57 protein-coding genes and 1 pseudogene (2 of these 58 cut by a window edge) are annotated in these 55,577 nt (G+C 64.3%); 32 read left to right on the forward strand and 26 right to left on the reverse strand.

The genetic code is table 11. From position 1 onward, the window contains the following. From DI041_RS03435 to DI041_RS03465, 7 genes are all read right to left on the reverse strand, one after another. Window positions 1-235, reverse strand: partial view of an EF-hand domain-containing protein gene (locus DI041_RS03435; protein ID WP_136638218.1) — the 5' portion only. The gene continues 143 nt to the left of window position 1, outside the view; only the first 235 of its 378 coding nucleotides appear in the window; its start codon is at window positions 233-235; its stop codon lies beyond the left edge, outside the window. 30 nt (window positions 236-265) lie between these two features. Further along, window positions 266-652: a hypothetical protein gene (locus DI041_RS03440; protein ID WP_046986712.1), complete on the reverse strand. Its 387-nt coding sequence runs from the start codon at window positions 650-652 to the stop codon at window positions 266-268. A 91-nt stretch (window positions 653-743) separates the two neighbouring features. Next, window positions 744-2,714 carry a MacB family efflux pump subunit gene (locus DI041_RS03445; RefSeq protein ID WP_136638217.1) on the reverse strand — a complete coding sequence of 657 codons (1,971 nt, stop codon included), beginning with the start codon at window positions 2,712-2,714 and terminating at the stop codon, window positions 744-746. Beyond that, window positions 2,711-3,901, reverse strand: a complete 1,191-nt coding sequence (locus tag DI041_RS03450; RefSeq protein ID WP_136638216.1) for an efflux RND transporter periplasmic adaptor subunit — start codon at window positions 3,899-3,901, stop codon at window positions 2,711-2,713. The genes DI041_RS03445 and DI041_RS03450 overlap by 4 nt, the downstream gene beginning before the upstream one ends. A gap of 135 nt (window positions 3,902-4,036) precedes the next feature. Continuing rightward, window positions 4,037-4,459 (reverse strand): hypothetical protein, encoded by a 423-nt coding sequence (locus tag DI041_RS03455; protein ID WP_248298423.1) that lies wholly within the window; start codon window positions 4,457-4,459, stop codon window positions 4,037-4,039. A gap of 317 nt (window positions 4,460-4,776) precedes the next feature. Then, window positions 4,777-6,126: a sensor histidine kinase gene (locus DI041_RS03460; RefSeq protein WP_136638214.1), complete on the reverse strand. Its 1,350-nt coding sequence runs from the start codon at window positions 6,124-6,126 to the stop codon at window positions 4,777-4,779. Continuing rightward, window positions 6,126-6,800, reverse strand: a complete 675-nt coding sequence (locus tag DI041_RS03465; RefSeq protein WP_136638213.1) for a response regulator transcription factor — start codon at window positions 6,798-6,800, stop codon at window positions 6,126-6,128. Before DI041_RS03465 ends, DI041_RS03460 begins: the two co-directional genes overlap by 1 nt. A 214-nt stretch (window positions 6,801-7,014) precedes the next feature. Here DI041_RS03465 and DI041_RS03470 point away from each other — a divergent pair, with 214 nt between their 5' ends. Next, on the forward strand, window positions 7,015-7,296 hold the full coding sequence (locus DI041_RS03470) for a hypothetical protein (RefSeq protein WP_136638212.1): 282 nt from the start codon (window positions 7,015-7,017) through the stop codon (window positions 7,294-7,296). A 77-nt stretch (window positions 7,297-7,373) separates the two neighbouring features. Here the strand turns inward: DI041_RS03470 and DI041_RS03475 are convergent, their stop codons facing one another. From DI041_RS03475 to DI041_RS03495, 5 genes are all read right to left on the reverse strand, one after another. After that, a complete protein-coding gene (locus DI041_RS03475; protein ID WP_046986706.1) occupies window positions 7,374-7,844 on the reverse strand; it encodes an outer membrane lipoprotein in 471 nt (156 codons plus the stop codon). Beyond that, window positions 7,841-8,407, reverse strand: coding sequence for a putative periplasmic lipoprotein (locus tag DI041_RS03480; protein WP_046986705.1), 567 nt, complete (start codon window positions 8,405-8,407; stop codon window positions 7,841-7,843). Before DI041_RS03480 ends, DI041_RS03475 begins: the two co-directional genes overlap by 4 nt. 214 nt (window positions 8,408-8,621) lie before the next feature. Continuing rightward, on the reverse strand, window positions 8,622-10,757 hold the full coding sequence (locus DI041_RS03485) for a TonB-dependent siderophore receptor (RefSeq protein WP_136638211.1): 2,136 nt from the start codon (window positions 10,755-10,757) through the stop codon (window positions 8,622-8,624). Window positions 10,758-10,874: 117 nt separating this feature from the next. Next, window positions 10,875-12,800, reverse strand: coding sequence for a hypothetical protein (locus DI041_RS03490; RefSeq protein WP_136638210.1), 1,926 nt, complete (start codon window positions 12,798-12,800; stop codon window positions 10,875-10,877). 54 nt (window positions 12,801-12,854) lie between these two features. Further along, window positions 12,855-13,493: a TetR/AcrR family transcriptional regulator gene (locus tag DI041_RS03495; protein ID WP_136638293.1), complete on the reverse strand. Its 639-nt coding sequence runs from the start codon at window positions 13,491-13,493 to the stop codon at window positions 12,855-12,857. A gap of 82 nt (window positions 13,494-13,575) precedes the next feature. Between DI041_RS03495 and DI041_RS03500 the strand changes: the two genes are divergently transcribed. Further along, window positions 13,576-15,111: an FAD-dependent monooxygenase gene (locus tag DI041_RS03500; RefSeq protein ID WP_136638209.1), complete on the forward strand. Its 1,536-nt coding sequence runs from the start codon at window positions 13,576-13,578 to the stop codon at window positions 15,109-15,111. Between the two features lie 45 nt (window positions 15,112-15,156). Here the strand turns inward: DI041_RS03500 and DI041_RS03505 are convergent, their stop codons facing one another. The 4 genes from DI041_RS03505 to DI041_RS03520 form a co-directional block, all read right to left on the reverse strand. Next, window positions 15,157-15,402, reverse strand: coding sequence for a hypothetical protein (locus tag DI041_RS03505; RefSeq protein ID WP_012511449.1), 246 nt, complete (start codon window positions 15,400-15,402; stop codon window positions 15,157-15,159). Between the two features lie 126 nt (window positions 15,403-15,528). Next, window positions 15,529-15,798, reverse strand: coding sequence for a hypothetical protein (locus DI041_RS03510; protein WP_032971045.1), 270 nt, complete (start codon window positions 15,796-15,798; stop codon window positions 15,529-15,531). 104 nt (window positions 15,799-15,902) lie between these two features. Next, window positions 15,903-16,379 carry a hypothetical protein gene (locus tag DI041_RS03515; protein ID WP_046986699.1) on the reverse strand — a complete coding sequence of 159 codons (477 nt, stop codon included), beginning with the start codon at window positions 16,377-16,379 and terminating at the stop codon, window positions 15,903-15,905. A gap of 93 nt (window positions 16,380-16,472) precedes the next feature. Further along, entirely contained in the window at window positions 16,473-17,711 is a 1,239-nt protein-coding gene (locus tag DI041_RS03520; protein ID WP_046986698.1) for an NADH:flavin oxidoreductase/NADH oxidase family protein, read from the reverse strand. Window positions 17,712-17,800: 89 nt separating this feature from the next. On the opposite strand from DI041_RS03520, the gene DI041_RS03525 reads away from it, so the two are divergent. Beyond that, window positions 17,801-18,277, forward strand: a complete 477-nt coding sequence (locus DI041_RS03525) for a MerR family transcriptional regulator (RefSeq protein ID WP_136638208.1) — start codon at window positions 17,801-17,803, stop codon at window positions 18,275-18,277. 16 nt (window positions 18,278-18,293) lie between these two features. Here the strand turns inward: DI041_RS03525 and DI041_RS03530 are convergent, their stop codons facing one another. Then, the gene (locus tag DI041_RS03530) at window positions 18,294-19,505 is read right to left on the reverse strand and encodes an MFS transporter (protein WP_136638207.1); all 1,212 of its coding nucleotides are present in this window, start codon (window positions 19,503-19,505) and stop codon (window positions 18,294-18,296) included. Between the two features lie 235 nt (window positions 19,506-19,740). Between DI041_RS03530 and DI041_RS03535 the strand changes: the two genes are divergently transcribed. The 19 genes and pseudogenes from DI041_RS03535 to DI041_RS03630 all read left to right on the forward strand — a co-directional run bounded on the left by DI041_RS03535 (window position 19,741) and on the right by DI041_RS03630 (window position 39,253). Beyond that, window positions 19,741-19,998, forward strand: a complete 258-nt coding sequence (locus tag DI041_RS03535) for a hypothetical protein (protein ID WP_006374755.1) — start codon at window positions 19,741-19,743, stop codon at window positions 19,996-19,998. Between the two features lie 36 nt (window positions 19,999-20,034). Next, the gene (locus tag DI041_RS03540; protein ID WP_046986263.1) at window positions 20,035-21,714 is read left to right on the forward strand and encodes a type IV secretory system conjugative DNA transfer family protein; all 1,680 of its coding nucleotides are present in this window, start codon (window positions 20,035-20,037) and stop codon (window positions 21,712-21,714) included. 426 nt (window positions 21,715-22,140) lie between these two features. Continuing rightward, the gene (locus DI041_RS03545; RefSeq protein ID WP_046986265.1) at window positions 22,141-22,587 is read left to right on the forward strand and encodes a hypothetical protein; all 447 of its coding nucleotides are present in this window, start codon (window positions 22,141-22,143) and stop codon (window positions 22,585-22,587) included. Between the two features lie 89 nt (window positions 22,588-22,676). Then, a complete protein-coding gene (locus tag DI041_RS03550; RefSeq protein WP_006374752.1) occupies window positions 22,677-23,732 on the forward strand; it encodes a VirB8 family type IV secretion system protein in 1,056 nt (351 codons plus the stop codon). Continuing rightward, window positions 23,729-24,508: a TrbG/VirB9 family P-type conjugative transfer protein gene (locus tag DI041_RS03555; protein WP_065724506.1), complete on the forward strand. Its 780-nt coding sequence runs from the start codon at window positions 23,729-23,731 to the stop codon at window positions 24,506-24,508. The genes DI041_RS03550 and DI041_RS03555 overlap by 4 nt, the downstream gene beginning before the upstream one ends. Then, on the forward strand, window positions 24,505-25,770 hold the full coding sequence (locus tag DI041_RS03560; protein ID WP_136638206.1) for a TrbI/VirB10 family protein: 1,266 nt from the start codon (window positions 24,505-24,507) through the stop codon (window positions 25,768-25,770). The genes DI041_RS03555 and DI041_RS03560 overlap by 4 nt, the downstream gene beginning before the upstream one ends. A gap of 14 nt (window positions 25,771-25,784) precedes the next feature. After that, window positions 25,785-26,828: a P-type DNA transfer ATPase VirB11 gene (gene virB11 / locus DI041_RS03565; protein WP_136638205.1), complete on the forward strand. Its 1,044-nt coding sequence runs from the start codon at window positions 25,785-25,787 to the stop codon at window positions 26,826-26,828. Window positions 26,829-26,831: 3 nt separating this feature from the next. Continuing rightward, complete coding sequence (locus DI041_RS21615; protein ID WP_136638204.1) at window positions 26,832-27,815, forward strand: lytic transglycosylase domain-containing protein; 984 nt, start codon at window positions 26,832-26,834, stop codon at window positions 27,813-27,815. A 73-nt stretch (window positions 27,816-27,888) separates the two neighbouring features. Beyond that, the gene (locus DI041_RS03575; protein WP_049436633.1) at window positions 27,889-28,299 is read left to right on the forward strand and encodes a TrbC/VirB2 family protein; all 411 of its coding nucleotides are present in this window, start codon (window positions 27,889-27,891) and stop codon (window positions 28,297-28,299) included. Next, a complete protein-coding gene (locus DI041_RS03580) occupies window positions 28,292-28,600 on the forward strand; it encodes a VirB3 family type IV secretion system protein (protein WP_006374695.1) in 309 nt (102 codons plus the stop codon). Before DI041_RS03575 ends, DI041_RS03580 begins: the two co-directional genes overlap by 8 nt. Window positions 28,601-28,681: 81 nt before the next feature. Next, the gene (locus tag DI041_RS03585) at window positions 28,682-31,120 is read left to right on the forward strand and encodes a VirB4 family type IV secretion/conjugal transfer ATPase (protein ID WP_032129524.1); all 2,439 of its coding nucleotides are present in this window, start codon (window positions 28,682-28,684) and stop codon (window positions 31,118-31,120) included. A 59-nt stretch (window positions 31,121-31,179) separates the two neighbouring features. Next, window positions 31,180-31,977 (forward strand): hypothetical protein, encoded by a 798-nt coding sequence (locus tag DI041_RS03590; protein ID WP_136638203.1) that lies wholly within the window; start codon window positions 31,180-31,182, stop codon window positions 31,975-31,977. Between the two features lie 79 nt (window positions 31,978-32,056). Continuing rightward, window positions 32,057-33,208: a TrbL/VirB6 family protein gene (locus DI041_RS03595; RefSeq protein WP_046986274.1), complete on the forward strand. Its 1,152-nt coding sequence runs from the start codon at window positions 32,057-32,059 to the stop codon at window positions 33,206-33,208. A 193-nt stretch (window positions 33,209-33,401) separates the two neighbouring features. Next, complete coding sequence (locus DI041_RS21560) at window positions 33,402-33,785, forward strand: DUF4189 domain-containing protein (RefSeq protein ID WP_169050320.1); 384 nt, start codon at window positions 33,402-33,404, stop codon at window positions 33,783-33,785. A gap of 250 nt (window positions 33,786-34,035) precedes the next feature. Then, window positions 34,036-34,452: pseudogene (locus DI041_RS03605) on the forward strand (type IV secretion system protein); the annotation flags it as partial. A 338-nt stretch (window positions 34,453-34,790) separates the two neighbouring features. Then, window positions 34,791-35,804: a hypothetical protein gene (locus DI041_RS03610; protein ID WP_136638201.1), complete on the forward strand. Its 1,014-nt coding sequence runs from the start codon at window positions 34,791-34,793 to the stop codon at window positions 35,802-35,804. 478 nt (window positions 35,805-36,282) lie between these two features. After that, a complete protein-coding gene (locus tag DI041_RS03615; protein WP_032129521.1) occupies window positions 36,283-36,819 on the forward strand; it encodes a hypothetical protein in 537 nt (178 codons plus the stop codon). Between the two features lie 57 nt (window positions 36,820-36,876). Next, a complete protein-coding gene (locus DI041_RS03620; RefSeq protein ID WP_046986276.1) occupies window positions 36,877-37,881 on the forward strand; it encodes an XVIPCD domain-containing protein in 1,005 nt (334 codons plus the stop codon). Between the two features lie 97 nt (window positions 37,882-37,978). Then, a complete protein-coding gene (locus DI041_RS03630; protein WP_248298422.1) occupies window positions 37,979-39,253 on the forward strand; it encodes a hypothetical protein in 1,275 nt (424 codons plus the stop codon). A gap of 54 nt (window positions 39,254-39,307) precedes the next feature. Here DI041_RS03630 and DI041_RS03635 read toward each other — a convergent pair whose 3' ends face one another. Genes DI041_RS03635 through DI041_RS03645 form a run of 3 tightly spaced genes read right to left on the reverse strand, consistent with a single transcriptional unit; the run spans window position 39,308 to window position 41,983 of the window. Further along, window positions 39,308-40,633: an XVIPCD domain-containing protein gene (locus DI041_RS03635; RefSeq protein WP_046986278.1), complete on the reverse strand. Its 1,326-nt coding sequence runs from the start codon at window positions 40,631-40,633 to the stop codon at window positions 39,308-39,310. Beyond that, window positions 40,630-41,283 (reverse strand): hypothetical protein, encoded by a 654-nt coding sequence (locus tag DI041_RS03640; RefSeq protein WP_046986279.1) that lies wholly within the window; start codon window positions 41,281-41,283, stop codon window positions 40,630-40,632. The genes DI041_RS03635 and DI041_RS03640 overlap by 4 nt, the downstream gene beginning before the upstream one ends. A 43-nt stretch (window positions 41,284-41,326) precedes the next feature. Continuing rightward, the gene (locus DI041_RS03645; RefSeq protein ID WP_248298421.1) at window positions 41,327-41,983 is read right to left on the reverse strand and encodes a hypothetical protein; all 657 of its coding nucleotides are present in this window, start codon (window positions 41,981-41,983) and stop codon (window positions 41,327-41,329) included. 268 nt (window positions 41,984-42,251) lie between these two features. Between DI041_RS03645 and DI041_RS03650 the strand changes: the two genes are divergently transcribed. Next, window positions 42,252-42,749 (forward strand): GNAT family N-acetyltransferase, encoded by a 498-nt coding sequence (locus DI041_RS03650; protein WP_136638199.1) that lies wholly within the window; start codon window positions 42,252-42,254, stop codon window positions 42,747-42,749. Window positions 42,750-42,771: 22 nt separating this feature from the next. Here DI041_RS03650 and DI041_RS03655 read toward each other — a convergent pair whose 3' ends face one another. The 3 genes from DI041_RS03655 to DI041_RS03665 all read right to left on the reverse strand — a co-directional run bounded on the left by DI041_RS03655 (window position 42,772) and on the right by DI041_RS03665 (window position 44,310). After that, entirely contained in the window at window positions 42,772-42,978 is a 207-nt protein-coding gene (locus DI041_RS03655) for a hypothetical protein (RefSeq protein ID WP_136638198.1), read from the reverse strand. 58 nt (window positions 42,979-43,036) lie between these two features. Then, window positions 43,037-43,474 carry an acetyltransferase gene (locus tag DI041_RS03660; RefSeq protein ID WP_136638197.1) on the reverse strand — a complete coding sequence of 146 codons (438 nt, stop codon included), beginning with the start codon at window positions 43,472-43,474 and terminating at the stop codon, window positions 43,037-43,039. Window positions 43,475-43,542: 68 nt separating this feature from the next. Further along, window positions 43,543-44,310 carry an NAD(P)H-dependent oxidoreductase gene (locus DI041_RS03665; protein WP_136638196.1) on the reverse strand — a complete coding sequence of 256 codons (768 nt, stop codon included), beginning with the start codon at window positions 44,308-44,310 and terminating at the stop codon, window positions 43,543-43,545. A 78-nt stretch (window positions 44,311-44,388) separates the two neighbouring features. Between DI041_RS03665 and DI041_RS03670 the strand changes: the two genes are divergently transcribed. From DI041_RS03670 to DI041_RS03690, 5 genes are all read left to right on the forward strand, one after another. Continuing rightward, on the forward strand, window positions 44,389-44,748 hold the full coding sequence (locus DI041_RS03670) for a winged helix-turn-helix transcriptional regulator (protein ID WP_057501872.1): 360 nt from the start codon (window positions 44,389-44,391) through the stop codon (window positions 44,746-44,748). A gap of 75 nt (window positions 44,749-44,823) precedes the next feature. After that, the gene (gene tadA / locus DI041_RS03675; RefSeq protein ID WP_136638195.1) at window positions 44,824-45,348 is read left to right on the forward strand and encodes a tRNA adenosine(34) deaminase TadA; all 525 of its coding nucleotides are present in this window, start codon (window positions 44,824-44,826) and stop codon (window positions 45,346-45,348) included. A gap of 74 nt (window positions 45,349-45,422) precedes the next feature. Then, window positions 45,423-45,995: an oligoribonuclease gene (orn, locus tag DI041_RS03680; RefSeq protein WP_046986286.1), complete on the forward strand. Its 573-nt coding sequence runs from the start codon at window positions 45,423-45,425 to the stop codon at window positions 45,993-45,995. Between the two features lie 114 nt (window positions 45,996-46,109). Further along, window positions 46,110-46,982, forward strand: a complete 873-nt coding sequence (locus DI041_RS03685; RefSeq protein ID WP_046986287.1) for an EcsC family protein — start codon at window positions 46,110-46,112, stop codon at window positions 46,980-46,982. Between the two features lie 186 nt (window positions 46,983-47,168). Beyond that, window positions 47,169-48,284: an alkene reductase gene (locus DI041_RS03690; RefSeq protein WP_136638194.1), complete on the forward strand. Its 1,116-nt coding sequence runs from the start codon at window positions 47,169-47,171 to the stop codon at window positions 48,282-48,284. 128 nt (window positions 48,285-48,412) lie between these two features. On the opposite strand, the gene DI041_RS03695 is transcribed toward DI041_RS03690, so the two are convergent. Both DI041_RS03695 and ppsA read right to left on the reverse strand, forming a co-directional pair. Further along, window positions 48,413-49,306: a mechanosensitive ion channel family protein gene (locus DI041_RS03695; RefSeq protein WP_136638193.1), complete on the reverse strand. Its 894-nt coding sequence runs from the start codon at window positions 49,304-49,306 to the stop codon at window positions 48,413-48,415. A gap of 136 nt (window positions 49,307-49,442) precedes the next feature. Next, window positions 49,443-51,821 (reverse strand): phosphoenolpyruvate synthase, encoded by a 2,379-nt coding sequence (gene ppsA, locus DI041_RS03700; protein WP_046986290.1) that lies wholly within the window; start codon window positions 51,819-51,821, stop codon window positions 49,443-49,445. Window positions 51,822-51,965: 144 nt separating this feature from the next. On the opposite strand from ppsA, the gene ppsR reads away from it, so the two are divergent. The 3 genes from ppsR (at window position 51,966) to DI041_RS03715 (ending at window position 53,974) form a co-directional block, all read left to right on the forward strand. Continuing rightward, complete coding sequence (gene ppsR, locus DI041_RS03705; RefSeq protein WP_012511422.1) at window positions 51,966-52,787, forward strand: posphoenolpyruvate synthetase regulatory kinase/phosphorylase PpsR; 822 nt, start codon at window positions 51,966-51,968, stop codon at window positions 52,785-52,787. 148 nt (window positions 52,788-52,935) lie between these two features. Continuing rightward, window positions 52,936-53,445: a DUF1249 domain-containing protein gene (locus DI041_RS03710; protein ID WP_006374079.1), complete on the forward strand. Its 510-nt coding sequence runs from the start codon at window positions 52,936-52,938 to the stop codon at window positions 53,443-53,445. A gap of 40 nt (window positions 53,446-53,485) precedes the next feature. Continuing rightward, window positions 53,486-53,974 carry an NUDIX hydrolase gene (locus tag DI041_RS03715; protein WP_046986291.1) on the forward strand — a complete coding sequence of 163 codons (489 nt, stop codon included), beginning with the start codon at window positions 53,486-53,488 and terminating at the stop codon, window positions 53,972-53,974. 30 nt (window positions 53,975-54,004) lie between these two features. Here the strand turns inward: DI041_RS03715 and DI041_RS03720 are convergent, their stop codons facing one another. After that, window positions 54,005-54,655 (reverse strand): class I SAM-dependent methyltransferase, encoded by a 651-nt coding sequence (locus DI041_RS03720; RefSeq protein ID WP_046986292.1) that lies wholly within the window; start codon window positions 54,653-54,655, stop codon window positions 54,005-54,007. A gap of 344 nt (window positions 54,656-54,999) precedes the next feature. On the opposite strand from DI041_RS03720, the gene DI041_RS03725 reads away from it, so the two are divergent. Continuing rightward, on the forward strand, window positions 55,000-55,577 hold the 5' portion of the coding sequence (locus tag DI041_RS03725; protein WP_012511419.1) for a CDP-alcohol phosphatidyltransferase family protein. Its footprint extends 37 nt past the window's final position; 578 of the gene's 615 nt are visible here — the first part of the coding sequence; it begins with the start codon at window positions 55,000-55,002; its stop codon lies off the right edge, out of view.

The raw sequence follows: 55,577 nt of genomic DNA on the forward strand, positions 1-55,577 counted from the left end.
TCCTTCCGTCTTTGTCGGCATCCATTTCCTTGAACGCGGCGTCGATGGAGTCGGCCTGCTTGTTGAAGCGTGCCTGCTGGTACTTCGCGTACTCGGCCTTGTCGATGTGGCCATCGCCGTTGCTGTCCATGACGGCGAAGCTGGAGTCGATATAGGCCTGCTTCGGGTCGCCGCTGGCGGCGTGGCCGATCAGCGGTGTGGCACACAGGGCGATGATGAGAAGCGTCTTGTTCATGCGGTCGGTTCCTTCGCAATGCAGGGCAGGTCAGCGGCAGGGATAGCTGTAGCCATCCGAACCTCGGTAGGTGTCGCTGCGGCGGTCGTAGTTGCCGTAGCGGCTCATGCAGTAGTCGGCGCGCTCGCGAACCTCACGCTCGCGCTTGGCCGCGGCGGCGATCACGCCGGCCACCACCGCCGCGCCGACCACGCCCACCACCACGCGCTTGGCTTTGGCATCGTCGCGCCGGTCACGCTCACGTTCGCGTTCGCGGCGCTCCCATTCGTCGCGCTGGCGGTCCTGGTAGCCCCGGTCCCAGCCTGAGCGGTAGCCATCCCGGTTCTGTGCGTGAGCCTGGCCCGCATAGGGCAGCAGGACCAGCACTTGCAGTGCGGCACCCAGCAGCAACGCTGCACGTCCTGTCTTCTGAAACATCGTTCCGCTCCTGTGCGGCTGTGTCGGTGGTGCCAGTACAGCGCGCGGACATTGCGCGAACCTGTAGCCGTCTCCGCTGGACGCATTTCGTTCAGCGCACCAGCGCCTCCACCGGGTCCAGCTGTGCCGCACGGCGTGCCGGCAGGAAGCCGAAACCAATGCCGATCAGGCTGCTGCAGGCAAACGCGGCCAGAATCGAGGTTGTCGAGAACACGAGCGAGAAGCCGATGTCGGCCAACGCCAGAACTCCCCCCAGCGCGAGTGCCACGCCGATACCCAGCACGCCACCGAGCAGGCAGACCAGCACCGATTCGATCAGGAACTGCTGCAGGATGTCGCTGCGGCGCGCGCCCACCGCCATGCGCACGCCGATCTCGCGGGTGCGCTCGGTCACTGAGACCAGCATGATGTTCATTACCCCGATACCGCCCACCACCAGTGCGATGGCGGCAATGGAGCTGATCATCAGCGTGAGGATACGGGTGGTCTGCTCGATCGAAGTGCGGATCTGTGCGTTGTTGCTCATGTAGAAGTCCTGCCGCCCGTGGCGGCGCTCCAGCAGCCGGCGGATGGAGGCTTCCGCGGCCTGCATGCCCACGGTATCGGACACGCGCACGGTGATGCTGGACACATGGCTCTGCCCCAACATGCGCGCCATGGCGGTGGTGTAGGGCACCCAGACCTGCAGCAACGAGGCATCGCCCACGGCGCCGGCCTCTTTCTTCACCACGCCCATCACCCGCACCGGAACATTGCCGAGCAGCAAGGTCTGGCCGATCGGGTCTTCCTGTGCGGTGAAGAACCGTTCGCGCGTATTGGCGTCGATCACCGCCACCTGCTGGTAGCCGGCGACGGCGGGCTGGCCAAAGAAGCGCCCTTGTCCCAGCTTCAGGCCGTGCACGCGGAAGTACTGCTCACTCACACCCTGCATCTGCACGTTGGCCGAGCGATTGCCACGCTGTGCGGTGCCGCTGCTGGCGACGCTGGGCGTGGCGCTGTCCACGAACGGTTGCCCGGCCAGCGCCGTGCTGTCGCCGGGCGTCAAGGTCTCGACCTGTGCGGCGTGCACATCGCCGAAGCCGGAGCCCGGATAGACCTCGATGGTGGTGGTGCCCAGCGAAGCGATGTTGGACAGGATCGCCTGACGTGCGCCCGTGCCCAGGGCGACCACCGACACCACCGAGGCAATGCCGATGATGATGCCGAGCATGGTCAGGAAGGTGCGCATGCGGTGTGCGTTCATCGCGCGCAGGGCCATGCGGAAGGCTTCGCTGAAGCGGTCGCGCAGGGCCTGCCAGCCGGTGCCTTCGCTGCCTGCCTGCAGACTGGCCGCGATGCTGCTGGCGGTGCCTGTCGCGGCAGCGGTGGGGCGATCGTCGACGATACGCCCATCGCGGATCTCGATGATGCGCTGCGCATGCCCGGCCACGGCCATGTCATGGGTGACCAGCACCACCGTATGGCCTTCGGCGTGCAGTTCGCCCAAGATCTTCATCACCTCCTTGCCGGACTGGGTGTCCAATGCGCCGGTGGGCTCATCGGCGAAGATCACTGCGCCGCCGTTCATCAGCGCGCGCGCGATCGACACGCGCTGCTGCTGCCCGCCGGAAAGCTCGCCGGGCAGATGCAGCATGCGTTCGCCCAGGCCCAGTCGCTGAAGCAGGGCCTGGGCGCGGGCATGGCGGTCGGCGCTGGGTTGGCCGGCGTAGATGGCCGGTACCTCCACGTTACCCAGCGCGGTCAGGTCGGTCAGCAGGTGGTAGCGCTGGAATATGAAACCAAAGTGCTCGCGGCGCAGCTCGGCCAGTTCGTCCGGTGCCATCTGCGCGGTCTCGCGACCGGCGATCTGATACGCGCCGGACGAGGGTTGGTCCAGGCAGCCCAGAATGTTCATCAGGGTGGATTTGCCCGAACCGGACTGGCCGACGATGGCCACCAGCTCACCGGCGCGGATATCCAGATCGATGCCATCGAGCACGACCAGGGTCTGTTCGCCGGCCGCGAATTCGCGGCGGATGCCGCGCACGCGCAGCAGCGGTGCGTCCTTCTCTGCATCCATCATGGCTGTGCAACGGCTGCGCCGGCAGCATCGCGGGACTGGACCAGTACCACCTGCTCGCCCTGCTGCAGGCCGCTGCGCACTTCCACGTTGATCTGGTCGTCCAGCCCGGTGGTGACGCGCCGCGGCGCAGGCTGGCCATCCGCGCCGCGTACCTGCACGCTGTAGCTGCCATCGGCGGCACGCGCACCCAGTGCGGCCGAGGGAATGGTCAGCACGCCCTTGGCACGCCCCAGAACGATGCGCACCTGTGCCGTCATGTAGCTGCGCAGTCGACCATCAGCGTTGTCCACGTCGAACTGACCGTTGTAGTACATGGCCGTGCGGCTGGCGCCCACCGAAGCGCTGGCGGGCGCGAAGCCGGAGGTGTCTTCGTTGGTGATCGAGTCGGGTGCCGGTGCGATGTCGCGCAGCGTGCTGCTGTAGCGTCGGTCGCTGTCGCCCAGGATGGTGAAGAACGCCTCCTGTCCCAGTGCGGTGTGGACCACGTCGGCCTCGGAGATTTCGGCGTAGACGGTCATCACGTCCTGGTTGCCGAGCATCACGATGGTCGGTGCGCTCTGTACCGCATTGACTGTCTGGCCCTGTCGCGCGACCACGGCCAGCACGGTGCCATCGGTGGGCGCAGTGATGCGGGTGTAGCCCAGGTTGGTCTGTGCCACATCCACATCGGTCTGGCGCTGCACCACCTCGCCATCGAGTGCGGCGATCTGTTCACGGGTAGCATCGACCTTGGCCTTGGCCGCATCGTAGTCTGCGCGCGCGACCAGTTGCCTTGACACCAGAGCCTGCTGGCGTTGAAGGGTCAGCTGGTACTGGCGCAGGTCGGTGGCCAGCGCGTCGCGGTTGGCACGCGCGGTGCGCTGTGCCGCCTGCGCACTCAACAACGCGTTGCGCTGGGTGCGTGAATCGATATCGGCAATCGGATCGCCAGCTTTCACCTTGTCGCCCAGCTTCACATGCAAGGTCTCGATGCGGCCGGAGACCTGCGCGCCCACGCTCACCAGTCGCGAGGGCTTCAGTGTTCCGGTGGCTTCCACGACCTGTTCGATGTTGCCGCGGGTGACCGGTGCCACCTGCAGTTGCGGTGGTGGTGCGGGCCAGAGCCACGCGAAGAGCACCAACAGGATACAGAGGACTGCAGCAGCAATGATCAGCGCGCGGCGGCGGCTGTGCGGTGCGGCGCTCATCGGTACAGCATCCAGAAAAGACAGTGCATCGTGTGTCCTCGCGACAGATGGGATTGCACGCCGGCAGGGCAGGCGTGGATGGCCGTCGAGTCTCGATGCGCTGGATTGCGTGAACCTTGCGGTGGTGCGCCCGTTTCAGGAGGCAACGCCGAGCGTGAGCAGTGCCATCGCGATGAACTGGAGCACGCTGCCGAGCGCCAGCAGCGCATGGTGCAGGCGTTGTACCGCTGTGTGCAGGCTCGAAAGCTGGCATAGCGCGCCGACGACCAGCACGGCACATGCAGTAGCGGGCAGCCTCGCGGCAGCTGCGCTGATCGCGATGATCAGCAATGTTGCAGCAAACATCACGGCAGCCGCATATGCATGCAGGGTCTGCAGGAACTGAGGAACGGGGCGCGATGCAGCTCCCCGCCACACTGCCAGCATGTGCAGTGCGGCATGCACGACGACGAACACCACCACGGCGGTGGTCGTTGGGTGCGCGTGCCGATAGGCTGAGGCCACCAGCGCAAGGCCTGGGAGCAGCAGGAACAGGGCGGCGAACAGGCGGATCAGCACGCCTGCCCGCTCGCGTTCGGGAATCATCCGCAGCCAGTGCGGCCAGTGTTCAAGCCCACGCGCGCGGCCTGCATGCGCGCGGCAGTTCCACGCTGCGGCGGTCAGGCTGGGCGCATTCCGAGGAGGCGTGGTAGGTGTGGAAGAGGGCGGTGGAGAAGCTCCCTGTGTCACATGCAGGCTTCCTGTCAGATCCGGACGCAGCACCTTCAGCGGTGCAACTCACCTGGATGCTGGGCAGAGAACATTGCCGCAACCTTGCGCATCAACCGCGGCGGATGCGCGTGGACAGCCGGTAGTCATACACGTGGGGGAAGCGCTCAGTGCGCCCGCGTCGATGCGCTGGTGACGCCTGGATGCAGGGGGAACTCGACGCGGATCAGGGCGCCGCCACTGGGTGCATCCAGAATCGTGACGTGGCCGCCGTGGCGGTCGATCACCTGCCGCACCAGGTTCAAGCCCAATCCGGCGCCAGTCTGCCGGGGGCGCAGGCGCTGGAAGGGTTCGAACACGCGTTCGCGCTGGTCGACCGGAATGCCGGGGCCATCGTCTTCCACCTCAAGGCAGCTGCCCTGCACGCGCACGATGATGTGGCGTCCACCGTGCTCGGCGGCATTCAGCACCAGGTTGGAGAGCACCCGTTCGATGGCACCGGACTCGCCCAGCACCGGGAAGTTCGGTTCCATGGCCACGGCGACTGTCTTGTCGGACTGGATCAACAGGGGGGCCAGATCAGCGACGACCCGCTTGGCCACGCGGGCCAGGTTGAGGGAGTCCTTCGGCCCATCCGCTTCCATGCGGTGCAGGTCCAGCAGCTGCTCGGCCAGTGTTGCCAGCCGAGCGACCTCCACGGTCAGGCTACGCGAGGTGGAGTCGTCGGCCGCATCGATCTTCACCCGCAGGATGGCGATGGGCGTACGTAGCTCATGGGCGGCAGCGGCGATGAAGCGACGTTGCCGTTCGTGCCCTTCGTCCAGACGGTCAAGCGCTTCGTTCACCGCTGCAACCAGGGGGGCGATCTCGACCGGTACTGCGGTCTCCGTCAGGCGGATACCGCGGCGGCTGGCAGAGATGTTGCGGGCTTCCTGCGCGATGCGTTCCACACCGGCCAGCGCGCGGCGCACGATGATCGGGGTCAGGATGATAGTGGCCAGGCCCAGCAGCAGGAAGATCGGCAGGGTGATGATGTGTGCGGCCAGCGCCATCTGCCAGGTCAGCGAATCGGTTTCGCCATGGGCCATGATGGTCAGCTTGCCGGCCGGGCCGCTGTGCTGGCGTATCACCACGGCCAGACCGTCGTTGCGGCCGCGTCCGCGCAGGTCGCCATAGGGAATTCCGTCCAGGGCGCCAACCAGCGACGCGTACGCTGGCGGGACATGGCCGAATGTCACATGGTGGCCCTGCTCATCCTCGGCGATGAACCACGCGCCGGGGACGATCTTCAGCAGCTCGGCCAGCTCCGGCGTGTGTTCCACATACAGTTCGCCCTTGCTGTCGCGGTGAACGGCCTCTGCCGCCACCGGGGCGAAGGTCTGGATGGTGTAGTAGCCGCCACTGTCAACACGCACCAGCACCATCAGCAGGGCGAAGAACGCCACCAGTAGCGCAAGCAGCTGGTAGATCAGTGTCTTGACGATCAGCGGGCGCTTGAGTGAGGGACGACGCGCCATTACTTCGTTTCCCGCATCAGATAGCCGACGCCGCGGATGGCATGGATTTCCACCCCCGCATCAGCGTCGGCCAGCTTGCGCCGCAAGCGTGAGACATGCGAGTCCAGCGTGTTTGAATGGATGCCGTCGTCGAAGCCGTACACTGCCATTTCAATGGACTCGCGCAGCACCGTGCGGCCCAGTCGACGGGTGAGGGCCGCCAGCACGCGGATCTCGCGCCGCGGAAGCTCCAGTCGCTGTCCGCCAACGCTGGCCTCGCCCGAGGCGGGATCGAACAGGAGCCGGCCGATGCTCACCGGCTCGACCTGCATGCCACTTGGCCGGCGCGCGGCCGCACGGATCCGCGCGAACAGCTCCTCCAGCGCGAACGGCTTGGCCAGGTAATCGTCGGCTCCCTCATCCAGGCCGGTGATGCGGTCCGGCAACTGTCCCAGCGCGCTCAGTACGATGATCGGCACTCCGGGGTTGCGCCCACGAAGCACCGGAATCAGGCCCAGCCCGTCACCATCGGGCAGAGTGCGGTCCAGCAGCACCAGGTCGTGTGGCCCGGAAAGTGCGGCTTCGCGAGCCAGTGCCAGGGTATTGGCCAGGTCCACCACATAGCGCTCGCGCTGCAAGGCAGACTTCAAGGTGGCAGCCAGTTCGGCTTCGTCTTCGATCAGCAGGATGTGCATCGGCGGGAATCGGGCGGGAAGGAGGGCGCAGGAGGGGGCTTCGGCACGCGCCGGCACCGTATTACAGGAACATTGCGTGAACATGGCGTGCCTTCAGGGCCTGCCGATGATGTCGAAACGCCGTTGCGGCGCGGGCCGCCGGGCGCAAGGTTCGCGCAATCCGGGCACTCCAGCCTTGGCGCCCATTTGCTGATTCCCAACCCCTGGAGTACCCATGAAGTTGTTCATCCCGCTGTTGTTCGTTGCCGTTCTGGGCGGCTGCACCACCGCCAAGATGACCGTTACCCCCGACGGCCGGCGTGGCGTTTCCATCGACTGCAGCGGCTCCAGTTCCTGGAGTGGCTGCTACGAAAAGGCCGGGCAGATGTGCCCGGGTGGCTATGTTGTCTTCAGCAAGGATGGCGATGAAGGGAACGCCATCGCCGTGGGCAACAGGAACGGCTTCACCTCCACCCAGATGGCCACCCGCGCGATGCTGGTGTCCTGCTCGCACTGATGCCGGCAGGGGAGGTGGGTTGCCACCTCCCTGGTGTCCAATGCAACGATGCCCCTCGGAAGGGGCATCGTTGGGGTTTACGGCGTTGTCTTCGCCTGACGCGGATCGGCAATGATGCGCGAGGGCGATCCATACAGAACCAGGACCCGCATGCCGGCACTGAACACAGGATCGGGGCCTTGCACGACGGTCATCAGATTGCCGTTCTCGGTCTGCACCACGTATTCCAGGCCCTTGGCCTGCGAAAGCGCGCGTTCGGAAGCCGCACCGGCAATCGCGCCCACCACCAGGCCGCCGATGGCACCGATGGCCGCAGCCTGATCGCTGCCACCGATGGTGGAGCCAGCCACACCGCCGGCGGCAGCTCCAGCAACGGCTCCACCTCCCTGCGAACCGTCAATACTGACGGCGCGAACGCTGATGACGGTACCGCTGACAGTCCGATTGACCTGTCCAACCGAGCCGATGGAATAGCTGTCGGTACGTACGTTGGGCGCGCAGGCCGTCAGCATCGCGGTAACCGATGCGGCCAGCAGCAGACGCTTCACGGTGCTTCCTGCTTGTTCGGGAACATCGGCTTGGACACGTCCACGGTTTCCAGGGCCTGCAGGAACTGGGCGATGTTGTTCTGTGCCGAGCGGCTGATCGATTCACGCGCCCGGACCACACCAGCGAAGGCATAGTTGAACGGCACTTCCCCCGATGCGCTGACATCCTGCGTATAGACGATGCCACCGGTTGCGCGGTCGATCAGCTCGTAGCGGGCGACCGTCTTGGTGGTCATCGAGGCGCCGAAGCTCGGAATGTCGATCGCCAGGATCTTCACCGACAGGCTCAGCTTCACCGGCGCGTCGTCGCGGAAGACGGCCATCTTGTTCAGCGCTTCGGTCAGCGCGTTCTGCCACATCTGCGGGACTTCGTGCTGGGCCTGGGCGGGAATCTTGCCCTTGGCCTCATCCGGACGTGCCAGCGTGACCGTCAGTGACTTCAGCTCGCCGTCGATCTTCTTGCTGCTGACCCCGACGTTCGGGACCGAGAAATTGAGCGGCGGATTGGTGGTGCAACCCACCAGCGACGCAGCGATGATCGCTGCGAACAGGAACTTCTTCATCCATTTTCCCCTGTGATTGCGTTGGAACATCCATGGTGAATCGTGTGCTGGCCCGCAACGCTCCTGCTGCACCGCAATTACCGCCGATGGTCGGCTGCGAGCGTGGCTGACTGCGCGCAAGAATACCCGAATCACAGCGGATCGCGGCCTTGCTGCTCCGCACCAAAAGAGGCGTGCCAAAGGCGAGGCAACAGGGCTGCGGAGGTTCCCCTTCTCAGAAACTGTAAGCGGCCTGCAGATACACCCGTCGCGGCTCACCTGGGAAATGCCCGTTGCGCTCGATGAAGCCGCTGGCTGCATATACCTTGTCGAACAGGTTCTTGACGTTGGCCTGGAACTGCCATTGCTTCCAGCTGGTCTTCCAGCTCATGTCGAACACGGTGTAAGCCTTCACCGTCTGCCCGTCCAGACTGACGCGCTCACCCACATGGTCAGCACCAAAGCCGATGGCCGAATTGAGCGCCGGCAGGTCGTAGCGCGTCCACAGACCTAATTTGTTGCGCGGCGCATTGGCGAAGCGGTTGCCGGAGGCATTGGTGATGCCGCTTGGACCTGCGTCCTTCACCCGCGCGTCGTTGTAGGCGTAGGTCAGGTTCAATACCCAGTGATCGGTGACGTCGGCCAGCAGGTCCAGCTCCATGCCGGTGCTGCGCACCAGGCCCAGTGCGGCCAGCTGGTTCACGCCGCCAATCACTTCGCCCGTGGCCTGCACGATGTTGCTGCGGTCAATCCGGTAGGCCGCCAAGTTCAAGGTCACGCGGTCGGCCAGCAGGGATTTCATGCCCACCTCCCACTGCTTGCTGCGCTCGGCATCGAACGGGCCACCGGCGGCGGGATTCTGGTTGGCCGCGCTCTGCGGTACGAAGCCGCTGGCCACGTTGGCGTAGACATTCAGGCCTTCGCGGACGGTGAACGTGCTGCCCAGCCGCCAGCTGAGGTCGTTGCCATCCACGCTGCTGCCGGCAATGCGGTCGTCGTCCTTGAAGCCATCCCAGCGCAGCCCGGCCAGCAGGTGCCAGCGAGCGGTCAGCGCCAGTTCGTCCTGCAGGTAAGCGCCGTAGCGCTTGCTGCGGGTGGACGTGCTACGCCACGGCAGGGCAGCCAGGTTGTAGTCGTGCCAGGTGCTGGCCCCGTACACGGGATTGAACAGGTCGATGCCTCGCACCGGCCCGGCGCCACGTGCAAGGTCGGCGCTGTTGGCGGTCTGTGCAGTGAAATCCGCATCCAGCTGATACACGTCCGCGCCGAACAGCACCTTGTGCTCGACGGCGCCGGTATTCACCCGCCAGACCGCGTTGCCATTGGCAGTGAATGCCTCGTTGTCGCGGATCTGGTTGCGCAGCTGGCGGGTCATCCACTCGGCCACGCCATCGCGGTCACGGTCGATCAGCCCCATTGGCTCGTGATACATCTGGTGCTCGTTGTTGCTGAACCAGCGTGCGGCGAAATCGACGTCCAGGTTGTCGCGCGGTGCGAAGCGGTACTGCGCCAGCGCCACCTTGGCGCGCATGTCGAGAAAGTCACTGGTCTCGTTGTGGTTCCAGCGGCGGTCGGTCAGGAAGGTGCCCGCATCATTCACCGGCACGCCGCGCAAGCGGTTGCCGCCCAGGTTCTGGGTGATGTCGGTGAACTGCAGCACCAGCTCGCCGGTCTGGCCAACATCGAAGGCCAATGAGGCATCACCGATCACGCTCTCGCTGTCGGCATTCCAGCGCACACCCTGCTCGGTGTCGGCGTACAGGCCGGCGCGGTAGCGCACGCTGCCAGCGGCATTCAATGGAGCCGTGCCTTCGATCGAGCCGGCGCGGAAATCCCGGTTGCCCATCTGCACTTCGATACGGCGCTCAGCGACCGCCCTGGGCTTGCGCGTGACATAGTTGATGACGCCGCCGGCGTCGCCACCACCGTAGAGTGCGCCGGCCGGTCCCTTCAGCACTTCCACGCGTTCGATGTTGAACAGCTGTGGTACCGAGAATCCCGCGTACGGGTCGCCGCGCAGGCCGTCATACAGCACGTTCTCCTGGCGGAAGCCGCGCAGGGTCACGCCGGCATAGCTGAAATAGCTGACGCCGCTGATGCTGCGATAGAGGTCGGTCACCTGACGCGCGGCCTGATCGTCGATCAGCTCGCGCGGGATCACCTGGATCGACTGTGGGACCAACTCGAGCGGTGTATCGGTGCGGGTGCCGACCGCAGCGTCGTCCACCCGGTACAGCGTCTGTGCGCGGCCGCGCACTTCGACGGAATCCAGCTTCTTCGGCGGGCCATCCGCCGCATGGGCGGGGAGGGGTGTCAGGGCAATGGCCAGAGCGGCGCAAAGGGGGTACCTACAGAGCGATGGGAGGGCCATGGGGGCGACAGTATGGATTTCAAATGAGAAAGACTATCATTTGCATTGTCATAGTGCCGCTTCGCCGATCATGCGCTGCCCGCCCGGTCAGGGTGGGCAGCGCCGGGAGCGTGCATCTCACGTCGGTGTCAGCAACTCGCTGATGGCGTCGTGCTGCTTTCCAAGTTGCTGTTGCAGCACGAAATCGTGCAGCAGGGCCGCAGCGGCCTTGCGTTGCCCATCGATGTCCTGGAGCGAGGCATAGCGCACGGTCGGGTCGTTCGGACTCGGTCGCCCAGGCGCCTCCATCTCAGTGGCGGAGGTGAGCGTGATGAAGGCCAGCGCGCGCTTGTTCTCCTTCAGTTCCGCGTTGGTGGTCAGCACGACCAGAGTGACCTCATAACTGAGGCTGGCACCGCGCCGGGTGTTGTAGGCGTGGCTGCGCACGCTGACCTTGGTTCCCTTGGGCAATACCGCCTGCAGCTTCCGGGCGAAATCCCATTTATCGAATGCCATCTGTGTCTTCTGGTCGACGCGCACCATGAACGCAACATCGACACCGGTAAACGGAACCTGTGGCACGTCCAGATAGGGGCTCTGTTTCAGGCTCTGCACCAGGACCAGATCGTCACTGAACATGGCAGAGGGGTCGACGGGGGCGGTGAAGGACTGTTTGAGCAGCTCGAAGATGGTCAGTGCGCGTTGGCGTCCCTGGGCAATCCGCTGAAGTACCGCCGGTGCTGGATTGTTCTGCACATAGCTGGCGTTGGCGTCCTGCATGCGTCGCTGCACTACCGCTGTCAGTCCATTGATCTGCTGGTCGGCAGACGCATTGGCGTTGGCGGAGGCCTCTTCACCGGCCATGCTGTCGACTACCTTCTTGAACTGTGCCAGACGGTCCTGGCCCGCGTAGAGGGTGTAGATCTCGTTTACGCGCGCCACCCGCTTGTGTCGCTTGCGCGCGCTGGGGCGGTTGGGGTCGACGGCGATCTCACACAGCATCACCAGGTTCTCGCGCAGGTGGTAGTCCATGTCCGGTAGTGGCAGACGGACCGGATCCTGGGCCCCACCATCGGTGCCGATCACCAGTTTTCCGCGGTCGATTTCCGACCAGACAGTGACCGCCTCGATCGAGTTCCGGCGCGGCAGGCTGACGTCGATCAGTTCCATCAGGATCGGTCGGGGCGTAGCGGGCGCCGTCTGAGGTGGATTCGGCGGCGCGGTGATCAGCTCGGCATGCCAGGTGTAACCCATCCGGTAAAGGATGAAGGGCCGGATGGCGTCGTTGAGGATGATGCCCGGCGGAGCTGCACGTCCCGGCGATGTGAGGTCACGGCGGGTGTCAAGGGTGAGCCCGGTGGTGTCGCGGCTGTAGACACGGCGCAGTGCCTGGGTGGGATCGCAGGTGGCACGCCAGGTGATGTTCGCGGGCTGGCCTGGAGGGAGGGGCAATGGCTGAGGCGTCGGTTCCAGCGGCGATGCGGCGGGCTGCGGCGGCCTGGGAAGGGGTTGCAGCGGATACGCCGCATTCTGTGCTGCGAGCTGATCGATCAGGAGTGCGACGTTCTGGCCGGCAATGGTTAGTTCTTCCACCACCAGATCTTCGATCAAGGCATGCAGTTCGTTTTGCACCGCGCCTGGCAGCCAGGGATCGATCACAATCTGCGTATCCCAGTCCGAGTCACCCGAGGTGAAAAGGTGTTCGTTGTGGTTCTGCAACATGTCCATTCGTGCGGCGAAGGCATTGCCGCCCTTGATGTAGAAATGCACCAACGACATGTCCTGGCGGAGCAGGTACTTGGTGCGCACGCCGTCAGACAGGGCATGCAGTTTCCCGTCGATGTCGGCCAGCGCTCTGATGACGGCGTTGCGGATGTCCGGGTACGTCTGCGCGCTGTTGATCTTCTTGGTCAGGTCGCCGCTGATCTGGCGGCGCCAGTCGGCTTGCTCAGGTGTCTCTTTCATGGCTTGGCCTCTGCGGGAAGACAGGGTGCTGCGCGAGGTGGGGCCTGACGCAACAGTGGCTTCACCGTAGATGCCGGCAAGCGGGAATGATCGGGGCAATCGATGCTGGTCGTGACCGCCGATGCGGTGGATTCAATGATCGTTGCGGGCTGGTTACTGGTCGCGTGCTGTGTAGGCGGTCCCGCTGAGCGCAGCGCGCACGCCGATGCTGCCGCGCTGCCAGGTTGCAGCGAATGCCGGCGTGGAATCGTTGCCTTTGTTGAAGGCACGCAGTGCATCGGCATAGGCCACCACCAGCGCTGCGATCAGCATCGATGCACCCAGTTGTGCCGGTGCGTCGGCGGGGTCGGCCCCGGTGGCATCTGCCATCAAGCATGCAAGGTCTGCGATGAGCAGGGCCTGCAGCTCCCGTGCGCGGCCTGCAAGTACGGGGCTTTCGGCTACGGTCAGCCAGAAGGCCGCCGCGCCTGTGTTGATCCGCAGCAGGGGGTGGCCGCTCTCCAGAAGTTCCTGCACCAGCGACTGGAAGGCCACAAGCGGGGGCATGCTGCGGCGCGCCAGCATGCCCTCCCGCAGTAGATCCCGGGCCTCCTCGTCGCGGTCAAACACCAGGTCTTCCTTGCTCGCGAAGTAGTTGAAGACCGTTTTGCGTGAGACACCTGCGGCCTCGGCGATCTCGGACATCGATACGGCTTCGAAGCCGCGCCGGATGATCAGCTCGGTGGCGACGTCCGAAATCGCTTGCCGGGTCTCGGCCTTGCGTTGTTCGCGACGGCCTGGGGGCGGGGTCATGGGCGGCTCACTTGTGAAAAAGTACACCGAGTGTAACATTTGCTTCGCCAGAGTGCCGGCCCGGTGCTCACAAGGAATTCCGATGCTGTACGACGTCGTCATTGCCGGGGCTGGCCCGGTCGGCCTGTTCCTGTCCTGCGAGCTGGCCCTGGCCGGCTGTTCGGTGTTGGTGCTGGAGCAGGCCGAGTCCCCGGAATCACCCCTCAAGCGCCTGCCCTTTGGGCTGCGCGGCTTGAACACGCCCACCCTGGAGGCGCTGGACAGGCGCGACTTGCTGCAGGCGGTGGCCGCGCGCCAGGTGCTGAAACCCGACAAGGGCGCACCACCGCCCGGCACCGCCCACTGGCTGGCGCAGCCCCGGCCGCTGGGCGGCCACTTCGCTGGCATTCCGTTTGCGCTGGACAGCGTGGCCAGCGAGCGCTGGCTGTATCGCCTGCCGTCGCCGGTCGGCTTCCAGATGGCGATTGAACTGCAGGCGCTGGAAGCGGTGCTGGCCGAACGCGCGACCGCGCTTGGCGTGCGCATCGACCGCGGGAGCGCGGTGCAGGCGGTGCGCATGGAAGGTGAGCAGGTTGCCGTGGAGACCCTTCGCGGTACAGCCCATGGCCGCTGGCTGATCGGTTGCGACGGCGCGCGCAGTACCGTGCGCAAGCAATCAGGTTTCACCTTCGCCGGTACCGAGCCGGAATTCACCGGGCACTCGCTGCTGATCGAGCTGGAAGATCCGTCGGTGCTCACGCCGGGGCGCCATTACACCGCCGCTGGGATGTACAACTTCAATCCGCCAGGCGTGTTGGCGTTGGCCGATTTCGACGGCGGTGCCGGTCATCGCACGCCACTGGACCGGGAGCGCGCGCAGGCCATGCTACGGCGCATATCCGGACGTGAAGCGACCATCACGGCGGTGCATCTGGCTACCACCTGGACCGATGCCGCGCGCCAGGCCGCGGCCTATCGCAAGGGACGCGTGCTGCTGGCCGGCGATGCAGCGCACATGCATTCGCCGCTTGGCGGGCAAGGCCTGAACCTTGGTATCGGCGACGCGATGAACCTCGGTTGGAAGCTGGCCGCCGTGGTGCGTGGCGATGCCGATGCCGATGAGGAGCTGCTGGACAGCTACCAGGCCGAGCGGTATCCGATCGGCGCGAAGGTGCTGGACTGGTCGCGTGCGCAGGTCGCGTTGATGCGGCCGGGCGCTGGCTCGCGCGCGCTGGCGGCGGTGATGGCCGATCTGGCCGACACCCGTGATGGAGCGACATACCTGGCGGAGCGGGTCTGGGGCGTTGCGCAGCAGCTGGATCTGGGCGTGGGCCATCCGCTGGTCGGCCGCAGCGCGCCGGACTTCCAACTGGCCGATGGACGCCGCATGGGTGAACTGCTGCGTGCAGGGCAGGGCGTGCTGCTGGTGTTCGACGCGGGCACGTCGTTGTGCGCAAGCATCGAGGGTTGCCAACGGCGCCCGGCCCTCATCCGGCAGGCGGTGGATGACACGCTCGGACTGGGCGCGGTGCTGGTGCGCCCGGATGGCATCGTTGCCTGGGCCTGTGATGCGGGGGGGGATGGGGCCGGGATGTCCGATGCGCTGCGGCGTTGGTTCGGGTCGATGGCAGCAGGCTGACCGGCAAGACGGTGGCGCAGCCGGCAAGGGCTGCGCCAGTTGTGGTCAGAGGTCCTTCTTCTTTCCGCTCAGATCCAGCGGCCGGTCACTGCCCTTGCGCTCACTTGACCACACTTCCATGCTCTTGTTGCAGCGGCTCTCGCGGGCCGCCACTTCGCGCGGTAGATCCTTCAGATGCGGCGACTCCTGGCAGGCCTGATGCATGTTGCTGTCGTCATAGGTAGCACAGGCGCTGAGCGATGCCAGGGCGATGGCGGTAAGGGAGGCGCGATACAGGGGCTGCAGGGTCATGGCGTGGTCTCGGGGGTAATGCCGGGTGGTCATGGCATTCCAATCCGTGACCCCCGGCACGCACAATCCGACTGATCGCACTTGTTATCTTGTAACGTTTAAGTGATAGTCGTGCGCTTGCCCGGATCAGGCGAGGCAGATCATCAGCACCGTGCACAGCACCAGCATCAGCACGAACACACGCCGGCTCAATGCGAGGCAGGCCAGGTAGGCCGCCAGCGCCCAGGCGCCCAGCAGTGCGCAAGCCAGCAACCAGAGGCCGATCACCATCAGTGATCCACTCGCCAGCGCAGACAACGCAATCGCTTTGAACAAGGCCACGCCCAGCACGCTGCCGAGCACGCCGGCCTGCAGGGCAACGGCATCGTGGCGGGCAGGGGCAGGGTGGCGGAACATACTGGCCGGAGTGGTCACATGGAAGGGCGGCGCAGCTACTGTGCCCGACCCCATATCCACGCCGCGTGTACTTCGCGTGCGCCATGTGCCTGCAGCAGGGGCGCTCAGTCGAACTCACCCTCGGCCGATTCCAGTCGCTGCCGGTACGCCGCCCGGTGCTGGTACAGGCGCTGGCACTCTTCCGACCTATGGATGCGGCTGCCGGGTTCGTTGGCCACCGAGTCGCACATCCGCGCGATGTGGTTGTTCTCCGCCAGTTCGGTGACGAAGAACACTGCAGTGACGCCGGTGCCGAGCAGCACGACATACAGCAGGCGGCTGAGCCAGCGCGACAGCTTGCGCTCGAAGTGCTGCTGGATGGTCAGGTCGAAACGGATGATGCTGAGCACGATCCAGACGATCGCGACCAGGAAGCAGAGCGTGGGCAGCAGGCCACGCCAGATTCCCGCTTCATATACCGATTCGCTGTAGTGCACGGCGGCCCCGGCACCGGCGATGGCGATGGCCAGTGCCCAGTTGCGGCCCAACGAGAGCAGGTCATCGAGCAGTTTCTCGCGGTCCTTGGTCGGTGCTGCTGCCACGTCGGTTCCTTCTGCCCGTTGCGATCGGCGGCGGGGTGCCGCCGATCCTGCAGATGGTGGGGTATTGCCCCGGTGATGAGAAGCCTTTCCGGCTCAGTGCGCGGCCGCGCGTGCCCCCATCCAGCGTCGGTAGCGGCGGGTCCTGCATGTGGCCGCGGCCTGTGCCAGCAGCAGTGCCCACACTGGCGAGACGCCGGGGGCGGTCGGCTGACGTCGGCTCAACCGCCCCAGCTGGTACTTCACCGTGGCCATGTGTGCACTGGCAGCCAGCGGCTTGCTGCGCCAGTCGATGTTGCGCAGGGTCGGTACCTGATCGCGGCCTTGCTGCCAATGGTGTGGCAGGTCCGGCTCGATTGCCAGCGCGGTGGCGATGCCGACCATCGCAACACCGCTGTCCAGCACCTGCTCGGCCACTGCACGGCGACGGATGCCGCCGGTGACCATCAGCGGCATCGTTGCCACCGTGGCGATCTCGCGTGCGAATTCGAGGAAGTAGGCTTCGCGGGCCAGGCTGCGGCCGTCGCGTGCGGCGCCGGTCATCGCCGGCGCTTCATAACTGCCGCCGGACAGTTCCACCATATCCACGCCCAGTGGTGCCAGCATCTCCACTACTGCGCGCGCCTCCTCGTGCGAGAAGCCACCGCGCTGGAAATCGGCTGAGTTGAGCTTCACTGCCACCACGAAGGCGGGCGACACCGCCGCGCGTACGCCCTGCACGATCTCCAGCAGCAGGCGCGCACGGTTTTCCAGGCTGCCGCCCCAGTGGTCCTCGCGCCGGTTGGACAGCGGCGACAGGAACTGGCTGAGCAGGTAGCCGTGCGCGGCATGGATTTCCACCCCGCTGAAACCGGCACGTTCGGCCAGTTCGGCGCTGCGGATGAAGCGGGCAATCACTTCCTCGATGTCGGTCCCGGTCATCGCCCGCGGCGGTGCGAACTGCTTGGACAGGGCCCCCAGATCCATGGCTACCGATGAGGGTGCCAACGCCGGTTGGCCGAGCGCGGCCGGCATCTGCCGCCCGGGGTGGTTGATCTGCATCCACATCTGCGCACCGCGCGAACGAGCGGTGTCGGCCCAGGCGATGAAGCGATCAAGGTGGCGATCGTCTTCCAGCACCACACCGCCGGGGCCGGTCATGGCACGGCGGTCGACCATCACGTTGCCGGTAATGATCAGGCCGGCGCCGCCGTCGGCCCAGCGCTGGTACAGCTGCAGCAGCGCGGCCGAGGGCGCGTGGTCGGCGTCGGCCATGTTTTCTTCCATCGCCGCCTTGGCGATGCGGTTGCGGATGACGGCACCGGAAGGCAGTACCAAGGGCGAGAACAGCGACATCGGACAGCTCCAGGACAGGGGAATGGCGCTACGCTAACCTTCAAGTTTGATTGAAGGTCAACGGGTTCCAATGTCGAGGATTCAGGCAGATGAAGATCGGTGAGCTGGCGCGACGCACCGGCCTGGCGGCATCGCGCATCCGCTTCTATGAGGATGCAGGGTTGCTGGTTGTGCAGCGCCAGGCCAACGGCTATCGCGACTATCCGGAGCAGGCGGTGCTGCTGCTGGAGCTGATCACCGGTGCGCAGCGCGCCGGTTTCAGCCTGGAAGAGATCCGCGCGCTGTTGCCGCCGGACATGAGCCAGTGGCAGCACGACGCGCTGATTACGATGCTGCAGCAGAAAGTGGCCGACATCGAGGCGCTGCAACTGCGGCTGGAACAGAGCCGTGTGCATCTGCTGGCGCTGATCGAAGATATCCAGGCGCGGCCGGAGGGCATCGATTGCGCGGCCAATTCCCGGCGGGTGCTGGACCGCGTGAAGCGCGGTGAGCTGGCGCGGCCGACGCTGGCGGCCGGTGATGTGGCGATGCTGCGCCCGGATCGCCGCCGCATAGGCCGCGACTGACGATCCGGCGCGATGTTCAGTGGCTGCCGGCTACGGCGGCCTTGCGCTTCTTGTCCAGCATCACCGCCACGCACCACAGCAGCAGGCCGCCGATGGCGGTGGCCGCGCCCACATAGCCGGTGCTGGCCGGACTGAAGCCGGCGCTGATCGCCATGCCGCCCAGCCACGGGCCGAGCGCATTGGCGGTATTGAAGGCGGCATGATTGGAGGCGGCAGCCAGGGTCTGCGCTTCGCCGGCCACGTCCATCAGGCGCGTCTGCAGCACCGCAGCCAGCGCACCCATGGTGCCAACGGTGATGATCATCGGGCCGATGGTCCACACCGACTGTGCGGCCAACGGATACAGCAGCAGCATCACGATCGACCACAGCAGCACCACCGCAGCGGCCTTGAAGTGGAATTTGTCGACCAGCCAGCCACCGGCGATGTTGCCGATGATCGCGCCGATGCCGAACACGCCCACTGCCAGTGGCATCCACGATTCGGCCACGCCGGTGACCTGCACCAGGGTCGGCGCCAGGTAGGTGAACACGCAGAACATGCCGGCGAAACCGACCGCGCCGATCGCCAGCGCCAGCCACACCTGGGTGGTGTTGAAGGCACGCAGTTCGCGCATCGGCGAGGTGCGCACCTCGTCCGGGTCCGGCAGCAGGAAGCGCGCGATCATCGCCACGGTGGCGATGGCCAGCAGGCTGACCAGAGCGAAGGCGGTGCGCCAGCTCAGCTGCTGGCCCAGCCAGGTGGTCAGCGGGTTGCCGATCAGGATCGCGATCGACAGGCCCAGCAGCACCCGCGACATCGCCTGGCCGCGCTGGCCGGCCGGACTGATCGCAGCGGCCACCAGCATCGCCACGCCGAAGTAGGCGCCATGCGGCAGGCCGGCAACGAAACGTGCGATCAGCATCGTGCCGTAGTTCGGGGCCAGGGCGCTGGCCAGGTTGCCAACGGCGTAGAAGCCCATCAGCGCCAGCAGCAGCTTGCGGCGCGGGAAACTGGCGCCGACGAAGGCCAGGATCGGCGCACCGACCACCACGCCGATGGCGTAGGCGCTGATCAGGTGGCCGACCTGGGTTTCGCTGATCGACAGGCCACGGCTGATTTCCAGCATCAGGCCCATGCTGGCGAATTCACTGGTGCCTATGGCGAAGCCGCCCAGTGACAGGGCAAGGATGATCAGGGTGCGCTGACGGGGCGTCAGCCGCGCAGCCAGGGAAGAGTTGGGGCTCATGCGGGGGCGCGATGGGGGCGGGGAGCTCGCCATTGTACTGCTGCACCGCAACAGCAGCAGCCACGCTGGCGGTAAAACAGCGTTTGATCCGTGGAGCTGCGGCAAGCCGGGCATGGGCTCGGTACGACGGCAGGTTCGGGGCGCTGTTGTCGGCGTCCTGCATGTGATGACGACATGGCGGTCGGCATGATGCGAAACACAGGGGCTGTGGAGTGCAGGAACAAGGAGGATGTCGATGCAGGAATTCAGGCATGTACTGGAGACGCGAGGTCGCTATCAGCTGGTAGCGGTGTCCTACGCGCCGGTGTACGCTCCGGGCGATGTGGTCGGCCATGCGGTCGTAGCCGACGATGGGGATCGTCTGACCGACCTGATGTCGCTGGCCGAAGCGCGCCAACGCCTGCAGGCACTGGTGCGTGAAGAGGGCGAGGAGCCCGGGCTGGAGAACGAAAACCACCTGCGGAAGAAGGCGTCGCGCTGGCGCCGCCGCTAGGCCGTCGCGCCCTTGTGCGCATCATGGAGGATTCGGGTGTTGCCCAGTAAGAAGTATCTGCTCATCGCCATCATCACGCTGGCGACCCTGCTGCTTGGTTTCGTGTTTTCCGGTTACCTGACCCTGCTGTTGCTGGGGCTGGACACCAAGCTGTTCACCTGGAACACCTACTACCAGTACTTCAACGCGCTCGGCCAGCCACAGGTCGCGCCCTTCGTGGGCAAGATCAAGTGGGCCGGTTATCTCGGTTTCGGCCTGCCGCTGCTGGTGCTGCTGGTGACCGGCCTGGTGCTGCTGCTGAAGAAGGACAAGCGCTCGCTGCACGGTGACGCACGCTTTGCCACCAGCGCCGACCTGTCCAAGCACGGCATGTTCAAGAAGACCGGCCAGAGCATCGTGGTCGGCAGCCATGGCGGCAAGCTGGTGCGGCTGGACGGCCAGCAGTTCGTGATCCTGGCCGCGCCGACCCGCTCGGGCAAGGGCGTGGGCGTGGTCATTCCGAACCTGCTGGAGTACGGCGAATCGCTGGTGGTGCTGGACATCAAGCAGGAGAACTTCGACCTGACCAGCGGCTGGCGTGCCAGCCAGGGCCAGGAGATCTACCTGTTCAATCCCTTCGCCGAAGACCGCCGCACGCATCGCTGGAATCCGCTCAGCTACGTCTCCGACGACCCGGCGTTCCGCGTTTCGGACCTGATGAGCATCGCCGCGATGCTGTATCCGGATGGTGCCGAGGACCAGAAATTCTGGGTCAGCCAGGCGCGCAATGCGTTCATGGCCTTCACCCTGTACCTGTTCGAGAACTGGGATGACGAGCGCAGCAGTGGCTTCCCGGGCGGCTCGGGCACGCCCACCCTGGGTGCTGTCTACCGGTTGTCATCGGGTGACGGCAGCGATCTTAAGAAATACCTCAAAGCCCTGTCGGAGCGGTCGTTCCTCAGCTCCAACGCGCGCTCGGCGTTTGCCAACATGCTGTCCCAGGCCGATGAGACCTTCGCCTCGATCCTGGGTACCTTCAAGGAACCGCTCAACGCCTGGATCAACCCCGTGCTGGACAGGGCCACCAGCAGCAACGACTTCCTGCTGACCGATGTCCGCAAGAAGAAGATGACCATCTACATCGGCATCCAGCCGAACAAGCTGGCCGAGAGTCGCCTGATCATCAACCTGTTCTTCAGCCAGCTGATCAACCTCAACACCAAGGAACTGCCCAAGTCCAATCCGGACCTGAAGTACCAGTGCCTGCTGCTGATGGACGAATTCACCTCGATCGGCAAGGTCGAGATCATCGCGTCGGCGGTGTCCTACATGGCCGGCTACAACATCCGCCTGCTGCCGATCATCCAGAGCATGTCCCAGCTCGATGCCACCTACGGGCGGGAGGTGTCGCGCACGATCATCACCAACCACGCGCTGCAGATCCTCTACGCGCCGCGCGAGCAGCAGGACGCCAATGACTACTCGGACATGCTCGGTTACACCACCATCCGCAAGAAGAACGTCACCCATGCCCGCGAGAAGACCCACAGCTTCACCGAGGAGCGGCGCGCACTGATGCTGCCGCAGGAGCTGAAGGCGATGGGGCCGGACAAGGAAGTATTCCTGTACGAGGGCATACCGCATCCTGTGAAGTGCGACAAGATCCGCTACTACAAGGATCGCTACTTCACCTCGAGGCTGCTGCCGAAGGTCGACGTTCCGATGCTTAACGTCTAATTCACGTCGCTAAATTTGTGACGTAGATTCATATTCATTGACGTGAATTCGTGAGCTAAGTCAAAAAAACATCATCTGTTCATAGAAATTCAGACTTGTCTGACATGGAATTGACGCGCGGTTGTGCGACCCTGTGTTCGTCATCCAGAAATGTGTGCTGGGTGTCAAATGTTGTAGAGCAGGGTGGCCAGGAGTTTGTGCCATGGAAACAAGGATGGTTTCGACGTTGGAGATGTGTGCGGGTGTGTCGTCGGCAATGACTGGCGGCCCCGTCACCTGGTTGGCGGCTTTCGGGCTGCAGGGGAACCGGGGCAGGTGTGCTGCGAGCCAGCGCGTCTTCCCGTTTCCGGTGCGCGTGATGCGGCGCCGGACGACCAGGGAGCCAATGTTCGGGACTGCTTTTTCGTACGTCAAAGTGAAGCCCGTATGAATCAGGCGTTTATCGCGAAAATATCCATCGCCGCAGTGGCGGCGCTGATGGTGGCAGGGTGTGCCACCAAGTCCGCTCCCGATTTCGGAGGGCGCTGGAAGCCGGTCAACCGTTTCGCTGCGGCGACGACCGAGATCCCGCTGTACTCCAGCTACGTCTACCAGGCTTCGCCGATGGATGGCACGCTCAAAGCCATGCTTGAGCGCTGGGCCAAGGATTCCGGGCGCACGCTGGACTACCGCCTCAGCTCGGACTTCACGCTGTACGGCGCAGTCTCGAACATCGACACCACCAATGCACAGCAGGCCGTGATCGATCTCACCGCGGCCTATGCGACGCAGGGAATCTCCGTCTCTATCGTTGGCAACCAGATCGTTGTGCAGAGCGCTGGCGCGACGCCGACCGCGTCGGCGCAGGGCGCTGATTCCAACAGCGGCACCTGAGTCCACCTCGAAACCATCGAACGTGCCGCTCCCCGCGCCTGTCGCAGGGGCTTCACGCCCATTGATGTTTCAGCAGTACGGAAGAATCCATGTTCCGCAAGAAGGATCCCGGCAACAGTCCCAAGGTCGAGCAGTCGGTCGCCAAGGCGGTCAGCTACGAGATCACCGTGGCCGATATGGCGCGTCGCAGCGAGCGCCGAGCCTGGTGGGTCGCCACGGGCTCGCTGTTGATGTCGCTGGCATTGGCCGGTGGCTACTACTACATGCTGCCGCTGAAGGAGAAGGTGCCGTTCCTGGTGATGGCCGATGCCTACACCGGTACTGCCACGGTCGCGCGCCTGAGTGGCACCTTCCAGGGTGAAACCATCACCAGCAATGAAGCGATCAACCGCAGCAACGTGGCCCAGTACGTGCTGGCGCGCGAGTCGTACGACTCGGCGGTAATGGGCCTGCGTGATTGGGAGCTGGTGTTCGTGATGTCCACCGATCCGGTGGCGCAGTCCATGCGCGTGCGTTATGCCGGCAACAACCCGCAGAACCCGTTCGTCATGTACGGCCGCGAGCGCGCCATCCGGGTCAAGATCCTCAGCATCACGCCGCTGGGTGCTGAGCCGAATGGCAGCTTCCGCGGTGCTTCGGTGCGTATCCAGCGCAGTCTGCTGGACAAGCGCACCGGCGTTGCCACCTATCTGGACAACCAGTTGGTGACGATGCGCTTCGGGTACAACCAGAACCTGGCGCTGTCCGAACAGGATCGCATCCTCAATCCGCTGGCCTTCCAGGTCACCGAGTATCGCGTCGACAACGACTATTCGCGTGGCGTACCGGTGCCGGATGACGGTGCCATGCAGGCACAGGCGCAGCAGGCTGCACAGGCCGCGCAGCAGGCCCAGGGTGTCTACGATCCCAACAACCCGGCCGCGGCCACGATGATCGATCCGGCCACCGGCCAGCCGGTCGCCGTTCCGGCCAATGGCCAGGTGCCGGGTCAGCCCGTGCAGGGCCAGCCGGTACAGGGGCAACCGATGCCGGCGCAGCCGGTGCCGGGTCAAGCAACACCGGGGCAGGCCATGCCCGGACAGCCGGCCATGAGGCCGGCGCAGAACAATTCCACCGGAACTGCTGATGGAGCAAGCAACCGATGAGTAGTCGAAATATCAGGGGAAGCGCGCTGGCGCTGCTGTCGATGTTGTCGTTGCTGTTCCCAGTAGCGGCGATGGCGCAGGCGGTTGACCATTACGAGTACGAGAAGGACCGCATCTATCCGGTTCGCACCGGCCTGGGCCTGACCACCCAGATCGAACTGAGCCCGAACGAGAAGATCCTCGACTACAGCACCGGCTTCAGCAGCGGCTGGGAACTGACCCGTCGCGAGAACGTGTTCTATCTCAAGCCGAAGAACGTCGACGTCGACACCAACATGATGGTGCGCACCGAGACCCATTCCTACATCTTCGAGCTGAAGGTGGTGGCCACTGACTGGCGCCAGCTGGAACAGGCCCGTCGTGCTGGCGTGCAGTACAAGATCGCCTTCACCTACCCGAACGACACCGTGTTCGGCGTCGCGCAGGAAGCGGTGGAAGAGGAGGCGCAGCCGCTGTTGAGCTCTGAACTGGCCAAGGATCGCCAGTACAACTTCAACTACTCCTATTCGACCAGCAAGGCGAAGAAGATGGGCTGGCTGATCCCGGTCAACGCCTACGACGACAGCCGTTTCACTTACCTGAAACTACCGAATTCGCCCGAGTACAAGACCGGCATCTTCCCGGCCGTGTTCGGTCGTGAAACGGAATACGGTGAAGACTTCGTGGTCAACACCACGGTTGAAGGCAATACGCTGATCGTGCACGGGACCTACCCGTACCTGGTCATCCGCCACGGCGACTTCGTCGTCGGCCTGCGAAGGAACGTGAAGAAATGAGCCAGCAGAACACTCCCGGAAACGACCCGAACAACGGACGCGACGAGAGCCAGAGCCCGTACGGTGCACAGGCTGCTCCGGAGGCGCAGACGAATCCGTACTTCGGCACGACCCAGGCTGAGCCTGCACCGGATCTGGACGCGGCCGCGCCGCAGCTGCGCTCGGCTGAAGAGCAGCGATTGAACCGCAAGGCGCTGCTGTTCCTGGGCGGTATCGTGGTGCTGCTTGTTGCCATGGGCTTCCTGCTTTTCCGCAAGGGCCAAGACAAGGACGATGCGCCGAAGGTGCCGGATGTTGCGCGCGCGAGCACGCCAACACTGCCGGACGCTGTCCAGACCGATCCGGGTCCGGCGCAGGCAATGCAGCCCGTTGATCCGATTCCGATGTTGCCGCCGCCGGAGGGCCCGACCCGTGCCGAACCTGCGTTCAACATGAGCGAGCGTGAAGCAGCGCGCGGTCCGACGCTTGCTGAGCGCCGGATGGGTGCATCCGGGAACGGCTTCGTCGGCGCCGGAGATGGTGCTGGAGGCGAGGGGCAGGGTGGCCAAGAAGATGAGTTGACCCGTACGCTCCGCCTGCAGGCACAGATGATGGGCGGACAGCAGAACGCAGCACCGGCGCGCGTTCGTCGCGGCCCTGATGTCGACGATGTGTCGAATGCCAGTTACATCCGCAGTCCCGATGCGCTGCTGGTGCGCGGTACCTACCTGCGCTGCGTGCTGGAAACCCGCATCATCACGGACATTGCCGGCTACACCTCGTGCCTGCTGACCGAGCCGGTGTATTCGATCAACGGCCGCAATCTGCTCCTGCCGAAGGGCTCCAAGATCTACGGTGCTTACGGTGGCGGTCCCACCGGCAAGCGGGTAGAGGTGATCTGGGATCGCATCACGACCCCGAATGGTATCGACGTCGCCATGTCCAGCCCGGGCGTGGATCAGTTGGGCGGTGCCGGTCATCCAGGTCAATACAGCGCCCACTGGGGCAGCCGCATTGCCTCGGCACTGATGATCAGCCTGTTGGCCGACGCGTTCAAATACGCTGCCGCCGAGCATGGCCCGGAGACCACCACGGTGGCCAACAACGGCATGACCATCCAGTCGCCCTATGAGAGCGCCACCGCGCGCACCATGGAACGCCTGGCCAACGAGTCGCTCAGCCAGCGTCGTCCGCCGACCGTGACCATCAATCAGGGCACGATCGTGAACGTCTACGTCGCCAAGGACGTAGACTTTACCAACGTGCTGCACCCCCGCCGGTAAACCATCGAACGATCATGGACGCTGAAGTGTCACCCCTCGCCCTCGTCTCCAGCGATTTCCTGCGCTATCAGTACGAAGTGCTGGGCATCGCCGAGTACATGACTTCTCCGGAAGTGACGGAAATCTGCATCAACCGTCCCGGCGAGCTGTACCTGGAAACCCGGACCGGGTGGCAACGCGTGGACGTACCGGGCCTGACCTTCGAGCGGGCCCGGCAGTTCTGCACTGCCGTGGTGAACGAGAGCAACACCGGCCAGCGCATCACCGATGCCGATCCAGTGGTCTCGCTCACGTTCCCCACCGGCCAACGTGCGCAGTTCGTGATTCCGCCGGCGTGTGACGCTGGGAAGGTGTCAATCACCATCCGCCTGCCGTCCAAGCACACCAAGTCGCTCAGCCAGTATCACGAAGATGGGTTCTTCAACCAGATCCTGGAAAGCGATGGCAGCATCAGCGAGCAGGATCGTGAGTTGCTGGAGCTGCGTCAGCAGCGCGAGTATGCCGAGTTCTTCCGGCGTGCGGTGATGTACCGCAAGAACATCGTGGTATCCGGCGCAACCGGTAGCGGCAAGACCACCTTCATGAAAGCGCTGGTGAATCATATTCCGGACAGCGAACGCCTGGTCACGATCGAAGATGCGCGCGAGTTGTTTCTGACCCAACCCAATGTGGTGCACCTGCTGTACTCCAAGGGTGGGCAGAGCACCAGCAACGTCAGCGCCAAAAGCTGCATGGAGGCCTGCCTGCGCATGAAGCCCGAACGCATCATCCTCGCCGAGCTGCGTGGTGACGAAGCGTTCTACTTCATTCGCAACTGTGCATCCGGCCACCCGGGTTCGATCACCAGCTGCCATGCGGGCAGCCCGGAGCAGACCTGGGACCAGTTGGCCCTGATGGTGAAGGCCTCGACCGAAGGCTCGGGCCTGGAATTCAACGTGATCAAGCGACTCTTGATGATGACCATCGACATCGTCGTACATATCAAGGCGCACGCCGGTTCGCGCTACATCACCGGCATCGACTTCAATCCTGGGCGTGCCCAGGGGCAGGAGGGCTGAAGGATGCTGCCAGGACTGGAAATGATGGCGTGCCCGGAGATGGCGGTGTCGATGGACGTGATGCAGCACGTCATCAACGTCGAATCGTCGCGCAATCCCTATGCCATCGGCGTGGTTGGCGGCGCGTTGGCGCGTCAGCCCAAGGCGCTGGATGAAGCGCTGGCGACGGTGCGCATGCTGGAAGAGAAGGGCTACAACTTCTCGATTGGCCTGGCCCAGGTCAATCGTTACAACCTCGACAAGTACGGGTTGGATTCCTATGAGAAGGCCTTCCAGCAGTGCCCGAACCTGCAGGCCGGGTCACGCATCCTGGCCGAGTGCTACAAGCGCTCGGGTGGCGACTGGGGCAAGTCGTTCAGTTGCTACTACTCCGGCAATTTCGAGACCGGCTTCCGCCACGGTTATGTGCAGAAAGTCTATGACTCGATCCGTCGCGGCCAGCAGGTGGCCAGCAACGGCGTTGCTCCGATCGACGTGATCAGTCGTGGTGAACGGCGCAGCGTGAAGGTCGAGCATCACCCGCAGCTCGCTTCGCCGGCGCAGGCGCGCATCGTTGCGCAGGCGAGTGGCCCGGTGTACGTGCCGTCGGAAGACCCGGCACGCGCGTATGTCGTGTATCCGTCCACCGGTGCAATGGCGCGGGGCAGCCTGCTGAACATCGCCGACCAGACGCTGTCCAAGGTAGTGCTGGGTTCGGTGGACCGGATGATGCAGCCACAGGCGCAGCCCACCCAAGGGGCCGCCTATCCGCAGCAACAGGCCGGTGGCATGCCGCAGCAGCTGCCTCAGCAGGGTCCGGCGCAAGCGATGGCCATGCCGCAGCAGTTGCCAGGTGCTGCAGGTGGCAGCAACGAGGGCCCTGTGATGTTGCGGCCCTGGAATGAGCGCAATCAGCCAGTGGCCGGCAATGGCAGTTCATATAACGCACCGGCACAGTCCGCACCGGTGCAGCAGATTCCCGCAGGGGATGCGGCCTTCGTGTTCTGACGAAGTCGTGGTACGGCCAGTCCCCCGGCTGGTCGATTCAGTTGTGTTAGTCCATCAACAAGGAAATCAATCCATGAAGCGATCCAATCTCGACCTCGTCCAGGCCCAGCGCACGCTGAAGACCCTGCTGATGGCCACTCTGTTCGTCGGCGCACTGTTTGCCCCGCAAGTCTTCGCCAACGGCGCCACCGACTTCGGCGGCACCGACAAGAAGGTCTGCGGCTTCTTCAACAACATCAACGGCCTGCTGAACATCGCCTCGATCGCCGTGGTCACCATCGCGGTGATCTTCGCTGGTTACCAGATCGCCTTCGCGCACAAGCGCATCGCTGACGTCGCCCCGATCCTGATCGGTGGTGTGCTGATCGGCGCCGCAGGCCAGATCGCGCGCATGCTGCTGGGTGATGGCAGCGACGGCAAGTGCGGTGGTGGCACCAGCACCTCCTACCTGATCAACCACGTGATCCAGTACTACAGTGCATAAGAACGTCGTGTTCCGCGGCTGCACGCGTCCAGCGATGTTCCTGGGCGTGCCCTACCTGCCATTCTTCATGGTGGCAGGCGGGCTGTTGCTGCTCAGCATGTACACGAACTTCTGGTTCCTGCTCACCATTCCGGTGGCGGTCTTCATCATGCGGCACATGGCCAAGCGTGACGAAATGATCTTCCGTCTGCTGGGCCTGCGCCTGATGTTCAAGCTGAAGGTGCGCAACGTGCAGGAGCACGATGGCATGTGGGTGCTCAACCCCAACCACTACCGCAACAAGCCGGCCCGAATGGATTGAGGTCCGGATCCGGCCTGGCGGGCGTCCGCGCCCGCCAGGTCTCTTGAAACTTCTTGGCAGTACCTCTTTGGAAGCAGTCGTATGTTCAGCCCTGACACCTCCATCAGTGAGTTCATCCCGTTGTCGTCGCATGTCGCCCCGAACGTGGTCAAGACCACGGGCGGCGACTACCTGCTGACCTGGCATCTGGAAGGGCTGCCGTTCGTCGGCCGCGAGGAGTGGGAGCTCGAGCATCGCCACAATACGTTCAACCGTCTGCTGCAGACGTTGCGCGCGCCTGACTTTGTCAACGTCGCCTTCTGGGTGCACGACATCCGTCGCCGTCGCACGTTGAAGGGCAAGAGCAACTACAGGCAGCGCTTCAACCAGGACGTTTCCGACCAGTACATGGGCATGCTGTCCTCGCAGCGCATCATGCAGAACGAGCTGTACCTGACCATGATCTATCGCCCGGTGGTGGCGGGCAAACGCTTCGTCGAAAAGTCGGCGAACGTGGAGAAGCTGCGCGCCGAGCAGGAGCAGGCGGTAGAGAAGTTGATGGAACTGGCCGGCAACGTCGAGGCCGTGATCCGCGACTACGCGCCGTATCGCCTGGGTATGTACGAAGCCAAGAATGGCGTGGTGTTCTCGGAAACGCTGGAGCTGTTCGGTTACCTGATCAATCGCATCGACGAGCCGGTGCCGGTGCTGTCGGCACCGATCAAGGATTACCTGCCGGTCAGTCGCCACATGTTCTCGGCCAAGACCGGCGATTTTGCGATCAATACTCCCAACGGTGCCAATCACTACGGCGCCATTCTGAACATCAAGGAGTATGCCGAGGGGACTTACCCGGGCATCCTCAACGGCCTGAAGTACCTCGACTACGAATACGTCATCACCCATTCGTTCAGCCCGATGGGGCGCCAGGACGCGCTGAAGGTGCTCGACCGCACCAAGGGCATGATGATCTCCTCCGGCGACAAGGCGGTCAGCCAGATCGTCGAGCTGGACCAGGCCATGGATCAGCTGTCGTCGGGCAACTTCGTGCTGGGTGAATACCACTTCATCATGGCGGTCTACGGCGACACCCAGGCCAAGCTTTCGCAGAACGTCGCCTCGACCCGCGCCGAGCTGTCCAACGCCGGGTTCGTATCGACCAAGGAAGACCTGGCGGTTACCTCGTCGTTCTATTCGCAGCTGCCGGGCAACTGGCGCTATCGCACACGCCTGGCCAATGTCAGCTCGCTGAACTTCCTGGGCCTGTCGCCGCTGCACAACTTCGCCACCGGTAAGCAGCACAACAACCCGTGGGGCGACTGCGTCACCACGCTGCAGACCACCAATGGCCAGCCGTACTACTTCAATTTCCACGCGACCCATCCGTCTGAGAATTCACTCGGCGAGAAGGCGATCGCCAACACCATGGTCATCGGCAAGTCCGGTACCGGTAAAACCGCGCTGATCAACTTCCTGCTCAGCCAGGTGCAGAAGTACGAGCCGTCGCCGACCATCTTCTTCTTCGATAAGGATCGCGGCGCGGAAATCTTCGTGCGCGCCTGCGGTGGCAACTATCTGGCCCTGGAGAACGGCGCGCCGACCGGCTTCAACCCGTTCCAGTGCGAGAACAATGAAGCCAACCTGCAGTTCCTGGCTGACCTGATCAAGGTGCTGGCCGGCAAGCGCGAGTACAGCGCCCGTGAGGAAGAGGATATCTACCGCGCAGTGGAGAGCATGCTCGATACGCCGATGCACCTGCGCAGCATGACCAACTTCCAGAAGAGCCTGCCCAACATGGGCGACGATGGTCTCTACGCGCGCATGCGCCGCTGGACCTCGGGGAACTCGCTGGGCTGGGTGTTCGATAATCCGATCGATACCGTTGACCTGAGCAAGGCCAACATCATCGGCTTCGACTACACCGACATCATCGACAATCCTGAAGTGCGCGTGCCGGTGATCAATTACCTGCTGCACCGCCTGGAGTCGCTGATCGATGGCCGTCCGCTGATCTACGTGATGGACGAGTTCTGGAAGATCCTGGATGGTGAGGGAGGCCTGAAGGAATTCGCGAAGAACAAGCAGAAGACCATCCGTAAGCAGAACGGTCTGGGCATCTTTGCAACGCAGAGCCCGGAGGATGCGCTGAAGAGCGATATCTCCGCCGCCCTGATCGAGCAGACCGCGACGCTGATCCTGCTGCCGAACCCGAATGCCAGCAAGAGCGACTACATGGATGGCCTGAAGCTGACGGAGGCCGAGTTCAGGGTGGTGACCGCATTGGACGAGCGCTCGCGCTGCTTCCTGGTCAAGCAGGGCCATGCCTCCAGCGTGTGCCAGCTCAACCTTCGCGGCATGGACGACATCCTGTCGGTGATCTCAGCTTCGACCGACAACATCGATGTCATGCATCGGGTCCTGCAGACGGCCGCGGTCCGCAATCGCGTCACTGTAGACGAGCTCAGCCCGGAGCAGTGGCTGGAAGATTTCTACAAGAACCGGAAGGGATCGGGAAAGGAACCCCGGTCCGACGCGGCCTGATGGCCGTGCGAGCAGGAGACAGGCAAGTGGACGTCAATCAGAACAACAGGAGTTTTCCAATGAACAACGTCAAGCGTCGGGCCAGCGCCCGCAAGGTACTCAAGCCGATGGCCAAGGTGCTCGGCGTTGCCTTGGCCCTTGCAGCGACCAATGCGGGCGCCATCGGCCCGGTGCAGGAAACAGGTCCTGCGCTGTGGCAGCACATATGGAATCAGTTCAATACCCTTCAATCGAAAGTGCAGGAAAAGGCACAGTTCGTGAGGGAGAATACCCAGTGGCTGCGTGACTGGAATCAAACAATCAAGGAATACAATGACATGCTGGTGAAGGTGCAGGGCATCGTCAATGATTTTGGGTTGCCTGCAGCTACGCCGTTGACGCCTGTTCCTCCGAAGTACCTGATCGCCGAGACCTGCGGTACCGGATCTCAGCTCAAGGATCTGATGACGTCGATCGTGTTCAAGCCTGATGGTGACTGGAAGGATCAGCAGACCCAGATCTGCGTGAATATTCGCATGATGCAGAATCGCAAGTACAACGATGCGGTTGATTTCATGCAGAAGACCGGCCCGTCGATAATGAAGAGCCTTGATTCGATCGCCCAGATTAGGTTTGGTAGCAGCCGCCTTGGTGACATGGAGGCGGTAGCAAACGATTCGTTGCGGACCGCCAATGAGATGAATGCGTCGGTTCAGAATTTTGAGGCGAGAATCAAGGCCTATGACGCCTACATCTCGGTGATGGAAGCAAACCAGAAGGTCGTGGCGCAGGCAGCGTTGAAGGGGGATCCAATGAAGAACCTGGCTAGCGATCTGGTCAAAACGGTGGCGCTGAAGACAGCGCTGTCCATCGACTGAAGCGTGGAGTGGAGCACCTGAGGGCCACGTATCTGCGTGGTGCTTCATGCGATAGCGGTACTACCAAGGGAATGTAGGTATGACGATCAGGTTGATTGCCAACTTTGATTTTTCAGGCGGGTTCCAGGATCTGATGGGGCATGCGGTACGCGTCCAGTCGGTCGGGGACTTCGTGTTCTTCAAGCTGATCCTGGACTATCTGCGGGACAGGATCGGCAAGTTCGGCTTCGACCTGATGGACAACATGATGGCGTGGGTGGGCGGCATCGCGCTGACCCTCATGACCTTGTGGGTGTTGATCCAAGGCTATCGCATCGTTACCGGCCGCAGTCGCGATTCGATGATGGTCCTGGTGACCAACATGGCGCGTGCCGCCTTGATTGTCGCCGTGGCTACGAGCATGGGCATGTTCGGGCGTGATCTTCATGAGTTCCTGACCGAGGATGTGAAGGGTCTGATCACTCACGTTGTCACTGGCAAGGATCAGAAGCCGGAGCAGCAGATCGACAAGAGTCTGGCCTGGATGCAGGTGGCGCTCTCCAGTATCGATGGCATCAAGGTTCTGGGAGATCCAGGCCTGCAGGAAGAGAAGACGCGAGCCATGTGGTTCATCGGTCTCGGCACTGGTGGGCCAGCGGTGACTGCTGGTTCAATGCTGTTGCTTTACGAAGTTGCGATGGCGTTGTTCATCGGGTTGGGGCCATTGTTCATTCTTTGCCTCTTGTTCGATCAGACCAAGCAGTTGTTCCAGCGATGGCTGTTCTACGGCATTGGAACCATGTTCTCCATGGCGGTATTGGCAGCCATGGTCTCGATTGCGCTGGACATGGTGATTCGCGTGTCTGCGTCGTTCTGGGTGACAGCGCTGGTGAACAAGTTCCCGCTGATGGGCGCGTCCAGCGACGGCATGACCAGTCAGGCGATGCAGCAGGGCGGCATGGGATTGATCCTGACGACCCTGATTCTGACTGCGCCCCCAATGGCGGCCATGTTCTTCCAGGGCACCTTGGGTAGCTTCATGGCATATTCGCAGATAGGTGGCAGCCCAGTGGCACAGGCGCCGGGACCGAGCGGGCAGCCTCCGGGTAGTTACTATTCGCCAGCCCAGACAAAGGATCATTCCAGTGCTCCATCGGTCAGTTCCGGCCACGGCGCGACTTCTGGTTACGGTATTGGGCGATCAGGTGAGATCAAGCAAGATACTGGAAAGTATGGGCAGGCTGGTGCCTGAGCGTGAAATGACAGTGTCGATTGATAGAGGTGTAAGTATGAAGTGCATTGTCGTGCTTTTGCTGCTCGTTATTTCTAATGTGGCGTTGGCAGAAGGGCGGTGCCCCCCAGGGCAGTACCCGGTGGGAGGGCAGGGCGTAGGAGGTTGTGCGCCAATTCCGGGCGGTCAAACTAGTGGTGAGAGCAATGGCCCCATGCCAACTGGCAAGTGGGAAACCCGGTGGGGTGCTTTGGCGCAAGACGCAGACCATCAAGTAGGCCAGAATTTGGCGATTGGTGTGGCAGAGGTCAAAAAATCAAAGAGAGAAGCCAGGTCTCTCGCGCTCTCTGAATGTCAGCGCATGGGGGGGCAGAAGTGTAAAGTTATTCTTGAGTACCACAATCAATGCGCCGCGCTAGCCGGCCCGGTGATTGGCTCAGTACCCCTGGCCGACGTGACAACCGTGGCGTATCGATCACCTAATGAAGAGGATGCGAAGGCGGAATCAGTGCGCCGTTGTGAATCCGAGGGTAAGGGGCGCAGTTGTACCGTTATCTACTCTGCGTGCAGCATGTCTGAGTTTAAGCCTTTCCGCTGATGGAATCCTCGCGTTGGGTGAGCTTTGTTGCACGCCGAGGTTCTGCTTATTTGTTTTAGAGGTGGCCTGCTGAGAAGCGGGCTATTTCTATTTCTCACTTCCGCCTAGGACGTGGACTTTGCCTTTGGGGTTGGAGTCGCTGGCCATAGGTTCAGTCAAATTAAGTGCGTTGAAGTTGCTCTCGAAGATCAAATTTCTTTCTGCAATTAGTATCTCTACGAACTTTAATCTGTAGTGCTGAGTGCATTGTCTTGGGGCGCAGTTCATCCTTCATCTATTGTTCGATAAGACCAAGCAGTTGTTTCAGCGATGGCTGTTCTACGGCATTGGAACCATGTTCTCCATGGCGGTATTGGCAGCCATGGTCTCGATTGCGCTGGACATGGTGATTCGCGTGTCTGCGTCGTTCTGGGTGACAGCGCTGGTGAACAAGTTCCCGCTGATGGGGGCGTCCAGCGACGGCATGACCAGTCAGGCGATGCAGCAGGGCGGCATGGGATTGATCCTGGCGACCCTGATTCTGACTGCGCCCCCAATAGCGGCCATGTTCTTCCAGGGCACCTTGGGTAGCTTCATGGCATATTCGCAGACGGGTGGCAGCCCGGTGGCACAGGCGCCGGGACTGAGTGGGCAGCCTCCGGGTAGTTACTACACGCCGACCGCTCCGGAGAAGGGGTAGTCCGGCCAAGACCGTGGTGCGCATGATCGACATGCGGCCGCACGTTCAACCCTTCCGTCGTCGGAATCCGCCAGGGTTGCCGAAACCGGTCTCAGAGCTGCACATCCCGGCAATCAATAGCCCCCATGCGTACGGAGTAGAAATGTGAAATACATGGTTCTTTTGAGGGTGGCCTGCTGAGAAGTTGGCTGTTTCTTTCTTTCGCTCACGCTTAAGGCGCCGGCTTTGCACTAAGAATGAGCGTCGTTCGAGGTGGCGGGCTAGGCCGTGCTATAAGGAACCATCGGCATTGCCGTAAGTCTTCGCGCCATTCGAAGGAACGAATCATGCAGAATCCCTGCCGTGTAGCCCTGCTGATTGGAGGGCTGGTATCAGCTTCGTCGGCACATGCCACTGATAGCTGGGTCATTTTCACCGGTGGCGAAACGCCGAACCGGGAGGCATGGGTGGTCGATGCGCAAACGCTCAGCGACCGCTCGGATCTGGTCGGTTTCCTGCAGCGTGCCACGCCGGCGGAGCAGAATGCGTACCTGAAGCAATTGCGCCGTAGAAAGCCACCAAAATCCGGTGAGCCGGTCGCTGGTCCGGAACCGGTATACGAGATCCAGGTCAACACCATCTACGAGAACGCGATCAAGCCAAATCGACTGATCAGAAAGTACTGGGTGAATTGTTCACAAAACACCGTGGACATGAGGATGAGCCTGGTCCAGTGGCGCGATCGCCCGATGGAGGATGTCCCACCGGAAAGATTCGAACCGCGAACCGAGGCGATCGCGCCGTGGCAGGTGCAACTGGTGCGGTTTGCCTGTCTCGTGGGGCCTGACCCCAAGGCCAAAGTACCCGCGGAAATGATGAAGCGCGGCTTCCTGTCCATCGGTGACGTCGGCCTATCACCTGCTGATTTCATCTGGGGCGACCTGTGGAAGGACGGCAAGCGACCAGCATTCACCTATCGGCCGACCGACGCCGAAATGGACCGAACTGAGCGCAGCCTGGAGGCGAATCTGGCGCGTGTCCAGAAGGAGACGACCAAGGCTCTGGATGAATCGCATCGAGCAGCTAACCGCGTGGGCCGCAACAATCTCATGGACCTGTGGATCGGCAAGACAGAGCAGGAATTCGTGCGGACATGGGGCACACCGGATCGCGTGGAGATTGGGGCCGATGGTTCGCGCACTTTGTACCTGCATCGTGGCGAGCGTGTGCAGGGGCTGAACGTTTACGGGCATGTCATCAGTGACGTGAACAATCGATGCGATATCACGGTGCTGACGATGGACGGCTACATCCGTGACTACGCCACACAAGGAGCCGCATGCGCGCAGCAGTTGCGTTGATCGCGATTGCTGGCCACGACGCGAGGCGACAAAGAGCATGCAGGGTCCCGCACCCATCCGCATAGGCAGCGCACGCTTTCCGCGCAACCTCAGGCCGGCGGGGCTGCGGGGGGCGATGCATCCCCGGCGCCATCCACCGCGGATCTGTTTTTCGGATAAGCCACCATTCACGTTAACTGCGCTTTTTCTGTGATCAAGTGCGCTTTTCATCCCAAGCTCCCTTCGACGAGCCCCGCCTCCTCGAAGTAAGCTGCGTACGCGTCAAAATCCCGACGCATCGGTGCCATCGAGCGCAGGAGCTTTTCCGTCCATGAGGACTCTGACGACCCACGATGCGGATGATGATTGCGACCATCGCAGACGCCGCCGGGCCGGGGCTATCATCCGCCATGGCGGACACCGGAGCCTGCAGCGCAGCGCACGGTTTCCCGGTCGTCGCGCGGGTACTGGAAGGTCAGGATTGAAGGAGTCGCAGGGGATGCAGAAGGGGAGTGGCGTACACATGGACAATGCCTTGGCGTTCGTTCCGTCCGGCGCGAACCTGCTGGAGGCGGTACGCGGCGATCTCACCGGCAACGGGATCGACGACCAGTTGCTGGTGATCGATCAACCGGCACCCGACGGCTTGGTGCCCGGCGAGCACGGTCCTAACCGGGTGTTGTTGCTGCTGCTGGGTGACGCCGCGGGCCGATGGCAGTTGGCCGCGCGCAACGACAAGCTGGTGCCGTGCTCCACCCGTGGGGGCATTGCCGGCGACCCCTTCGCGTACGTGACCATCGAGGATGGCGCTTTCAGTGTGATCACCAACGGTGGGAGCCGTGAGCGCTGGAGCAGCATCTACACGTTCCGCTACGTTCCGGCCGACGAGGCCTGTTGGGTGCATGGCGTGCAGCGCAGGGTGGTCGACACCGAGACCGAGGCCAGTCATACACGCGATTTCTCGGCGGCCGAACTTGGTCGGGTGCGGTTCGAGGATTTCGATCCGTCCGTTGTCGCCGACGTGAGCTTGCCCTGAGTGCCATGCCTGTGAGGAGGCGGGAGTACCCAACGATGATCGAGCAGGAGTTTCACCGTGTCGCAGGATAGAGAGTCGCAGTTGCTGCGGCAGGCCACGGAGGCCGGCATCACCTCGTCCCGGGAACTGGCCAACTTCATGGCGCAGGCCGGGCACGAGTCCCGTGGCCTGAGCCGGCTCAATGAAAGTTTCAACTTCACGCGGGGTATCTCGCAGATCCCGGTGGAAGCGGCGTGGCGCAATGGCAATGGCGCGCTTGAGGGCGCCCGCCAGGACGCGTTGCGCGGCCGTCCGGAGAATCTGGCCGAGCTGATGTACGGCGGGCGCATGGGCAATGATGCGCCCGGCGACGCATTGAAGTATCACGGCCGCGGCTATCTGCCGCTGGTCGGCAAGGAAAACTATGAGCGTGCCGGCAAGGCGCTGGATCTGGATCTGGTGAATCAGCCGGAACTGGCCGCGCAGCCCGAGCACGCAGGCCGTATTGCGGTGTGGCAGTGGCAGACGCGGGTACCGGAGGCGGCGCGCGAGGATGTGCGCGAAGCGACGCGCGCGATCAATGGTGGCCTGAACGGCATCGAGGCCCGCCAGCAGCGATTCGATGCGTGGCAGCAGAAGCTGACGCCTGATGTGATGGCGCGGCTGGAGCGGGGCGAAGTCGGTGCGCCGGCGCAGAGTGTTGCCCGAGACATGTCGCAGACCGGTGAGCCCGGCAACGCGTTGTTCGAGGATGCGCGCCGGCACCTGCAGCAGATGGGACCACAGAATGGACTGCGCAGTGCACAGGCGCTCGACAATACCGCTGGCGCATTGGCGCTGGGGGCGCAGAAGGCCGGCCTGTCGCGTATCGATCATCTGCTGGCGGGCAACGACGGTCGCACGCTGTTTGCGGTGCAGGGCGCGCTGGGGGATCCGGCGATGCTGCGTGCGTCCGTTGACCGGGAGCAGGCCGCCCAGCAGCCGCTGGCGCAGAGCAGCCAGCAGTTGGCTGCCAGTGTCGCCCAGCAGGACCCGGCGGCCGCGCTCGCCCGCGAGCAGGAGCAGCGTTCTCGATCCCTGTAACACCTGATGCCGGCGGGCAGGGGGCCCGCCGGCGCTTTACGTACGACGCGTGGCGCCCTGTGGCGCCGACATGGAAACCCACTCGGAAGGACACCACATGCGAATCGTTCCCTCGAATGCCCGGCACGTCGCTGCCCGCTGCGATGCATCCGCGCGCCGCCTGCCGCCGCTCTGGCTGCTGTCACTTGGACTTGCCGCAGCGTCGGCACAGGCTCAGGCTCAGGAGACAGCGGCGCCCGTCGTGGAGGCGCCCATCGCCGCCGAGGCGATCGTTGACGCGCCTGCAGGGATGGCACCTGTTGCAGCGCCCATGCCGGCTGAAGCCGTTGTCGCGGCGCCGGCTCCCGATGTACCGGCTGCCGTGACACCTCCTGCGACACCAGTGGTGGACGCGCAGCCGGCGCCGGCTGCAGACCCGACGCCTGTGCCCGTTGCACCCGCAGCGGCGGCGCCTGTCGCTGCACCGCCTGCTGTCGTCGAGCCAGCCGTCCCGGCGGTAGCTCCCGCGCCGCCCGCCTTGGTCATCGCGCCGTTGCCGCCCGAGCAGGCGACCGAGCGTGCGCTTGGTGCCCGCTGCCCGGTGGATCTGGCTGGGCGGCTGGCGGCCCAGGCCGAGCTGCTGATCGGCGCCTGCCAGGGCACGATGCCGGCGCATCTGGCCGCGCTGCTGGTCGCGCTGCCCCAGCAGGACATCCACCTGCCGCGCAGCTGGCGCGAGCGTGAGGTGCAACAGAAGGTTTGGTTCAAGGCGGTGCCGGGCTACGGCCAGCGCCCGGACTTCATCGCGCGGATGGGCGACATCTGGGTGCGCTCGCTGGAAGGACGCGACGCCGACAGCACGTTCTACCTGGTGTCGGCACCGTTCACCTGCAGCGACCGGGTCGCCAACCGCGATGAGTACGGCGCGGAGCCGGTACGTGTGCCAGCGGGTGACTGCCGCGAGGCCTATGTGGCCCAGCGTGTGTACCAGGTTCGCGGGGACGCCGCGCCGAGGGATGTGACCGCCGATGCCATGCCGGCCATGTCCCAGGTGACGGAGGCCGATCGTGCGCGGCAGCTGTCGCGCGACGGCCGGATCAGCCTGGACCACAGCAAGTTGCAGTACGGCCCGGCCATGCGCTGGTTCGTGCAGTACCCGGAGACGGCGCAGAAGGTCGGTCCGCGTGCCTACAGTGACTGGAACCGCGAGCACCTGGCCTTCGTGGTCTGGACTGGGGATCGCTTCGAGCTGCGTGAGAAGGTCGCGCGGGCGCAGTGGCCCTGTGATCCGGTAGCACCGGGCGATCGCGCCTGTGGTGGCTTCCCGGATTCCGGGCCGGATCTGTTCGTGACCGCCGGTGCGTCCGCGCCGGTCGCGGCCTCCAGCCCCTGAGGCAGAGGGCCGAAGTGACGCGGGAGCCGGAATGACCGGCTCCCGCGCTGTTCATCAGGCCTGCATGCTGCGGGTCTGGTTCTGCTGTTGTTCCAGTTGCTGATCGCGGTCCTGTGCCAGACGCTGTCCCGCGGCTTGCTGATCAATGCGCTGGCTGCTCTGCTCCAGCGGGGTGTTCATCGCCACGGCCGTGTCCACCGACACGCGCAGATGCGCCGGGTCGCCGCCCTGGCCCTGCACCGCGAAGCTGCGCGAGGCATCGGCATTCATCACCACTTCGTCGATGCGCTTGCCGCCTGCAGCGTGCATCTCCGCCGCCAGGCTACCGGCCAACTGCGTACTCATCACATCCGGCACGCGGCCGACGCGAACGTCCTGCGCATGCACGCCACGGATCGCGTCGTTGAAAAGCGGGTTGCCAAGATGAGTGGCATCGTCCATGCGCAGCATGCTGGTGTGGTGGCCGTTCTTCTCCGCCTCGCGACGGGCCGGCTCACCGGGTTGCAGCGGGCCACGGATGTGGTCGTACAGATCGACGGCACCGCCCGGGATGCCGCGTGCCGCGCGGGTGACGCCACGACGCAGTGATTCCACGTCGTCGCGGTACTCCTCGATCATCTTGGCGTTGTCTTTCGCCAGCTTCTGCGTTTCCGGGTGCTTCAGCACCGAGCCTTCGTTGAGGAAGTTGCCCAGTTTGTGCGCGCCGAATGAGCTGGTGGCCGCGATGATCGGACGGTCTGGAATCAGATCACGCAGGGCGTGATTGCTGAAGCCGTTTGCCGCGAGCGTCTTGATTTCATCGGGCTTGGCGTAGATGCGGACCTGGCCGAAGTGGGGCGATGCAGCACTGACCGGATCGGAGGCCATGACGTGGTTGATCATGGTGTTGCCGCCTTCCGGAATGCGGTAGCTGAGGCTGACCGCGCCGTAGGCGTTGAAGGTCTCGCCCTTGACGTTGAAGTGGTGCGAGGTGATCTGGGCCAGGGCGCCGCCGAGGGAATGGCCTGTGACGGTGACCTGGGGCGCGCGGCCTCCAAATGCAGCTTCCTGCTTCGCGTAGTCCAGCGCGCTTTTGGTCAGGGCGATGGCATCGGGGGCCTGCACATTGGTGCGGGCAACGACCATGCCTCCGTCGGTGAGGATTGCATCACGAGCAATCTGTTCGGTGCCGCGATGAGCGACGACGATCTCGTTGGTGTCGGTGCGTTGGTAAATGGTGCCTTGGTAGCCGTTGAGTCGATTGTCGACATGCTCAAGAACTTTGTACTCGTGTCCGTTGAGCGTGACTTTCTCTTCCTGGCCCGGAGCCCGTCGCCCGACTGCACGATCCTTATAGGCGTCATCGGAAAGTGCGGCGTAGTCCTGAGAGGTGATGGTCATTGGGTGACCTCACTGGCGCTGAGGCTCATGGTGAACAGCTTGCCCTGCAGCTCGGCTACGTAGTCTGCAGGATTGGTCTTGCCCGTGGCCGGATAGTTGGCAGCAAGCGGAGCCCGCGGATAGGCCGCGTCCGGGTAGTAGAGCGTATGCGCGCTACCTTCGGTCAGTGGCTTGGCCTCGACGAAGGTCAGGAAGCGCGTTTCGCCTTCAGCACCCGTTGCCTTCAGCATCGCCCCTGCGCCGCTGAACTCCCACTTGCACACGCCGCGGCCGTAGTAGTCCTCATCCAGCATGCGGTCCACATACAACGTGCCGCGGTACTCGCCGTCGGCGACCTTGCGCAGCTCCACCGGTTCCTGGCTGGTGATACGTGCGGCGGTACCGGTGGCAGGTTCGATGTGCCCACACTGGTCTTCGTTGGTCACGTCATACTGCGCGACACCTTCAACCACCGCGAAATCACCGGGGGCATCCTTCAGGCGCAGCACCAGTTCATAGGCCTTGCGCGGGCTGGGGTTGAGCTTGGCGAGGCCACGCCCACCCTGGGCGACATCGGCTTCAGCAGCGGCACGTTCCTGGTTCATGGCGGTCTCCGGATTGCAGGCGGTCAATAGAAGCAGAGCAAGGCACGGGATCATCTTGTGGCGCAATGTCGGCCTCCTTTGGGGGTAGATGGATGGTTGAACTGGCAGCTCATGGCGCGAGTTTCTGCACAGTGGTCGTGGTCGAGAACAGCGCGTCGCGCAGATCTTCGCTGTACTCTGATGGATTCTCCTCGCCACTGGCGCCATAGTTGGCGACGGTGGCGGCGAGTGGATAGATCAACTTTGGGTAGTAGAGCGTCAGAGGAGACTCGTTCTCCATGCGCTCCTTGTCGACGAACGTCAGGAATCGAGTGTCCGCTTCGTCGGTCGTGGCGCGCAACATCGCACCAACTCCGGTCAGTGTCCAATGACAGACGCCGCGATCGTAATAGTCTTGGTCCTGCATGCGGTCGAGGTAGAACGTACCGCGGTACTCGTTCTCACCGACCTTGCGCAGCGTGACGAGCTCCTGGCTGGTAATACGGCTGGCGGTACCGGTCGCCCTCAGGACCCGGCCGCAGTCCTTGTGGTTGCTGACGTCGTACTGGGCAACGCCCTCGACCACCGTGAATGGACCAGGGGCATCCTTAAGTGTCAGTACCAGCTCGTAGCCCTGCTTTGGTGCAGGGTTGAGTTTGGCCAAGCCGCGCCCACCAGCGGCGACGTCGCGTTCGGCATCAGCATAGGGCGAGCATGCGGCCAGTGGGATAAGGGCGAGCAACGCCAGCAGCGGCTGCCTTTTCCTTTCAGGGAGCACTACTCCCATGGCCTGATCCTGCATCGTGCGTCCATGTCCATATATCCTTCCTGGGTGACAGGTTTCTCGATTATGGAGCGTGTCAGGAATGCTGCGCCACCGTCGCGACGGCTTTTTGACGCGCCCGATGCGGTGTATTCCGGCGAATCGATTGCAGCACAGGGGATTCGGGCGTCGCGTTGGACTTGCTGGCAGGGTCTGTTCGCGGTGGAATCTGCGACGTAAATCAATAATTCACACATTCATCACATTATCAAAGGCGTTCTCCTTGAGCTGCATGATCCGCACCGAAACCACGGCCGACCACGCCGCCATCCGCGCACTCACCGAGGCCGCCTTCCGCGAAGCCCCGCACAGCAGCCACACCGAGCAGTTCATCGTCGATGCGCTGCGTTCGCGTGGGGAGTTGAGCATTTCGCTGGTCGCCGAAACTCAGGGCCAGGTGGTCGGCCACATTGCCCTGTCGCCGGTGACGGTCAGCGATGGCAGCGCCGGCTGGTTCGGCCTGGGCCCGATTTCGGTATTGCCCGCATGGCAGGGGCAGGGCGTTGGCGCGGCCCTGATGCACGCGGCTCTGGAAGCCCTGCGCCAACAGGGCGCGTACGGCTGCGTGTTGCTGGGTGAGCCGGCGTACTACGGGCGCTTCGGGTTCCGTGCCGAGCCGGGCCTGGTGCTGCCGGGCGTGCCGGCAGAGTACTTCCAGGCGCTTTGCCTGCAGCCTCCGGTGGCACAGGGCGGGGTGCAGTACTCACCGGCCTTCGAGGCGACGGCCTGAGCCGGACCTGGCGCGCTGCAGCTCAGGGCGCGCGCCAGACGGTCGGTTCGGGTTGCGGCTTGGGAATGCGGTAGCCGCCGATATGCTCGAGCAGTGCGTTGGTACGGCGCTGTTCGACCAGTACCTCACGCAGCAGATTGCGCACGGCGAAGATGGCGAACGGCACCAGGATCCAGACCAGGCTGATTCCCAGCGCAAACAGGGTAAACAGCGCTTTTGCACCATCCATGCTCGGCATTCCTTGATCGAAAGCAGCCACGCTAGCACGCGGCTGCTGCCGACGGATGTCAGGCCTTATGCCGAAGGTGGATCAGCGGATACGGGCGGCCCTGCGAATCCAGCGGCGAGCGACCGGTTTCGACGAAGCCCATGCGCAGGTAGAAGCCTACGGCCTGCGCGTTCTGTGCGTTGACGTCGGTGCTCAGCTGCGGGTGCAGCGCCAGCGCATGCTGCAACAGCTGCCGACCGATACCGGTGCCGCGCGCGTCTGGATCGATGAACAGCGCTTCCATGTGGGTGCCATCGATCAGCAGGAAGCCCTGCGGCTGGTCCTGTGCATCGACGGCGACGGTCATCGGCGTCTGCGGCAGGAAAGCGGCTACTTCGGCATCGATGGCCTGGCGGTCTTCGGCACTGAGGAAGTCATGGGTAGCGTCGACGGCGCGACGCCAGAGGTCGACGAGGGCGGCACCGTCGTCGGCGCGCGAGGGGCGCAGGGTGGTCATGGGTTCACCAAGGTGCTTCGGAAGAGTGCGCATTATGAAGCCTTCCGGCTGCAGGTGCGGGCGCGCACTCATCCATCGTTGCGATGGCGGATGAAGGGGCTATGGGTCTTTGCCTCGGCGCGCAGCACCACGCCATCCTCGAAGTCCCCGCTGTCGTTGAAAGGCACGATCGGCCACTGCCTCCACCGGGCAAGCCGTTCCAGGTAGTTGCGCGTAGCCGTGGCGAGCGCCTCATCGTGGGCCTGCTTACGCTCCGCTGCATGCCCTGAGCGCACGCCGTGCACCATATGCGGCTCCATCACCTCAAAGCCGATGTAGCGCAGGCTGTACATCAACGGCCACAGCAACAGCCGGGTATCGCCTTCACGGCCATCGACCGCGCACGCCCGCGCCGAAGAGCCGGTGGTGACGCTCAGCAACGCACGCTTGCCCTGCATTACGCCATGTTCGTGGCGCTGACGGCTGTTGTACATCGGCCCATAGACCAGCACGCGGTCCAGCCAACCCTTGAGGATGGCCGGCGCCGCGAACCACCACAGCGGGAACTGCAGGATCACCAGGTCTGCGGCCCGTAGCAGGTGCAGGTGACGTTGCACATCGGCGGGCAACTGGTCGTGTTCGGCGCTGTAGCGTTGTTCGCGCTGGGCATCAAAGCGCTCGGGCTGCAGGCGCCGTGGATGGTGCCAGGCCGCTTCCAGCGGATCGAAGCCTTCCGCATAAAGGTCGACCACGTCCACCTGCAGGTGGTCGTGCCGCAGCTGCTCGGCCCCCTGCACGGCCAGGTGGGCGTTGAAGGAGCGGGGTTCGGGGTGGGCAAGCAGGATCAGGGCGCGCATGGAGCGAGGTGTTCGAGGAGTGTGCGACCATCCTCGCGGTGCCGGCATGCCCCGGCAATTACGCACCTTGAGGTAACCATGGCCTTTCCCGGAGATGTCTATGCCGCCGATTGCTCGGCGCGCGATGCGCTGGCGCTGATCTCGGGCAAGTGGGTGATGCTGTTGTTGCCGGCGTTGGCGCAGGGCCCGCAACGCAACGGTGCGCTGCTGCGGAAGATCGAAGGCATCTCGCAGAAGGTGTTGACCCAGACCCTGCGGCAGCTGGAGCGCAATGGCCTGGTCGAGCGGTGTGATCTCGGTAGCAAACCACTGCATGTGGAGTACCACCTGACCGAGGTCGCGCGCGGTCTGGTCGAGACGCTGTCCGCCCTGGACCGCTGGGCCGAGCATAATTTTCCCGCACTGGACGCGGCCCGCGAGCGCTTCGACGCGCGCTAGCGGCACCTGCACGGCCGCGGGCGTACAATGCGGCCCCGGCGGCCATCCTGGCCCTGCAGACACGCGAGAACCGCCATGACCGACGCCCTGGGCGTGCCGGTGCACGACACCGACGAACACTGGATGCGCCATGCGCTGGCGCTGGCCGAGCGCGCGCAGCGCGAGTTCGACGAGATTCCGGTGGGAGCCGTGCTGGTGAGCGCCGATGGCCAGCTGCTGGGCGAAGGCTGGAATCTCAACATCGCCTCGCACGACCCCAGCGCGCACGCCGAGATCGTGGCCATGCGTTCAGGTGGAAAACTGCTCGCCAACCATCGCCTGCTCGGCAGCACCCTGTATGTGACCCTGGAACCGTGCGCGATGTGTGCGATGGCGATTGTGCATGCGCGCGTCGCACGACTGGTCTACGGTGCCAGCGATCCCAAGACCGGGGCCTGCGGCAGCGTGTTCGACCTGCTCGGCGATGCCCGCCACAACCACCGGGTGGAGATCCACGGCGGAGTGCTGGCTAAGGAAGCCAGCATGCGGCTGACCAACTATTTCCGCGCCAAGCGCGGCAAGCCGCCGCTGCTGCTGGAAGACCATGCCGGCGAGGCCTGAGGGGCGAACGGGTATGATGGGCGCCTCTTTCCATCACCGGTAGGCCGCGCGCCTGCCCAGCAACGAGGCGACACATGGCGGACAACGGCGCGGCCAACGAACGACTGATCTGGATCGACCTGGAAATGACCGGGTTGGATACCGACAACGATTCGATCATCGAGATCGCCACCGTAGTCACCGACGCCCAGCTCAACGTGCTGGCCGAAGGTCCGGAATTCGCCATCCACCATCCGCTGGAAACGCTGGAAGCGATGGACGAGTGGAACCGTAACCAGCACCGCCGCTCGGGTCTGTGGCAGCGTGTGGTGGACAGCACGGTGACCCTTGCCCAGGCTGAAGCGCAGACGGTGAATTTCCTGGCGCAGTGGATTCCGGCCGGCCTGTCGCCGATGTGCGGCAACTCGATCTGCCAGGATCGTCGCTTCCTGCACCGCCAGATGCCACGCCTGGAGAAGTACTTCCACTACCGCAACCTGGACGTGTCCACGGTGAAGGAACTGGCCAAGCGATGGGCACCGACCGTGGCCGCCGGCGTTGGCAAGAACAGCAACCACACCGCGCTGAGCGATGTGCACGACTCGATCGCCGAGCTGCGCCACTATCGCCAGTTCATGGGCGCGCTGTCGGGGTTGCCGACCTCTTGACCGGTAGTGCCGGCCGCTGGCCGGCAGTTCCAGGACTTTCGTGAGGTGTATAAGGTTGCCGGCCAGCGGCCGGCACCACTCTCCGTTCAACTCCCTGGCGCTAAGATCGGCGCCATGAACGAGCCCATCCTGCTCCCCCGCGATATTGCCCACGACGCCCGCGACTGGTCTGACCTGCAGCGAGCGGTGGCCCTGCTGGAAGCGCCGACCCTGACCGCGCGCATGGCCAATCTGGTCGGCACGCCGCTGGAGTTCGCGGTCAAGGCGCTGCCCAGCTCGGTCTCCAATCGCATCCACGGCGCGGTGCAGGCCGCGCTGACCAAGTCGGCGCAGGCGGCGCTGTGGAGCATGGACAACACCCCCGGCAAGGGGGCATCCACACGTTGGCACAAGCTGGCCGCAGCGACCTCCGGTGCGGTTGGCGGCGCCTTTGGTTTTGCCGCGCTGTTCATCGAGCTGCCGGTGTCGACCACCATCATGATGCGTGCCGTGGCCGACGTGGCCCGCAGCGAAGGCTTCGATCTGTCCGAGTTCAGTACCCGCCAGGCGTGCCTGGAGGTGTTCGCGCTGGGCGGCAACTCGCCGCGCGATGACGCCAGCGAGACTGGCTATTACCTGGCCCGTGGCTTCACCACCGATGTGATGCGCCATCTGTCGGCTGAGCTGGCCGGGCGCGTGGTGACCGGCCGTGACCTGACCCTGGGCGTGGCACCGAAGGAAGCCGGCAAGCTGCTGGCGAAGATGGTGGAGAAGGTGGCCGCGCGCTTCGGCGTGGTGGTTACCGAGAAATTCGCCGCGCAGGCGGTGCCGATCGTGGGTGCAGCTGCCGGTGCGACACTCAATACGATGTTCACCGATTACTACCAGGACATGGCGCGCGGCCACTTCATCGTGCGCAGGCTGGAGCGCAAGTACGGCGAAGACGTGGTGCGCACCTGCTATGACCGCGTGGCGCACGGCGGGGCGTTGATCGAGCCCACGTTGTAACGGTGGGTCAGAGCCCTTTCCTGCGGAAAGGGATCCGACTCCGACCTCGCACAGGGTCAGATCCCTTCCGCAGGAAGGGCTCTGACCCTTGCCTGCCAGGCACAACTGTTTTGCCACGATCCGCCTGTTGCGCTGCGGCATCCATCCCCATCCTTGCGGTCAGTCCCCCCGCAAGAGATCGCCGCCATGTTGTTCACTCCCCACCCTCTGGGCCTGTTGGCCCTGCCCAACCGCATCGTGATGCCGCCGATGACCCGCTCGCGTGCCGCCGACGGCAACGTTGCCACTGCGGAAATGGCCGCCTACTACGCGCAGCGCGCCGGTGCTGGCCTGATCGTCAGCGAAGGTACCCAGATCAGCCCGCAGGGCCAGGGCTACGCCTGGACCCCGGGCATCCACAGCGCCGAACAGGTGCAGGGCTGGCGACAGGTGACAGACGCCGTGCACGCTGCCGGCGGTCGCATCTACGCCCAGTTGTGGCACGTGGGTCGGGTCTCGCACGTCGCGCTGCAGCCCGGTGGTGCCGCGCCGGTGTCGTCGTCGGCGCTGCTGGCCGAAGGCGTGAAGGTGTTTGTCGATCCTACTGGCGCTGGTCCGCAAGCGGGCGTGGGCGAGATGATCCAGCACTCGATGCCGCGCGCGCTGGCCGAGGCTGAGATTCCGGGCATCATCGCCGACTACGCGCAGGCCACCTGCAATGCGCTGGCCGCCGGCTTCGATGGCGTCGAACTGCACGGGGCCAATGGTTATCTGATCAACCAGTTCATCGATTCGCAGGCCAACCAGCGCACCGACGGCTACGGTGGCGCGCTGCAGAACCGGCTGCGCTTCCTGCGTGAAGTAGTGGAGGCGGTGGTGGCGGTGGCCGGTGGTGAGCGCGTTGGCGTGCGCCTGGCGCCGCTGACCACCCTGCAGGGCGCGGTGGACGACACGCCGCAGGCCACCTATCTGGCTGCGGCACACCTGCTGGGCGGGCTGGGCGTGGGCTACCTGCACATCGCCGAGGCCGACTGGGACGACGCACCGCTGATGCCGGTGGCGTTCAAGCAGGCGCTGCGGATGATCTATCCGGGAACGCTGATCTACGCCGGCAAGTACACCGCCGAACGCGCGGAGCGGGCATTGGCCGAAGGCTGGGCCGACCTGATCGGCTTCGGCCGCCCGTTCATTGCCAATCCGGACCTGCCCGAGCGCCTGCGACTGGGGGCGGAGCTGAATCCGCCGGATCGCGCGACATTCTTTGGCGGTGGCGCGGTCGGGCTTACCGATTACCCGACGCTGGAAGAAAGCGTCGCCGCCTGATCCCGAAGGCTGCCGGCCAACGGCCGGCACTACCGGGATATGCGGGACAGGGTAGTGCTGGCCGCTGGCCGGCATTTCAATCTCGGATCGCCGGTGGGTGGGTGCCGACCGTTGGTCGGCACTCCCGATCAAGGCTTGTCGCGCACCAGCGCGTCGGCCTCGATCACGCCGCCATCCTTCCCATGCAGGTACAGGTGCATGTCCTGCTGCGGATACGGAATGTTGATACCGGCTTTGTCGTAGCCCAGCTTCAGTTGCTCCAGCAGCGTCACCTTGGTGCCGAACCAGTCGGCCGACTTCACGTAGCAGCGGATGCCGAGGTTGATCGCATGCGCGCCGAGTTCGTACACCACCACGTCCGGTGCTGGCGTCTGCAGCACGCGCGGGTCGGCCTTCATCAACTGCAGCGCGGTGTCGCGTGCCAGCTGGATGTTGTCCTCGTAGCCGATGCCGATCACCAGTTCGACGCGGCGCGTCGGTTCGGCGGTCAGGTTGATGATCGGTGCGGCGGTGATCAGCGTGTTCGGAATGGTGGTGTGCTGGTTGTCGGCACCAGTGATGACGGTCTGGAAGATGCGCACCTCGCGCACCGTGCCGGTCTGCCCGGCCACCGTCACTACATCACCGACGCGGAACGGACGCAGCGTCACCAGCATCACACCCGAGGCGATGTTGGACAACGAATCCTTCAGGGCCAGGCCCACCGCCAGGCCGGCGGTGCCGAGCACGGCCAGCAGCGGGGTGATCTGCACGCCCAGCGTACCAATGGCCAGCACGACCACGATCACCAGCGACGTGGCATACACCACGTTGCGCAGGAAGCTGCCCAGCATCGGGTCCACGCCCATGCGCGCGGTGGCGCGCGGCATCGCATTGGACAGGCGTCGTGCCACCCACATGCCGACCAGCAGCACTACGATCGCGGCCAGCAATGGCACGCCGTAGGTCTCCAGCAGGCGTTCCCAGTCGAGCGAATGGAACCATGGCGTTGCGACGGGGACAGGTTGGGCAGTGGCGAGCATGCGGGCTCCTTTGCAGCGGGGGAGGTGGCGCGCGCAGACGCCAGAAACAACAAGCCCCGCAGAGGCGGGGCTTGCATGCAGCTGAAGTATGGGCCGGCGCCGATGAAAGCGACGTCAGCCCTCAGCAATCACGGTCTCAGCCGTTGGCCTTCAGCTTGGCCAGGCGCAGCCAGGTATCGACCACGGTGTCCGGGTTCAGCGACACCGACTCGATGCCTTCCTGCATCAGCCACTCGGCCAGATCCGGGTGATCGGACGGGCCCTGGCCGCAGATGCCGACGTACTTGCCCTTGGCACGTGCTGCCTTGATCGCCATCGACAGCAGCTTCTTCACCGCCGGGTTACGTTCGTCGAACAGGTGCGCGACGATCGACGAATCGCGGTCCAGGCCGAGGGTCAGCTGGGTCAGGTCGTTGGAGCCGATCGAGAAGCCGTCGAAGATCTCCAGGAACTCATCGGCGAGCAGTGCGTTGGACGGCACTTCGCACATCATGATGATCTTCAGGCCGTTCTCGCCCTGCTTCAGGCCATTCTGTTCCAGCACCTCGATGACCTTGCGGCCTTCTTCCAGGGTGCGCACGAACGGAATCATGACCCACAGGTTGTCCAGGCCCATTTCGTTGCGCACGCGCAGCACGGCCTTGCACTCCAGCGCGAAGGCGGCCGAGAAGCTCGGGTCGACGTAACGGCTGGCGCCGCGGAAGCCGATCATCGGGTTCTCTTCGTGCGGCTCGTAGTTGCTGCCGCCGATCAGGTTGGCGTACTCGTTGGACTTGAAGTCCGACAGGCGCACGATCACGGCGTTCGGTGCGACCGAGGCAGTGAGGGTGGCGATGCCTTCGGCCAGGCGGTCCACGTAGAAGCCGACCGGGTCGGAATAACCGGCGATCTTCTCGTCGATCTTCTTCCTGGTCGCCGCATCCTGGCGGTCGTATTCCAGCAGCGCGTTCGGGTGGATGCCGATGTGGCTGGCGATGATCATTTCCAGGCGCGCCAGGCCGATGCCGGCGTTCGGCAGCTGGCCGAAGTCGAAGGCACGTTCCGGGTTGGCTACGTTCATCATGATCTTCAACGGTGCCGGCGGCATGTTGCCCAGATCGGTGGTGGTGCGCTCGAAGCCCAGCTTGCCTTCGTAGATGAAACCGGTATCGCCTTCAGCGCAGCTGACGGTGACCAGCTGACCATCTTCGATGACCTTGGTGGCGTTGCCCGAACCGACCACGGCCGGCACGCCCAGCTCGCGCGCGATGATCGCGGCGTGGCAGGTACGGCCACCACGGTTGGTAACGATGGCCGATGCACGCTTCATCACCGGCTCCCAATCGGGGTCAGTCATGTCGGCGATCAGCACGTCGCCCGGCTGCACGCGGTTCATGTCGTCCAGCGTCTTCACCACGCGGGCCACGCCGGCGCCGATCTTGGCACCCACGGCACGGCCCTCGGCCAGCACGTTGCCGCCCTTTTCGGTCAGCGCGAAGCGCTCGATCTGGGTGGCATGGCTGCGCGACTTCACCGTCTCCGGGCGCGCCTGCACGATGAACAGCTTGCCGCTGACACCGTCCTTGGCCCACTCGATGTCCATCGGGCGGCCGTAGTGCTTTTCGATGACCAGCGCCTGCTTGGACAGTTCCTGCACGTCCTCGTCGCTGATCGAGAAGGTGTTGCGCAGTTCTGCCGGGGTGTCCTCGATCCTGACGCGCTCGCCGGGGACATCCGAATACACCATGCGGATCGCCTTGCTGCCGAGCGAGCGGCGCAGGATCGCCGGCTTGCCGGCCTGCAGGGTGGGCTTGTAGACGTAGTACTCGTCCGGGTTGACCGCGCCCTGCACGACCATTTCGCCGAGGCCGAACGAGGAGGTGACGAACACCACGTCGCGGAAGCCTGACTCGGTGTCCAGGGTGAACAGCACGCCGGAGGAACCGACGCCGGAACGCACCATCAGCTGCACGCCGGCGGACAGGAACACGTCTTCATGCTTGAAGCCGTGGTGCACGCGGTAGGCGATGGCACGGTCGTTGTACAGCGAGGCGAACACTTCCTTGACCTTGTGCACGACGTCGTCGGCGCCGGTGACGTTGAGGAAGGTTTCCTGCTGGCCGGCGAAGGACGCATCCGGCAGATCCTCGGCAGTGGCCGACGAACGCACGGCCACGGCCACGTCGCCGCCGCCGTTTTCGGCGCTCAGCTTGGCGTAGGCGGTGCGGATGTCCTGGTCCAGCTGCGGCTGCAGCGGCGCGTCGATCACCCAGCTGCGGATCTCCTTGCCGGCGGCGGTCAGCGCGTTGACGTCTTCGACGTCCAGCGTGGCCAGCTTGTCGAAGATGCGCTTGGACAGGTCGTTGTGCGCGATGAAGTCCTTGAAGGCTTCAGACGTGGTCGCATAACCTCCAGGAACGGAGACGCCCAGACCGGCCAGATTGCCGATCATCTCGCCCAGCGAGGAATTCTTGCCGCCTACGCGGGCCAGGTCGGCCAGACGCAGTTCGTGCAACCACAGGATGTTCTCGTTCAAGCGCGATGCTCCGTTTGGCCATCGCCCGAGGCGGGCTGAGTGGCCGCGTCCGTAGGAAGAAGCCGATATGATGCCGGGCAGACCGCTGTCGGCACAAGCTTGTGTTGGCGGCCCTTTTAGGCTTCGTAGGGGGTAAAAGCGCGCATGTCGACCATCCGTCCGGTGTTCTACGTTTCCGATGGAACCGGTATCACCGCTGAAACCATTGGGCATAGCCTGCTGACCCAGTTCTCCGGGTTCAGCTTCATTACCGACCGGATGTCGTTTGTAGACGACCCCGAAAAAGCCCGGGAAGCCTGTTCCCGGATCCAGGCGGCGGGGGAGCGTTACCAGGTCAGGCCGATCGTGGTGAACTCCTGCGTGGACCAGAGCCTGAGCCTGATCCTGGCCGAGAGCGGGGCCCTGATGCTCGATGTGTTCGCGCCATTCATCGAGCCGCTGGAGCGTGAACTGTCCAGCTCGCGCGTGAACCGGGTGGGGCAGGCGCACGGTATGGTCGACTTCGACACCTACCACCGCCGCATCAACGCGATGAACTTCGCGCTGACCCATGACGACGGCATCGCGGTGAATTACGACGATGCCGACGTGATCCTGGTGGCGGTGTCGCGGGCCGGCAAGACGCCCACCTGCATCTACCTGGCCCTGCATTACGGGGTGCGTGCGGCCAATTACCCGCTGACCGACGAGGATCTGGAAAGCGACCGCCTGCCGCCGCGCCTGCGCAACTACCGGCGCAAGCTGTTTGGCCTGACCATCGACCCGGACCGCCTGCAGCAGATCCGCCAGGAGCGCCGCCCGAACTCGCGCTATGCCAACCTGGATACCTGCAAACGCGAGGTGGCAGCGGCCGAGGTGATGTTCCAGATGGAACGCATCCCGACTCTGAGCACCACCCATACCTCGATCGAGGAGATCTCCAGCAAGGTGCTGGCCACGCTGGGGCTGCAGCGCGAGCTGTATTGATCCTCGTCTGGTAGAGCCGGCCGCTGGCCGGCTGGTCGATGAACCCTCGGCCGTGATGCGGGGCTGCCGGCCAGCGGCCGGCACTACCCAGGGGTTGGCTTGCACGTGCGCGCCCCCACGTTGAAGCACCAACGTGTAGGATCCACCCATGGCCCGAGCCTTGCCCCGCACCGAACGCATTCCCCGCCTGAGCCGGCTCAGCTGGCTCATGGGCCTGTACGCGGAAAACTACCGCCATCTGGTGCGCCTGTTCGAACCGGCCGGACTGGTGGCGGGCAGCTACATCTCCTCGATCGGCGACGGCCTGGATGTTCGCCTGGACGTGATCGAGTGCCACCGCTACACGGTGGAACTGCGCCTGACCTACGACCTGGCCGATCCGGTCACCGGCGAGCCGGATCCCTCGGCCTATGTGCGCCTGTACCGTGATGCGCGCCAGGCCGAGACCACCCACTGTTATGTCGGCCGTCGCTGGCAGGACACGATGGGCCTGTACCCACCGCCGGCGGAGCTGATCAGCCACCGCATGCGGATGAACACCTTCCTCGGCAAGTGGCTGGAATACCTGGCCGAACGCGGCCACGGCGTCGCCACCCTGCGTCGTGATCCCGACGGCGCCAGCACGCCCGCCGAGCGCCGCCTGTCGCTGGTGCGCTGATCGGCCATAATCCACGGCTGACCTGCCGCTGGATGCTGCCATGCCGTATACCCCGATCGTCGCCACCCTGGGCTACGTGCTGTCGCCGGATCGTCGCCAGGTGCTGATGATCCATCGCAACACCCGTCCCGGTGACCACCACCTGGGCAAGTACAACGGCCTGGGCGGCAAGATCGAACCGACCGAAGACGTGGCCGCCGGCATGCGCCGCGAGATCGCCGAGGAAGCCGGCATCGACTGCATGGACATGCGCCTGCGCGGCACCATCAGCTGGCCGGGCTTCGGCAAGCATGGCGAGGACTGGCTGGGCTTCGTGTTCGTCATCGACAGCTTCGAGGGCAGCCCGCATGGGGGCAACCACGAGGGCACCCTGGAATGGGTGGATGTGGACAAGCTCGACCAGCTGCCGATGTGGGAGGGTGACCGCAACTTCCTGCCGCTGGTGTTCGACGCCGACCCGCGCCCGTTCCATGGCGTGATGCCGTACAAGGACGGCCGCATGGTGAGCTGGTCCTACAGCCGGCTGTGACCCGGCTCGCCGGGCCATGCCCGGCGAGCATTACCGCCGTTGCGCCAGCAGCAGATGGAAGTGCTTCTCGCGAACCTGCCCGTCATTGCCGGTCGCGGTTTCCCGATGACTGCGCCAGGCCGAGACAGTGAAGCCGGATACGCGCAGGGCCAGTTCCACCGCGTCCAGCTCGTGCAGCTGGAAGTCGCTGGCAAATGGCAGGCTGCGCATGAAGGCCGCGTCACCGAAGGCCAGGCACAGCCGGCCACCCCGGCGCAGCACCCGCGCCAACTCGTCGAGCACCGGCGCCAGGTGCGGCCAGAAGTACAGGGTATTGACCGCCAGCGCGGCGTCCATCGAGGCGTCGGCGACCGGCAGAGCATGGGCGTCGCCATGGCGCATCGCGGCACGCCCAGCCAGTCCGGCACTGGCCAGGCGCTGGTTGCCGGCCTCGACCATGGCCGGGGACAGCTCGATACCCAGATAGTGGCTGCCGGCGGCCTGTAGCAGCTGTGGCGCGAATGCAGCGTTGCCCGGACCGATCTCCAGGATCCGTTCGCCGGCGGAGGCGGCCAGCAGCCCGATCGCGGCCTGATTGAGCGCGCCGTTGCTGCGATTCATCGCGTCGGCCACCTCCAGCGCAGCCTCGCCATGGGGCTGCCGCAGCTGTGCGGCCAGGGTAGGAGCATCCAGCATCATCATCGTCCGTTGCAGAGTTTCGGACGTGGCGACGGCGGGTCCGCCGGTGACCATAGCGCCGACCCTGCGGCTTGGGAAGTAGGGAAACCCCGCTTCGGGGTGATGAGGAAATGTCCAGCGTCGCAGTCGGTGAGATCTGGTTGTCCACAGGGGGTGTGGATTACGCGTGGGCAACTTTGTGGATAAGCGTCGACAGGCGCCACCCCCCTAGGCTGTCAAGATGGGTGGCGAAAAATTCACCGCCAGTGAGGACAGGTGAGGGAGCGGTGAAGGGTGGTCCCTGCCGCCGCTGTCGCCAGCAGCGGTGCTCGCGGTAACCTGTGGGCCTTGATGCTCCGTGAGACCCCATGAAACGTCACTTCTCGATGCTGCGCGAATTCCAGCTGGCCGACTGGTTCACCCTGGCCAATGCTTTCTGCGGCACCGGTGCGGTCTTCGCCGCGATGCGCTTCCTGCAGGACGGCGAGCGCGGCTATCTGCTGTTCGGCATGGCGCTGATCCCGCTGGCCTTCATCTTCGATGCACTCGACGGGCACATCGCGCGCTGGCGCAAGTCCAGCTCCACCCTGGGCCGGGAGCTGGACTCGCTGTCCGATGTGATCTCCTTCGGTGTGGCGCCGGCGGCGCTGGCCTATGCCTGCGGCATGCAGGGCGGGTGGGACTGGCTGGTGCTGAGCTACTTCGTCTGCTGTGGTGTCAGCCGCCTGGCCCGCTACAACGTCACCGCCGAGGCACTGGCCGGCGACGAGGGCAAGGTCAAGTATTTCGAGGGCACGCCGATCCCGACCAGCCTGCTGCTGGTGATCGTGCTGGCCATCGCCGCCGGCACCGGCGCCATCGGTCAGGACATCTGGTTCGGCCAGTGGCAGATCGGGCCGTGGCAGCTGCACCCGATGGTGCTGCTGTTCGCCCTGTCCGGGTCGCT

Source organism: Stenotrophomonas maltophilia, assembly GCF_004920835.1.
Classification (GTDB): domain Bacteria; phylum Pseudomonadota; class Gammaproteobacteria; order Xanthomonadales; family Xanthomonadaceae; genus Stenotrophomonas; species Stenotrophomonas maltophilia_AQ.

Excerpts from the sequence above, each read along its gene's own strand:
- DI041_RS03440 (WP_046986712.1), bottom strand. The coding sequence starts at position 652 with ATGTTTCAGAAGACAGGACGTGCAGCGTTGCTGCTGGGTGCCGCACTG.
- DI041_RS03445 (WP_136638217.1), bottom strand. The coding sequence starts at position 2,714 with ATGATGGATGCAGAGAAGGACGCACCGCTGCTGCGCGTGCGCGGCATC.
- DI041_RS03450 (WP_136638216.1), bottom strand. The coding sequence starts at position 3,901 with ATGAGCGCCGCACCGCACAGCCGCCGCCGCGCGCTGATCATTGCTGCT.
- DI041_RS03460 (WP_136638214.1), bottom strand. The coding sequence starts at position 6,126 with ATGGCGCGTCGTCCCTCACTCAAGCGCCCGCTGATCGTCAAGACACTG.
- DI041_RS03465 (WP_136638213.1), bottom strand. The coding sequence starts at position 6,800 with ATGCACATCCTGCTGATCGAAGACGAAGCCGAACTGGCTGCCACCTTG.
- DI041_RS03470 (WP_136638212.1), top strand. The coding sequence starts at position 7,015 with ATGAAGTTGTTCATCCCGCTGTTGTTCGTTGCCGTTCTGGGCGGCTGC.
- DI041_RS03480 (WP_046986705.1), bottom strand. The coding sequence starts at position 8,407 with ATGAAGAAGTTCCTGTTCGCAGCGATCATCGCTGCGTCGCTGGTGGGT.
- DI041_RS03485 (WP_136638211.1), bottom strand. The coding sequence starts at position 10,757 with ATGGCCCTCCCATCGCTCTGTAGGTACCCCCTTTGCGCCGCTCTGGCC.
- DI041_RS03495 (WP_136638293.1), bottom strand. The coding sequence starts at position 13,493 with ATGACCCCGCCCCCAGGCCGTCGCGAACAACGCAAGGCCGAGACCCGG.
- DI041_RS03500 (WP_136638209.1), top strand. The coding sequence starts at position 13,576 with ATGCTGTACGACGTCGTCATTGCCGGGGCTGGCCCGGTCGGCCTGTTC.
- DI041_RS03505 (WP_012511449.1), bottom strand. The coding sequence starts at position 15,402 with ATGACCCTGCAGCCCCTGTATCGCGCCTCCCTTACCGCCATCGCCCTG.
- DI041_RS03510 (WP_032971045.1), bottom strand. The coding sequence starts at position 15,798 with ATGTTCCGCCACCCTGCCCCTGCCCGCCACGATGCCGTTGCCCTGCAG.
- DI041_RS03520 (WP_046986698.1), bottom strand. The coding sequence starts at position 17,711 with ATGTCGCTGTTCTCGCCCTTGGTACTGCCTTCCGGTGCCGTCATCCGC.
- DI041_RS03525 (WP_136638208.1), top strand. The coding sequence starts at position 17,801 with ATGAAGATCGGTGAGCTGGCGCGACGCACCGGCCTGGCGGCATCGCGC.
- DI041_RS03530 (WP_136638207.1), bottom strand. The coding sequence starts at position 19,505 with ATGAGCCCCAACTCTTCCCTGGCTGCGCGGCTGACGCCCCGTCAGCGC.
- DI041_RS03535 (WP_006374755.1), top strand. The coding sequence starts at position 19,741 with ATGCAGGAATTCAGGCATGTACTGGAGACGCGAGGTCGCTATCAGCTG.
- DI041_RS03545 (WP_046986265.1), top strand. The coding sequence starts at position 22,141 with ATGAATCAGGCGTTTATCGCGAAAATATCCATCGCCGCAGTGGCGGCG.
- DI041_RS03550 (WP_006374752.1), top strand. The coding sequence starts at position 22,677 with ATGTTCCGCAAGAAGGATCCCGGCAACAGTCCCAAGGTCGAGCAGTCG.
- DI041_RS03555 (WP_065724506.1), top strand. The coding sequence starts at position 23,729 with ATGAGTAGTCGAAATATCAGGGGAAGCGCGCTGGCGCTGCTGTCGATG.
- DI041_RS03560 (WP_136638206.1), top strand. The coding sequence starts at position 24,505 with ATGAGCCAGCAGAACACTCCCGGAAACGACCCGAACAACGGACGCGAC.
- virB11 (WP_136638205.1), top strand. The coding sequence starts at position 25,785 with ATGGACGCTGAAGTGTCACCCCTCGCCCTCGTCTCCAGCGATTTCCTG.
- DI041_RS21615 (WP_136638204.1), top strand. The coding sequence starts at position 26,832 with ATGCTGCCAGGACTGGAAATGATGGCGTGCCCGGAGATGGCGGTGTCG.
- DI041_RS03575 (WP_049436633.1), top strand. The coding sequence starts at position 27,889 with ATGAAGCGATCCAATCTCGACCTCGTCCAGGCCCAGCGCACGCTGAAG.
- DI041_RS03585 (WP_032129524.1), top strand. The coding sequence starts at position 28,682 with ATGTTCAGCCCTGACACCTCCATCAGTGAGTTCATCCCGTTGTCGTCG.
- DI041_RS03590 (WP_136638203.1), top strand. The coding sequence starts at position 31,180 with ATGAACAACGTCAAGCGTCGGGCCAGCGCCCGCAAGGTACTCAAGCCG.
- DI041_RS03595 (WP_046986274.1), top strand. The coding sequence starts at position 32,057 with ATGACGATCAGGTTGATTGCCAACTTTGATTTTTCAGGCGGGTTCCAG.
- DI041_RS21560 (WP_169050320.1), top strand. The coding sequence starts at position 33,402 with ATGCCAACTGGCAAGTGGGAAACCCGGTGGGGTGCTTTGGCGCAAGAC.
- DI041_RS03610 (WP_136638201.1), top strand. The coding sequence starts at position 34,791 with ATGCAGAATCCCTGCCGTGTAGCCCTGCTGATTGGAGGGCTGGTATCA.
- DI041_RS03615 (WP_032129521.1), top strand. The coding sequence starts at position 36,283 with ATGCAGAAGGGGAGTGGCGTACACATGGACAATGCCTTGGCGTTCGTT.
- DI041_RS03630 (WP_248298422.1), top strand. The coding sequence starts at position 37,979 with ATGCGAATCGTTCCCTCGAATGCCCGGCACGTCGCTGCCCGCTGCGAT.
- DI041_RS03635 (WP_046986278.1), bottom strand. The coding sequence starts at position 40,633 with ATGACCATCACCTCTCAGGACTACGCCGCACTTTCCGATGACGCCTAT.
- DI041_RS03645 (WP_248298421.1), bottom strand. The coding sequence starts at position 41,983 with ATGGGAGTAGTGCTCCCTGAAAGGAAAAGGCAGCCGCTGCTGGCGTTG.
- DI041_RS03650 (WP_136638199.1), top strand. The coding sequence starts at position 42,252 with ATGATCCGCACCGAAACCACGGCCGACCACGCCGCCATCCGCGCACTC.
- DI041_RS03655 (WP_136638198.1), bottom strand. The coding sequence starts at position 42,978 with ATGGATGGTGCAAAAGCGCTGTTTACCCTGTTTGCGCTGGGAATCAGC.
- DI041_RS03660 (WP_136638197.1), bottom strand. The coding sequence starts at position 43,474 with ATGACCACCCTGCGCCCCTCGCGCGCCGACGACGGTGCCGCCCTCGTC.
- DI041_RS03665 (WP_136638196.1), bottom strand. The coding sequence starts at position 44,310 with ATGCGCGCCCTGATCCTGCTTGCCCACCCCGAACCCCGCTCCTTCAAC.
- DI041_RS03670 (WP_057501872.1), top strand. The coding sequence starts at position 44,389 with ATGGCCTTTCCCGGAGATGTCTATGCCGCCGATTGCTCGGCGCGCGAT.
- tadA (WP_136638195.1), top strand. The coding sequence starts at position 44,824 with ATGACCGACGCCCTGGGCGTGCCGGTGCACGACACCGACGAACACTGG.
- orn (WP_046986286.1), top strand. The coding sequence starts at position 45,423 with ATGGCGGACAACGGCGCGGCCAACGAACGACTGATCTGGATCGACCTG.
- DI041_RS03685 (WP_046986287.1), top strand. The coding sequence starts at position 46,110 with ATGAACGAGCCCATCCTGCTCCCCCGCGATATTGCCCACGACGCCCGC.
- DI041_RS03690 (WP_136638194.1), top strand. The coding sequence starts at position 47,169 with ATGTTGTTCACTCCCCACCCTCTGGGCCTGTTGGCCCTGCCCAACCGC.
- DI041_RS03695 (WP_136638193.1), bottom strand. The coding sequence starts at position 49,306 with ATGCTCGCCACTGCCCAACCTGTCCCCGTCGCAACGCCATGGTTCCAT.
- ppsR (WP_012511422.1), top strand. The coding sequence starts at position 51,966 with ATGTCGACCATCCGTCCGGTGTTCTACGTTTCCGATGGAACCGGTATC.
- DI041_RS03710 (WP_006374079.1), top strand. The coding sequence starts at position 52,936 with ATGGCCCGAGCCTTGCCCCGCACCGAACGCATTCCCCGCCTGAGCCGG.
- DI041_RS03715 (WP_046986291.1), top strand. The coding sequence starts at position 53,486 with ATGCCGTATACCCCGATCGTCGCCACCCTGGGCTACGTGCTGTCGCCG.
- DI041_RS03720 (WP_046986292.1), bottom strand. The coding sequence starts at position 54,655 with ATGATGATGCTGGATGCTCCTACCCTGGCCGCACAGCTGCGGCAGCCC.